We start from the raw sequence: 57,671 nt of genomic DNA, 5'->3' as shown, positions 1-57,671 counted from the left end.
TTAATTACCAAGATGGCACATTTTCATTTCCCCTCTACTGATAAGGCGGCTAAAATCATAAATCTATTGGGAGAATATAAGGAAAATATAGTAAATTCTGGCTGTCCTGTAGGCGATTATATCCTTTCTAATAATTCAAATTTAGATTCTCTACAAGAAATAATTGATGAAAATAATAAAAAAATAAGTCTAGATATTTTGAAAAAAGGTTATTTATTAATTTGCGTACATCCAATTACTACTGGAATTGAAGACTCAAAAATTTTAATTAAAAATCTTTTAAAAGTTTTAGAAAATTATCAAGGTACTATCTTATGGATAAGGCCCAATGCAGATCCTGGTTCAAATGAGATATTAGATTCAAATAGAGAAATAAAACATATTAGATTTATAACTAATATTATGCCAAGAGACTTTCAATCTTTACTAAAAAATTCGCAAGTCGCACTAGGGAATTCTTCTTCATTTGTAAGAGACTCAAGCTTTAGTGGAACACCAGTAGTATTAATTGGAGAAAGACAAAAAAATAGAGAAGTCTCTAAAAATGTAATCTTAGTTAATTCTTTTGATTATGAATCTATTAAAGATGCTTTTGATGTCCAATTGAAGAAAGGAAAATATCCATCATCAAGAATTTATGGGAATGGAAAAGCATCAAAAATTATATTAGATTCAATAGCAAATAAATTAACAAATAAAATTAATCTTCAAAAGCAGTTGTCTTACAAAATATGAGCAATCCAAATATATTTTTTCTAGAGAATGATTCTTATTCAAAATCTGTCCAAAAAAAAATAAAATTAAATTTTCTTATTCAAGAACAAATTGATGAAAAAACAGAAATTATTGTTTGTAGATTAGCTCATTACTTAGGCATCAATCTATTGAAAAAAGCAAAATCATTAAAATATATAGTTTCTCCTACAACTGGCCTAGGACATATAGATTTAGAATATTGTAAAACTAAAAAAATACAAGTTTTATCTTTGAGAGATACTTTAGATGAAATAGCAAATATAAGATCAACAAGTGAATTAACTTTATTTTTAATAATAGGATTGATACGTAATGTTTTTTTAGCTGAATCATCTTGGGAAAATATTGGACCAAAAGATAGAATGAAATTTAGAGGAAGAGAATTGAGTAAAATGAAAGTAGGTATAGTAGGTCTTGGAAGAATAGGAAATCATCTAAGGGAATATTTGGAAAGTTTTAAAGCAAAAGTTTTTTTTTATGATATTAAGAATAACTTTTTTGATAATAATTCCTTTTGTGAATCACTTGAAGAATTGATTATTAATTCAGACATTATTTCTATAAATGCTGATTTAAATCATACAAGTTCCAAACTTTTTTCAAAAAAAGAATTTGATTTGATGAAAAATAAATTTCTAATTAATACTGCTAGAGCAGAAATTATAGAAAAAAGATATTTAATAGAATCTCTTAAAAATAATTCTTTAAAAGGTTATGCTACTGATGTTTATTGGGAAGAACAAGAATTAAGTAATTATGATAAGACGCTGGCAGACTTAAAAAAACAAGGTAAAAATATTATACTTACGCCTCATATTGGAGGATGTACAATTGATGCGATGGAAGCTACAGAGAAAATAATTTTTACATTACTAGACAAAGTTTTGAAAAATTATTAGATTTTATTTTCAGAAATATAAAATTTTTTAATTTAAAAATTTTAATTTTGTTTAATATAATTTTTAATTATTTTTTTGCAATAAAATTCATCATCGAGTTTAGGAAAGTGATTATATAAATTTAAAATATTAATTTCCCATTCTTCTTCGTTAGAGTTAAAAAAAGAATATTCTATATCAGTTGAAATTTTTAATTCTTGCATCATCAAATTAATTATATTTTCTGCTTTTATTCCAAACTTAGGTCTAAAGTCTATTATTCTAGCTTTGTCACCAATTTCATTTAATATTTCAAATCCTTTAATTACATCTTCTGAGGATATTGGATACCTAATTTTTCCATAATGGATATTTATTTTTGATTTCAATAATATTTTATTTTTGAAGTAATTTAATAGAGCTGTCTCAGAATTTAGATTCCCAACAATTTGTGATATTCTAATTACTCTTGCGTAGGGGGTAGATAAAACAAGTGATTCACAATTCTTTTTATGCTTTAGATAATCTGTTTTATCATGTTTCTTATTTGAAAGATCTGAACTTGAAATATAGTAGAAGAGTTGATCTTGTTTTTTGATAAGCTCTTCCAATAATTTGATATCTCTTTTGTATTCCTTTTGAGAGGCATCAACTGAATTTGAAATTCCTTTTGCGTAAATATCAAATGAAAAATTGATACTACTATTTTTAAGTAAGTTTGCTACATATCCATTTCCAAATATCGTCATAAAATTTAATTGCCAATTCGCTCAAGCTGATATCCTGAATCTTTAATTTTTTTTTCACACCAATTTTGATTATTTATATACCAATCTATAGTTTTAAAAAGTGCTGTATCAAAATTGTGCTCAGGTATCCAACCAAGATTTTTTTTGATTAATGATGAATCAATAGAATATCTATAATCGTGACCTGGTCTATCAGCAACATAATCTATTTGTGTTAAATAAGAATTAGTTGGATTTAGTTTTAAATCTAAGTATTTACATATCTTTTTAACAATATCTATATTGGTTTTTTCTTCGCCTCCTCCAACACAATACGTTTCGCCAGCATTGCCAAATATGATTACTAAAAGTAATGCATCAATATGATCTTCAACAAATAACCAGTCTCTAATATTTAGTCCATCACCATATATGGGAATTTTTTCTTTCAAGATAGCTTTTCTTATTACTAAAGGAATAAGTTTTTCAGGAAATTGCCAAGGTCCAAAATTATTACTACAGTTTGTAATTATGATGGGAAGATTAAAGGTATGGTACCAAGATCTTACTAAATGATCACTTGACGCTTTAGTTGCCGAATATGGGCTCCTAGGATTATAGTTTGTTTCTTCATTAAATTTTCCTGAATCACCTAAAGTACCAAAAACTTCATCGGTGCTAATGTGATGAAAAATAAATTTATTTTTTTTTTCATTTTTCAAAGATGAATAATATTTTTTAACTGCCTCTAATAAATTATAAGTACCAATTACATTACTTTTAAGAAATAAATCAGCATTATCAATTGATCTATCTACATGGCTTTCTGCTGCTAAATGCATAATTATATCTGGCTTTATATTGCATATTATTTCTAATAATTCTTTTTGATTAAATAAATCTATCTTGTAAAAACTATACCTATTATTTTTATTTTTGCTATTTTTTAATAATTGATTGATTGATTGTAAGTCACTGCAATATGTTAATTTATCTAGATTGTAGATTTTAGCTTCACTTTTTTTTAATAATCTTCTAATTAAAGTCCCACCGATAAAACCTGCACCGCCAGTAATCAGTATTTTTTTATTCTCTAATAACTCAACTAGATTATTTTGGATTAATTTAAGATTCTTTTTCATACTATCTCTTTCAGATTTACATTTTAAATAATGGGTGTTTGATAATTTCCTTTAAAGCAACACGCCAATGCATTCCTTCTAAATTTAATATCTTCTTGGTGGTAGTACAATCTAACACCGAATAAGGAGGTCTTTTTGCCAGGCTATCATAGTTAGAGGAAGAGATAGGAATGACTTTTGCAGCTTTGGTAAATAAGCTATATTCTTCACCTAATTGTCCAAGTCTATATGCTATCTCATACCAACTGGTTACTCCTTCATCGCTCCAATGCATAATTTCTGGATAATTTTTTAAGTTTGGATCTAAAAAAGAATTTTGAATTAATGCCCAACAAACTTTTGCTAGATTAATAGTGCTAGTTGGCTTACCAAATTGATCTGAAACGACTGAAATCTCATCTTTGTTTTTATGAAGATTGAGGATCTTTAAAACAAAATTATTACCTATTGGTCCAGATAACCAACTTGTTCTAATAATAAAACACTTGTTTTTTATTCCTAAAATATTACTAATATATTTTTCACCAAGTGCTTTGGAATTCCCATAGATTCCTATAGGTGAGACTGGCTGATTAGTGGTATAGGGATGATTTTGTTCCCCATTAAAAACATAATCGGTACTTATATGTAAAAGACGTCCTTTTGTTTCTTCAAGCGCCTCAGCAATAGCCTTAGGACCTAATGCGTTTATTGAATAAGCAATTTCTTTTTCTTTTTCTGCCATGTCAACGTTTGTATAAGCAGCAGTATTAATAACCCAATCAGGTTTATATTTCTTTATAAATCGTTTACAATTTTCATGATTATTTAGGTTGAAATTTTGTCTATTATTGTAAATTAAATTTACATTTTCAGGCTTTGTTAATTTTATTATTTTTCCAAGCTGACCAGATTCTCCAGTAAGTAAAACTTTCATAAGAAATTAAATATCATTTTTAAATAATTTTTTAATGGAAATTTCATTTAGATTTTCAGCATTTTTGTCTTTATCAGACTGTATTGGCAAGTTCCCATTCAAGGGCCATTCAATATTAATAGAGTTGTCATCCCATTTTATAGTATGTTCATGATCTTTAGACCAATAATTTGTTGTCTTATAAAGTACTTCTGCGGTATCTGTGATAGTTAGAAAACCATGGGCAAATCCAGAGGGGATCCATAATTGACTTTTATTTTTGTCATTAAGATATTCCCCAGCCCATAATAAAAAGGTTTCTGAATTAATCCTTAAGTCAACGAAGACATCAAATATCTCGCCTTTGATGCACCTTACTAATTTACCTTGATCATATGGAGGCATTTGATAATGTAACCCTCTTAGTACATTTTTTTTGGATTTTGAATGGTTGTCTTGTACGAAAATAATATCTCTAATGATTTTTTGGTTAAATGCTCTCATATTCCAACTTTCCATGAAGTACCCTCTTTCATCCTCGTAAACATTTGGACTGATCAATAAGGGACCATTTATATTTACTCCTTTTTTAGTTTTACACTTTTGTACATCCATATAAAAATCAACTAAATTTTTTCATTGATTAAATCTAAAAAGTAATTACCGTATCCACTTTTCTCGAATTTAACTGCAGATTCTTTAAATTTTTCATCACTTATCCAATTATTTCTCCATGCGACTTCATATGGACAACCTATTTTAAGACCTTGTCTTTTTTCTAAAATTCTTATATAGTTTGACGCTTGATTTAGAGAATCAAAAGTACCAGTGTCTAGCCATGCCATACCCCTGTTCATAATTTCTACATTAAGATTATTTTCCGCTAAATAAAGCTTATTTAATGAGGTTATTTCCAATTCGCCCCTTGATGATGGAACTATTTTATGTGCTTTTTCAACAACGCTTTTATCATAGAAATATAGACCTGTAATTGCATATCTACTTTTTGCCTTTTTCGGTTTCTCTTCAATATTTATAACCTTTGAATTTTCATCAAATTCAACAACTCCATATCTTTCTGGATCATTTACTGGGAAGGCAAATATTGTATTTTTCGAATATTTTTTGTTAATTATCTTTAGTTTTTTAACTAAATCAGAACCATTAAAAAGATTATCTCCGAGTATTAAAGCTACAGGTGAATTATTAATAAAATTCTCTCCTATTATAAATGCCTGAGAAATTCCATCAGGATTTTCTTGAGTTTTATAATTTAATCTAATCCCTAAATCTTCACCATTTCCTAAAAGATTCATAAATGATTCTTTATGAAAAGGAGTTGTAATAACAAGAATTTCTCTTATGCCACAAAGCATTAAAGTTGAAAGAGGATAATAAATCATTGGTTTATTATAAATTGGCATTAACTGTTTACTTATTGCTTTTGTAATAGGAGCGAGTCTTGTGCCGCTGCCTCCCGCAAGAATTATTCCTTTCCTCTGCATTTATTTTTTTTATTTTTTTTTATTTTAGTAAATAAATGATATTAAAAATTATAAACTTTATAAAATAATTTTTTTAGAAGTCATTTTCTTGTTTTTTAGCATTTTTTAATTTCCAAAAATGAAATAATAATTTATGTAAATTAAAGTTAAAATGATTGAATGTTAATTATTATCCAATTTAAAATTTTTGTAAGCTTAATGATGTTTTTTCAGCATTTGGTAAAAATATAATATTAAAATTCGTCTATAGTAAGATCTTTAATGATTGGAACAAATATATTTAGTCGTTTGCCATTATTAATCAAACTTTATAATAGTTTTGATAATTATATAGCTATTAATAGTTTTAAAATTTACTTTAAAATTAATTTTAAAATAGCTAGTCTTGAGGCGTTAAATAAAGATAAAAAAAAAGTGAAGAAATATTTTTATTCAACTCAAAGAGGAGTATTTAATATTCGTAATTTTAGACTTACAAGATTCATGAATTTTGTAAAAATTTTTATTTATAAGATCAAAAACAAAGGAAGTAAAAATTTTAACAGTATTCAACTTTGTAATGCAATTATTGTTAGTGCCCCTTCTTCTAAATTAAAACAATGTTTCTATAATTGTTTATTAACTTCTACAAATAGGGGGGGTAATTTATTTGTGAAATCGTTAAAAAAATATTTTTAGATCTATGAAAACTATTCTTGTCACTGGAGGTGCTGGTTTTATAGGAAGTCATACTTGTCTTTGTTTAACTGAAAAAAATTATCAACTTATTGTGGTTGATTCAAATATTAATAGTACAAATAAATCTCTAGAGAAAATAAAATATATGAACCCTAATTCAAAAATAATTTTCGCAAAAGGAGATATTAGAGATCTTTCATTTATGAGAAAAGTATTTAATAATGCAAGGGAAAATAAAAGTCCTATTGAAGCTGTAATACATTTCGCTGGTTTAAAGTCAGTTGGTGAGTCAATTGCTAATCCTTTAATGTACTGGGATTCAAATGTATGTGGTTCAATTAATCTACTAAAAATTATGTGTGAATTTAAATGCCACACAATAATCTTTAGTAGTAGTGCAACAATCTATGGAAATACAAAAACCAATCCTATAACTGAGAACGAACCTATAAATCCAACAAATCCTTATGGTTTTACTAAAGCAGCTATCGAAACTATTTTAAAAGGGATTTTTGGAAGTTCAGAATCTAGTTGGCGCATTGCAAATTTAAGGTACTTTAATCCAATAGGTGCTCATAAAAGTGGCTTAATAGGAGAAGATCCATTGGGAGAACCAAATAATATTTTCCCCATTCTTTGCAAAGTTGTTCAAGGTAAACATAAAGAACTAAGAATTTTTGGAAATGACTGGCCGACTTTTGATGGTACAGGGGTGAGAGATTATATTCATGTTATGGATTTAGCTGAGGCACATATCTCTTCATTAGAGTTTTTAATAGAAAATAAACCTCAATATTTAGAATTAAATATTGGTACTGGAATCGGGACAAGCGTTTTAGAATTAGTTAAAACATTTGAGTCAGTAAATAAATGCAAAATCCCATATGTTTTTTGTAATAGACGTATTGGAGATGTTGCAAATGCGGTAGCAGATAATAAAAAAATAATCTCCTTATTAAACTGGGTACCAAAAAGAAATATCAAAGATATGTGCAAAGATGGATGGAAATGGCAATCTTTAAATCCAAAGGGATTTAATTAAATTTAGAAATTTTATCTATATCCTGCCGTAATCATCTGCAAATCTTTGTATATCGTCTTCCCCTACATAAGATCCGCTTTGTACTTCAATTATTTTTAGAGGCATCCTTCCAGGATTAGACAATCTATGCTTTGATCCAAGAGGAATATGAATACTTTCATTTTCACTTAAAAATTTTTCTTTTTCGTCAATTTTTACTTTCGCAGTCCCAGAAACAACCACCCAATGTTCTGAGCGGTGATGATGCATTTGTAAAGATAACTGTTGTCCAGGTTTTATTAAAATTAATTTTACTTGCCATCTTAAATCTTGAACCAATGATAGATATGATCCCCATGGTCTTTTGACTTCTTTGTGATACTGTCCTTCTATTATTTCTCTTTCTTTAAGCTTCTGAACAATATTTTTAACAATTTGAGATTGGTTTTTATCAGCTATTAATACTGCATCATTTGTTTCGACTACTATTAAATTATCTAGCCCAAGACCTACGATAAGTCTGTTTTCACTTCTTAAGTAAGAGTCTTTTGTCTTTTCTGCGATTACTTTCCCCTGAATATAATTTCCACAATTATCTTTTTTTGAGTTTTCCCAAATTGCTTTCCAACTACCAATATCATTCCAGCCGCAATTAAGAGGTATAACAATCCCTTTATCAGTTTTTTCCATTACGGCTATGTCAAATGATTTATTTGGACATTTTTCAAAATCAATTTTGTTTAATCTCTGGAAATCTAAGTCTTTGATACTGTTTTTTAAAGATCTTTTACAATATGTCAATATTTCAGGAGAAAATTTACTTATCTCATTTAATAAAGTTCTGGCTTTAAAAATAAATATTCCACTATTCCAAGAATAATGTTTGTTCTTAATAAGCTCTTGTGCTGTTTTAATATCAGGTTTTTCTAAAAACTGTTCTATCTTTTCTCCTTTAAGATTTTCCTCAGATAGAGGCTTCGATGCTTTTATATAGCCATAACCAGTCTCGGGAGAATTAGGAATTATACCGAAAGTAACTATTTGATCTTTTAAAGCATAATTAATCCCTTCATTTAATGCTTTAACAAAAATTTGATTATTTTTTATTTCATGGTCGGAAGCTAGAACTAGTAATATTGGATCGGGATCTTTTTCCAAAGCTTTTAGTGCTGCAACAGTTATTCCAGGTGCAGTATTCTTTCCAATAGGTTCTAATAAAATTGAAAATTCTTCTACTTCAATTTCTCTTATCTGTTCAGCCACTATAAATCTATGATCTTCATTGCAAATAAGAATAGGATCGCTAAGATTCTTTAAGTCTCTTATTCTTAATTGAGTTTTTTGGAGTAAAGACTTTTTTGTATCTGAATTTAGTGATATGAATTGTTTTGGAAAACTTGCTCTAGATAGTGGCCAAAGACGTGTTCCTGAACCACCACATAAAATAACAGGTATTATTTTTGAATCTTTAATTTTCAAATTATTTGCCATTAATACTGAATATTTTTTTCTAATTAAATCTTAGATTATCAGATATATTTGACTATAATCAAAATTTATTTTATTCAATAAAACTTTTTATCATTAACTCCTTTTAAAAGACTTTAAAAATCTTAAAATAAGAAATATATATTTATAAATACTGAGTTGAGTTAAATCTATTATTTGGAGTTGTTTCTAAAATGTTTTGCTGAAAGATTTTCTCATTCATATGATCTTTAGGGTGATATATAATTTAAATTGAATAATACATTTGGGTGTTAAATGGTTATATTAGTTACTGGCGCAGCTGGATTTATAGGATTTCATCTATGTATTAAATTAATAAAAAATGGATTTCAGGTTATAGGATTTGACAATATAAACAATTATTATGATCAAACTCTAAAAAAAGATCGAATCGAGAAAATTAAAAATATTTCTTTTAATGAAAAAGGAGAATTTAAATTCTTCAAAGGTGATCTTGCTAGCAAGAGTAATTTAAAAATGATATTTAACAATGTTTATAATGGATCAAAAATCAGAATTGTTATTAATTTAGCTGCACAGGCAGGTGTAAGATATTCAATAGAAAATCCCTCTGCATATGTGCAGTCAAATTTAGTTGGGTTTAGTAACATTCTAGAGGAATCGAGGATAAATAATGTTGATCATTTTATTTATGCAAGTAGTAGTTCAGTTTATGGAGGCAATAAAAAGTTACCTTTTAGCGAAACAGATTCAGTTGATCATCCGATAAGTCTTTATGCTGCAACTAAAAAATCTAACGAGCTAATAGCCCATACTTATAGCCATTTATTTAATCTTCCAACAACTGGGCTGAGATTTTTTACCGTTTACGGACCATGGGGTAGACCTGATATGGCTTTATTTAAATTTACAAAATTAATTTCAGAAAACAAACCTATCAGAGTTTTTAATCATGGCAAAATGATTAGAGACTTCACCTATATTGATGATGTAATAGAGTCTATTTTGCTTTTATTAGATAAACCTCCAAAAGCAGATGAATGCTTTAACTATGAAAATCCTTTACCTAATAAAAGTTGGTCACCATATAAAATTTTCAACATTGGGAATTCTAGTCCTACAAATTTAACTGACTACATAAATGCCATTGAGAAACATTTAGGCAAAAAACCAAAAATTATATTTGAAGACATACAACCTGGTGATGTAAAAGCAACTTATGCAGATACTTCATCTTTGGAAAATTGGATCAAATTTAAACCTAGTACCTCAATTGATGCAGGTATAAAGAAATTTATAGATTGGTATTTAGATTATTACGAAAAAAGTTAAATTAATTTTAAAATTTTTTATGATAATTAATAAATTGATTAGAAACTTTCTTTAGGGCATCTAATGTTCTAACAGGAGGTTCCCATCCAAGCAACTTTTTAGATTTATAATTGTTAATAACTAGTGATTCGTTAAGCTTTTTGTAAATTTGACCTTTACCAATCAAATAAGATAATAATAATAAAAATTTTGGAACATTGTAATTATAGTTTTTTTTATGCATTCCATAAGATAATTCTCTCAATAAATCTGCTGTAGAAATCTCAGTATCATCACTGCATACAAATATTTGATTTCCTGCTTTTGGATGTTGGATTAATATTTCTAAAAAATTGAGTAAATTGTCTAAATAAATTAAACTTCTTCTATTATCTACAAATGAACCAAATGGAAGAGGAATTCTTAGTTTGATAAGTTTTAAAATAGTTTTAAAATATCCTTTAACCCCATCACCGTATATTAATGGAGGCCGAACGATAACAACTTCCATTTTTGAATCTTTAACAATTTTTAGAAGTCCTAATTCCGCCTCATATTTTGATAAAGCATAATAGTCCTGAGGACTTGGAATATCTTCTTCATGAAAAGGGATTCGGTTTTTTGTTGATTCTCCATTTACTTTAATTGAACTCATAAATATAAATCTTTTAATAGATGCACTACTACATAATTCAGCGAATCTGAGGGTTTCTTCGACATTATCTTTAAAGTATTTAGAATAACAATTTTTCTTACTTCTATTTGTTTCATATGTTCTTCCTGCTAAATGAATTACACATTCAAATCCTTCTAGTAATTCAGGTTTAGAAAAAATATTTGATAGGCTTCCACCCCTGATTAATTTAATTTCTTGTGGGAAATTGCAATAAGTTCTGCTATGGGCGAAAACTTCATGCCCATTATCCTTTAGGTAAGTACAAGCTTTACTCCCAACAAATCCAGATGCACCAGTAATGAGAACACGCAAAGAATTAAGTAATCATATATTTATTGCCTAAATTATAAATCCAAATTTGAGATTGTTTGAAAATTAAATCATTTGTAATTCAAGAATATTTATATAAAAGATTTTATCAATATTATTTAATTTTAAAATTTGAAAGATGTCGATATAATTTAATATGACTTTCAACAACGCTTTTAATATCAAAAAATTTTTCAGCTCTTTTTCGTGCTTTTAAGCTCATACTATTTAAAAGTCCGGGATCACTTATAAGTTTTTCTATTGCGTTAGCGAGCTCTTTTGATTCTCTAGATTTTATAAGTAATCCCGTAACACCATTTTCAACTGAATCTTGGCAACCAGGCTCATATGTAGTAATTACTGGTCTTCCACAAGCTGCAGCTTCGCAAAGAATTTTTGGTAATCCCTCGGGATAATATGAGGGTAATACAACTATGTGACATTTTGGAATTATTTTATGAATGTCATCCCTATATCCAAGATATTCGATATAGCCTTTGGAAACCCAATTATCTATCTTAATTTTAGATATGGATAAAGGATTAGAAACGTCTGGTTTACCAGCAAGTTGGAATTTTATTTTTATACCTTTGCTTTTTAAGATTTTTGCAGCTTCAATAAATTCTTTTACTCCTTTAGAAACTAGAAGTCTAGACGCCATAAGAATTGTTGGCTCAGTGTCTGGGATTTTACTGAATAGATATTTATTTACATCAACACCCGATCCAGGTATAAGAACTACTTCAGAATCTGATAATGCGGATACTTTGCTAATTAAATTAAAATCTGATTTGTTTTGAAATACCACAACTCTTGGTTTATTAGAAAGCGCTAATCGATAAAGATTTATTACGATCCATCTACGGATTGAAGTAAAAAACGAATGCGATAAGAAAACATGTCCTAAGCCTGAAATTGAATAAACAACTTTTTTAGTTCGGCATAATTTAGCAGCAATTCCACCGAAAATTATAGGTTGCATTGTTATTAAGTGAAGAATATTTGGTTTTAGAAATATCAACAACTTGAGAATTGAAAGAGCTACTTTTATTAAGTTCGAAATATTCTTTCCAGTTCTATCGAAAGGTATTTCATGAATAACAAAACCATAATCTAGGAGTTCTTTCTTGATAGATAAATTCGTTATTTTAGTGCCAATATGTACATCATAACCCTGTCGTTTTGCCTCAATAATTATAGGTAATCTATGAGAATAAAGGAACCAATCAACATTTACAATAATAAGCAGTTTCAAAATTTAATTAAATATCCAATCTATCCCAATAATTATAAGTTAATCAATCAATTTCAAAATTTGATATTTTTGGTTTTTATATATAAGGTCATATTTATTAAAATTATTAAAAACTTAGAAATTAAAAATTTATAATCCTATTCATTATTTTTTAATCAATTTTGCCGTTTCATCAACCAAGATTGAAACATAAGAATAGTCCAAATTTGTTTTGACCAGTCCTTTCTTCCTGTTAAGTGTTCTTTCCATTTTTGTTGTATTGATTTTGAAGAAAAATATTGATGGGAATCTATTAATTTTTCATCAAGTAGTTCATTTGCCCAATTCTTTAGGGGACCTCTAAGCCATTCCCCAATTGGGACAGAAAACCCAGTTTTTGGCTTTTCGATTAAATTATTAGGTAAATATTTTTTAAGAACTTGCCTTAACAACCATTTGCTTTTTTTATCTTTTAGTTTCATTGAAAGAGGAATGCTCCAAGCGAATTCTATGATCCTGTGATCTAACAAGGGTAAACGAGTCTCAAGTGATGAAGACATCGCGGCCCTGTCAACTTTCACAAGAATATCATTTGGTAAATAAATTAAAGAGTCAAAATACATCATTTGATGATGTGGATCATTTAACTTGATATTAGAAACTTCATAATCATAAAATTCTTTAGAAGGATCATAATTTAAAATAATATCTTCAGGAGCTTTCCATGAAGATATTAGAGATATATAAACTTCGAAAAGGGAATCATTGTTTATTAAATCAGATATTTTATAAATCTTTAGCCCTGGGAAATTAATTCTGAGATGCTTAGGTAAAAAATATTCACAAAAAAAATAGAAACGATCCCAAGTGGTGGGAGGTAATGAATGGATAAAATTAACACAAATTTTTCTTATCGGTTTTGGAATCTTATTAAAGATACGCCAAATTTTTGGGCCTGCGATGTGTCTAGAATATCCGCAAAACAATTCATCACCACCATCACCAGATAAGCAAACTTTTACATTTTTAGAGGCAAATTTACTAATTAAAAAAGTTGGTATTTGTGAAACATCAGAGAAAGGCTCGTCATATATTTCTGGTAAATATGGAATTGTTTTCATCGCTTCAGCAGATGATAAAACTAAATCATTGTGGTTTGTTCCAATAAAAGATGAAATTGCTCTCGCTGATTTTGATTCATCATATCCAAATTCTTGAAAGCCTACTGTGAATGTATTTAAAGGATTTTTAGATTGACTTTGCATTATAGAAACAACTGTACTTGAATCAATACCTCCTGATAAAAAAGCACCTATGGGGACATCTCCTTGCATTTGTCCAGAGATTGTATCTTTTAAAAGACATTCAAGATAATCAATGGCATCGATATGTGTACCTAAAAAGGTATTAGATTGTTGTCTTTTAGTTATTGACTCCAAAGACCAATATTGCGTACTGCAAGGAATTAATCTTTCTTTTACATCTTCTATTGTGAATTCTACAAAACTTCCTGGAGGCAATTTATAAATCCCTTCATATATTGAATATGGAGAAGGTATATAGCCAAATCTCATATATAATCCAAGCGAATTTTTGTTGATTTTTAATGATTTTTCGGGAAATGTTTCAATTGCTTTAAGTTCAGAACTAAAAATCATTGTATTTCCTCTAAATCCATAATAAAGAGGCTTTTCGCCTAAACGGTCTCTCACAAGAGTTAATTTCTTTTTCTTTCTGTCCCAGATTGCAAAAGCAAACATTCCCACTAGTTCTCTTAAAGTATTTTTTAATCCCCAGCAAGAAATTCCATTTATTAATGTTTCTGTATCAGAATGCCCTTGCCAATTAATGGAATCAGGAAGTTTCTCTCTCAGTGATTTGTGATTATAAATTTCCCCATTGAAAACGATATAATATCTTTTACAGGAGGAGATCATAGGCTGATTGCCAGCTTCAGATAAATCAACTATTGAAAGCCTATTATGTCCGAGCGCAACTCCAGCATAGTAATCAAACCATATTCCCTTTCTGTCCGGCCCTCTATGGTCTATTTCATTAACCATGTTGTAAATAGTTTTTTTAAAACTATTTTGAGCAAAATCAGGAGAAATAAAGCCAGATATTCCGCACATTGGAAATAAAAATAATTATAAAATCAACATTTGTTTCTTATAACATTATACAAAAGACGTTCCCAAGAATTAGTTACCTCTTCATCAGAAAATTTTGCATCTATAAATGCTTTCCCCGCTTTACCTAGATTAGTTCTTAATTTATCATTCAAAATTAAACGAGTTAATCCTGAGGCTAAAGAGGATGACCTATCGCCTCCGCTATTAACTAGAAGTCCAGTTTTTTCATTAATAATTAGTTCATTTGTTCCTGGACAATCAGCAAAACCAACACAAGGTATACCAAAAGACATCGCTTCAGCTGTAACTAATCCAAAAGATTCATAAATTGAAGGAACTACAAACAAATCAGCTTTTATGTATTCTAATTCAATTTCCTTAGTAAAACTTTGTATAAAAACTCTATTAATTAGATTTAATGAAATAATCTTTTTTTCTATTTCCTTTTTTAGTGAGCCTTCTCCTACAATTCTAAGATCCCATTTTGGAAAAGAAACCGCAATTCTTGAAAAAGCTTTAATAAGGGTTAAATGATCTTTTTGATGTTCTAATCTTCCTATATTTAATAAAATTTTTCTTTTGGATTTTTGTTTTGCTAATTTATTAATTTTGATATCCCCAATAGGATTAGGGATTATTGTCATTTTCCTTTTTATCAAAAAAGGGTATCTTTTTTTAATAGAATCAGACAATACTGTGTATTCATTAATTAGGAATGAAGTAATAATTAAAAGTAAAAATTGCAAAGCCCTCTTTTGATAATGCTCAATAACAATATGTTCACTGGCTATTATAGGAATTGAAGTCCCTTGAAGTGCAAATGCAAGCAGAACATAAATTGAATTCATAAAACCAATAACTACTTTTGGCTTCTCTTCTTTGATTACTTTTCTAAGAGCGATTATTCTACAGAATGTTTCAAGAAAATTTGCTTTTGAAGAGCTATCTCCAATTTCAAGATTAAGCCTTCTAATTTTTGAGTCCAGATGATAGAAACTGGAAGATCCTATTGGATCAAAAGTTATTATTGTCACTTCATGACCTCGATTAGCCAAATTAGAAGCAATATTACATAGAACTTTTTCGGCACCCCCTACTGCTGTGGAAAGGTTTTTTATAGCAAAGACTATTTTCATTAGTAACTTAATTATTTGACAAATTCAAAAATAACTTTTCCCACTGATTAAAAATTAAATTAGGAGGGAATCTTTGAATTAAAAAACTTGCTTTTTTCCCTGCATTTTTTCTAAAATTTTTTTTCTTTATCATTTCTTCCATAGCAGATGCAAATGCGGTTTCGTTAGATTCCACTAATAAGCCATTTTGTTTGTTTTTTATTAATTGGTTAACTCCTGAAGTAGAGATTAAACCTATAGCTGGTAGACCCTCTCTGAGAGCCTCAACAAGGGCATTTGGGAATCCTTCCCATAAAGAGGGGAAAACAAAAAAAGAACTATTTTGATACCAATAATCTACTTTCTTAACTGCTCCAATTAATTCAATACGATTACTTAAACCTTTTTTGTTAATCAATATTTCTAATTTTTTACGATATTCTCCCTCCCCTACTAAAGTTAAATTCCAATTTGGATATTTAGAAGCAATTAAAGAAAAAGATTTAATTAAAAAAAGTTGATTTTTTTGAAATGAAAGACGCCCAACATTAAGTATTCTTTTTGAAGTTTTTTTAATTTCATTAGGAAAAGATGGATGAATGCAAGGGAAAACTGGATTTGAGATAGTAATTATTCGAGATCTTAAAAAAAAAGGATATTTCTTAATATAGCTATCAAATTGAACCGTGATAACATCGGAAAATAATAGTGCTAATGAAAATAAAAAACGTTTGTTTCTCCCATTTTTTGAGTATTTAAACAAATCTGGGGAATTACGTTCTGCAGCAATAGTAGGAATAAAAAGGCCTATTAAAGCAAGACGAATGGCAAGAAATGTACCTACTTGAAATCCAATTACTACCGAAGGATTTATTTCTTTTACAATTTGACGGATTTTTAATTGTCTTTTAAATCTTAATTTCCAACTTGCTTTTTCATTAGGTGATCCAAGATCAAGTTTGTGCCAACGAATTTTTGGATTGAGGTAGTAATGTGAGTTTGCATTTATTGGATCCCAAGTTAATAAAACTACTTTATGACCTCTTTTTATCATTTCGTTCATTATCAATGATGCCATGCGCTCTACACCTCCTGCCATGTTGTTGAAATTACGACAAGCGAAGAGAATCGTAATCATTTCTTCTCACAAGTATAAAAATAATAAAACATAAGAATTAATATTTGGTAACGTCAATTAGAAAACTTTCATTAGTCTTAGTACTGTGAGTATACTGCTTTCTTTTAGAAAAAATATTTAGAAGTTTCCAGAAAAAAGTGTTATTCCTTTTTTTGATTATTTTGGGAGATTGAAGATTTATTCCTTTTTCGCAAATTTTTTCTAATCTAGCAAGTCCTGTTGAACCTTTAAATATTTCAAGGTTAACAATATTTATGTTAGATAAAAAAATAGATTCTATTAGTTCAAGGATTTTTCTATTTGATATTTCAATTCCTACATTATCTTTTCTTTGACCTTTTAAATAAGGATTGGAATCTATGTCATCAAAAAAAATAACACCACCTTTTTTTAAAAAAGGGAACCATCCGTAAACTTCTTTATAAACATGTTTGGGTGTATGAAGAGAGTCTATATAAATAACATCTATACCATCATTGAGAACAGGAGCCTCTTTAATAATATCGTTGACTTTACTTGAATCCATCTTTACAAATGTCCAAAGATTTGAGTCTGCGACCTCAGAACAATCTCGAATATCGACCGAAATTAAATGTGATTCTTGTTTGTTATGAATAGCATTTAGAAAAACTTTCGTACTTTGACCCCTATCTACCCCTAATTCCAAAACAACTGGGGATTCCCTTTTGCAAATCTCACTATGCATCCGCAATAGCTGATTTGCAACTAAGCGAGTTTCATTAGGTTGCTTTGAGTAAATTTTAAGATCATTTATATAATTTTCATATAAAGATGAATTTTTATTCATGGTTGAAAATATTAATCAGATAATTTAAAAATTTAACACAATTCCTTTTTATCATAAGTCTTTTGGGAGTAGAATTTATAAATTGCTCATGTAAAAACCTGTTAAAACTTGATCTAGAAAAATGTTTAACAGTTCTAATAGGATATGAAAAAAAGATTGCTAAAAGAACAAAAAAAGCTACAAAATCATTTTTGCTTAAATGAAAAAATTTTATTTTAACCCATAATTTCATGTAATTATATAATCTTTTAGATACTAGATAATCCTTATTTTTTTCTATCACTAAAAGTGAACTCTTATACTCTATTAGAGCGCTTTTATCATTTGTAAAAGATACATATTGCTTAATCACTTGTTCTTTTATTCCAATAAAATGACATCCATTTTTTGCAAGCCTAATAGCAAAGTCAATATCTTCTTGACGTCTAATCTTTGAATCAAACCCTCCTGCATTTTTTAAAACGATAGTTCGTGCAAGTAGTGAGCAAGTCGGTACTCCTGCTCCATAATCAATACCTTTCATACGCTCATTAAATAAAAGATAATTAACCATTTGAAATCCAATTGGCGGCTGACCAAAAGCTCCTACTGCTAAGATATTTTTTTTATAACTATTTGGATAAATTCTAAAACCAGATGCAAAGCAAGCAACAAATTTCGTAGCTTGAACCTTTTCATAATTTATAAGATGTTCATATTGCAACCTTATCCGTTTAGAACTACTGAAATCATCGTCATCAAAGAAGGCAATAAAATCTCCATTAGCATTTGCAATAAGTTGGTTTCTTGAATAGGCACAACCTTTATTTTTAAATTGATAAATAACATTTATATTTATATATTTTGATTCATATTTTTTTAGTATTTCTTTTGAAGAGTCTGTAGATGCATCGTCAACAACAATGATTTCAAAATTCGTCCAATCTTGATTTATAGCACTTAAAAGAGCTCTCTCTATAGTTTTTTCTGCATTAAAACAGGTTATTGCAATAGTAATTAGGGGCTTTTTTTTCATAATAAAAAATTTTATTTTTCAATCATTTTCGCAATATGAAGTAGTATTATTTTTCTAGCAAAACATAAGATGTACGATTTATTAATTCTGAATCAGAAAATATATCAAATTCTCTGTGCATGCTTGATCTTTTGGTAGGAAGTCTTGGCCATTTGCCTAATGATTTGTGTTTTATTTTAAAACCGATTTTTTCGAAGATAGAGTGCATTTTTAAAGCAGGTATTCTATTCGTATAAAATCCAGCATTTGCAAAAAAACTTGACTCCCAAATTTCTTCGGAAAATCTTAGATTATTTAGACCATAATCAAGATGATCTTGGAAATCTATACTATGTGAAGCAAGACCAGATGGCTTTAATAATCGTTTCAATTCTTTTTGGACTTCAAAAAACTGATATTTGCGTATATGTTCTAATACTGAATGAGACCATACATAATCGATACTATTTTTTCTTAACGTTTTTAAGCTGGCTAAGCCATTTGTAAGATAAATACAATTACAAGTAGTTAGTATATCTTCTATTGAATTTGCTTCAGAAATATTAGGTGTTTTTAATCCTTTAGACTTTAAAGTAGAAATAAGTCGTTTATAAAAATTCAAATCCTTAGTCACATAATTATCAACATCAACTAAATAGATACATGAAGCACCATGACAAAACCCAATAATTGCAGAAGCTATACTATCGCCAGGTCCTAATTCTAGTATCTTTAAATTCATAGGAACTTTTTTCGGGAAAGCTCTATTAAAGTGCAAGTTGAATATTTTAATGGCATATTCACACGAATCCATTTTTCCATGTTTAAAAAATCCAATAGTTTTCCAAAATGAGTATGGAATTGGTAGCCGACTAATTAAAATTTTCAATACAATTTTTAGAAACCAATTCATTATTAATTTGGGATTTTAGTGATTGAAACAAATCTATTTGTGAAATAGTGAGTAATCAATGTTTAGTTGGATACTTCTTAATGATTGAAATAAACGCAGCAAAGTTTCTTTGGGATATCTCATTATCAAAACCAACAAAGAAGCAATAAACTTTTTTAGGTCTCTTTTGTAAAAACAATATTTAATTTTTTGCCAATCAAAACAGAACTCATATTTTCCGTATTTGGCAATAAAGTTTTTATGTTTTTTAAGAAGCATTTTCGCAAATTTAAACTCAATATCTATATTCTTTTCAGGAGTTTTAGTCATCTTTTGTAAGACAAGTGGTTGGTTTATTCCTACAAAATGAGCTCCTTTTATTGCAAGCCTAATGCATAAATCTGTATCTTCTGAGCGTCGAAATTTTTCGTCAAATCCATCTACTGCATGATAAGTTGAAATCCTCGCCATTTGACTACAAGTAGGACAAGCTCCATAACCGTTTTTTAGAGGTTTTCCTAAAAGAATTCTTTTGGCAACTGATTTTCCAAAAGGTATTAGATGAGTATTTTTTGACCCTAACGCTTTTTCTAATCTTATTTTCCCATTTGGATAAATTACATTGCGACTACTATGACAAATTACAAGAGATGAAGAGTTAAGATGTTTTTCATATTCTACTATTTTTTTATATTGTAATTTTAATCTATCTGGCATACTTTCATCATCATCATCAAAAAAAGCTAAGAATTTTCCACGCGATTTTTTTATGATTAAATTACGTACGAATCCTATTCCATAATTTTTATTATTTTTAAAAACTCTAATATCTTTATATTTTGATGACATTTTTAATAGCTTCTCATATGTTCCATCGTTAGAACAATCATCAACTATTATTATTTCTATTGGTCTCCATGATTGAGATAATGCTGAACAAACTGATCTCTCTATTGTTCTAGAAGCATTATAGGATGATATGCCAATTGTTATTAAAGGTAATTCCATAAATTATGTTTTTAAAGTTTTAAATTTTTAAATTTTCTCTTTAAAAAGTTTTTCAATAAATTTAGAGAACATATAAAGGCAAATAACCTATAAATAATTCCTATTATTCGGTTTTTTTTATTAAGGTAAAAGTTAGAATATGCTATCAGGATCGAAGCAAAATAAAAATTACGAGATTTGAGATAATCAATATATTTTTTGCGAAGTTTAAGAGAGTAAATAAGTGGTATATTTCCCGCTTTATCTGAACCTTTTGTTTTATGCATTCCAATTAATGGTTTGTTAACAGATATAAAATAAGTTCCTTTAAATGCAGCACGTATTGCAAAATCTAACTCTGCGGATCTTCGAAATGATTCGTCAAAGTTTCCTATTTCCTCAAAAACACTTTTACGGGCCATTAAAGTGCAGCTTCCAAACATGCCCCATGTTTTTTTATCGTCTACTGGAAATCCAAAAAGATAATCTGCAACTTCTTCTCCAAATGGTTCAGGTGGTTTTCTTCCAATAGCGTAAGCTACATGGTCGTAAACTGATTTGCCGGGTTTAAAAACATTTCTATTTGAATAACATAGTGTAAGAGGGTAAGAGTGATTATTTTCAAATTCTAAAATACGCTCTACTTGTAAAGAAATTCTATTTGATACATTATCATCATCATCATCAAAAATCGCTATATATTCTCCTTTAGCTTGCTTTATGGCTTTATTTAATGATGCTGGATATCCTAAATTTGAATTATTCCTTAATAAAGAAATGCGAGATTCTCGTGATGCTATTTCCCTTAAAATATTAAAAGATAAATCTTTGGAATAATCATCAATTACTATTATTTCTGTATTGGACCAGTCTTGTTCTAATGCACTATTAATAGCTCTTTTAATTGTGTCTTGAGAATTAAAGCAGGTAATAATGATAGATACTAATTTCATTTGAAAAGTAAAAAAATTATTTTGTGATAAGTTTTAAATCCTTTTAAGATCGGCCATTCTTTTAGCACGATAAAAATCGCCTTCATCTAATGCAGATCCCACAAGACGCAATTTCCAAGAAAGGTTGTAAAAATTTTTAATTGGATCTTCATATTTTGGTGAAAGAACCTTATCTCTAAAAAATGAATTGCGTTCGTCTAATAGCCAACCTTTGCCGGCTCCTATTAACTCATTATCAACAATATAAATATTTTCATTAGGACATAAGATAATATTAGATAGCGAAAGATCAGGATGAGAAATTCTTGTTTGAATGATTTTTTCTGTTTCCGAATCTGATTTAATCCATTCATTTATCAAATTTTCAACTGGAAACCATTTTTGCCAAGGTTTTAATCTCATCATTAAATAATCTGATAAATAACAGAAAGAGTCTCTATGGGCTTTTGCGATTTCATTAAAAGAGGAGTCATAATGGATTTCTTTTATAAAATTTATTAATCTTTCTGAATATTTATCCAAGATATTTGGCTTTATTTCCGATAATCTTTTACCTGAGATCCATTTTTCAACTATAAAATTTTCATCAGATGCCAAAATAGGAGGAAATAAAGTATCTTCTTTTTCTAGTTTATCTCCTAATATCTTCCTAAGATTAATTTGACTCGAACTAAATGATTCATATACTTTAACCTTAGTCCCATCATTTAGATTACCCGAGAGTGATATTCTTCCCGCTTTAGTTACTCCTTTCTTAAACATTCCACCTAAGGGATTTAAATTATTAATAACTACTTCCCCTACTCTAAAAGAGGAAGGGATCTCGTTCTTCCTATCTTTTGTAGATAGATTTAATGATTTGAAAAAATGCAAATTTTTATTGATTTATTTAGAGATTAAGTCTTTTCTTCTCTGACGTGAAGTTAATTATCCAAAGTGACAATAATTTTAACCATTCAAAACGACCAATTTTTTTTCTTCTCTCTTTTCGTCTTTGCTTGATTTTCTCTTTTATATTTAATTTATTAAGACTAGTAAGATCTGCTATCTTCAAAAGTTCTTTTTCTATAACAAAAGAAATTCTGTTTGTGTAATGAAAAATAATTGGTTTTCTTATTTTACCTCTAAAGAAATTTAGATCTGGGAAATAGTTCCATTCAGCAGTTAATGGAAGTATTCTTACTTTGGACTTAAATAATGATTCATTAAGACTTATTTGATCATAAGGTAAATCAAATTTCTTAAAACTTTCATTCCACATTCGAAAAAAATCAATAGTTACTTTTGACTTTTTAAAGAAGAATAAACCTCCATTAAAATGAGGTAATTGTTGGACTTTATATTTTTTATCAAGTATTAAAATGTCACCTTTCCCCTGTTTTTTTTGTCTTACAGGGTTAAATTTAAAACAAATATCAAAATAATCTAGAAAATTCCATGCCATAGAAAAGTCGGATAAAACAATCGTATCGCTGTCTATGTAAGCAACTTTCTCTGCATTTACATATTTGTCAATATTTGTTTTGTAATTTCTATTTTTGGTGAGAGATTCCGGAAATAAAAGTATTTCATCTTTGCTTTTATCCCAAAACTCAATCAAATCTAGATTGAATTTTATATTAGTTATCAAAACTATTTTTGTTTGATTATCTATTTTCTTTAAAGACTTTATTGATAATAAAGCTTGTGCTATATAAAGTTCACCAAAAGCTACATAGCAAATTGCATGATTACTTATAGTTCTATCCATAGATTTGCTATTTCCTTAATTTTAAAATATCACAATTAAATAAAATTTTTTACTTTATAAATAAACTAGACAGATAAAAAAAGATTTAAAGATTCATAATTAGAAAGTTAATTATTTATCTTAATTTTAAGATTTGAGTAGTTTCATTTTTTTGCGAAGAGAGGATATTTTTAATAAAAATTATAAAAATTATTTATTTCAAAATTTTTAATTTTAAAACTCTTAGTCTTTTCGGCGTCCCAAAAAAACTACTAAAATTTTAAAATAATTTCTAAGGATTTTAGGATTATTAATCTAAATTATTAAATTCAATTTTTATTAAATCTTTATTTGTCTCATGAATTGAGAAAAAAAGTTCTGGATAAATTAATTCTAAAAAATATTTGCACTCCAGTAGTTTAATTCCATCTTGCATTTTATTTTTTTTAGGCAATTTAGGAACATAGTCTTTTTTTCTAAAGATTTTATTCTTTAATTTATAAAAAAATATTTTTATTTTAGATTTAGTTGATTTTTTAATATTCAAATCGGAGGGGAAAACTTTTTCTCCCGATAATGAGGATAAGTCTTGAGCAATTTCTTCAGCAGCTTTTTTGTTTGAAAAATTTATATGATCTTTTAGCAAAGGATAAAAACTTGAATTTTCTATTTTTTCTTCATATCTTTGTTTCAGCCAGATTTTTAATGTATCCAGACTCTTTATTTCTGTTGAAATCACAGAAGCTATTGATCCACTATTTTTAATTGCAAAATTTGAAAGAATTGCAAATTTCTTTCTTGAAATTGCGGCTTCAATAGCTGAAGTACATCCTCGATGTAGAACTCCTTCACTACTTAATATCCAAGGGCTAATAGTGCCCTCATAAACAACATGTATTTTTGAAAGATGCCGAACATCTTCTTCCCAACATGAATGATCTTCTGATGGGTGAGGTCTAATAATGATTGTTGGAATATCTTCGTCAGCGTCTAGCAAGGGCAAAAAATTAATAAATTCAAGATATTTTTTGTGGTGATTCCTATACAAATTCTTGAACCAACTTATATCTTTTGCTGTCTTGCGGCGACCCCTTTTTTCTAGCGCTAGGCATCTTTCTGCAAGAAGTTTTTCTGAATTACAACCAAAATCAGATGTAAATAAGAGAAATGGTTGGGGAAATTTTTTCTTAATATCTCTTATTTGATCTTTCCAAATATGATGAAGTGATGGTTGCCATATATCAACTCTAGGCCATCCATAGGCTTTTATTAGGCTGGCGTCAATATCCTCTAAAACTTCAGATGCTTTCTTTTTTGTTTCTGGACCAACATAATACAACCTAGACACATATTTAAGACATCCTTTTACAAATCTATTTTTTATAGTAACCCCTGAGTCAATTAGGCAAGGACTTATCTCCTGATCAAGCACAGCTATAGAACTGACGAGTTTTGATAATTTTTTAAACTTGTTGATAGTTCCGCCTCCACCTTTATATAAATAGGTACCCTGTTTATTTTTCTTATTCTCTACTAAATCATCAATTGATTTTTTTGAACCAAGATAAACCCTCAAACCTATTTTTGCTAATTCAGCACTTAGTAATAACTGAGATATAAATTCTCGTGGCTTTATTTCTATTGGTATGTATACTTCTTTTCTTTGAGAGTTAATCATTTAAAAAAAATTAGAAGACATTTTTTTAAAAAGTGCATCAGACTTTTGTAACTCTACAAATGTCCCAAAACTTCTTAATTCTCCACTTTCCAGGTGAAAAATTTTATCGCAATTTTTTATAGTTGATAACCTATGAGCGATCATAATTAAGGTTATGGAATTTTTTAAATTATTAATACTATCAATAATAGCTTTTTCTGTAAGATTATCTAAAGCGCTAGTAGCTTCATCAAATATTAGAACTTTTGGGTTACTATAAAGTGCTCTGGCAATCCCAAGTCTTTGTCTTTGACCTCCCGATAATTTAACGCCTGCCTCTCCAACTTTAGTTTCGTAAGAGAATGGGAGATCATTTTCTATGAATTTATCAAGATTCGCAAGACTTGCAACTTTTCTTATTTGATCATAATCAAGTCTCTTTGAATTTGATCCTAAAGCAATATTTCTTGCGATTGTATCGTCCGCAATAAAGATACTCTGGGGAACGTAGCCGATCGACTTTTGCCAACTTTTTATATTTTTTCTAGTGAGTGGGATATTATCTACTTTGATACAACCATTATCTGGCTCTAATAAACCAAGAATTAGGTCAATTGTTGTAGATTTACCAGCCCCAGTTGAACCTACAAAGGCTACGCTAGTTTTCGCATCAATTGTTATCGATAAGTCTTTAATAACGTCTCTTCTTGAATCTGGATAAGCAAAGGAGATATTCTGAATTTCAATTTTATTTTTAATTGGAGATAATACTTCTAAAGGAAAACAATTTTTCTTCAACTTTGATCTAACTAACTCTTTATACAAAATCTCAAGGGCAGGTTTGCCTGATCTTATCGAAGTTAGATTTTTAAAAATACCTTGCGCAACAGGCAGTATTCTCATTCCTGCAAATGCGTAAAAGGCTACTAAAGGAATTATCTCAGTATAATTACCTCCGGTTTGCGTTAAAAGAACTAATATGACTACCAAAATACCTCCAGTAACAGAAATTTGTATAAATAAATTTGGAATAAGTTTTGCTAATGAAGTATTAACTCTTAATCTGTGGAAAATATCTGTTGCTTTTTTGAAATTTTTTAAATATGCATTTGTTGCATCCTTTACCTGAATTTCTTTTATTCCTTTAAGTGCTTCTTGAGAAATTAAAAAACGGTTTTTGTTTGCCTCTATTCTTTCAGAAGCTTTTTTTAAAAGATATTTTCTTATTAGAAAATAAATAAATCCATAACAAATTGAAAAAGTTAAAATTGCAATAAAAGCAACTACAGGCTTTGCAAATAGAACAGCCGATACAACAAATATTGCTATAATTGATCTCGAAATTAACTCTAAACTTGGGACGAGACTACCATAAATAACTGCTTCAACTTCAGAAAGGATTGTTTTTGCCATTTCTGCACTATGTTTTGTCAAAAAATAGACATAAGGTCTATTTAAATAAGAATTGAGTAATCTTATACTTAAGTCTTTGTTCCTCATCTGGGTATATCGAAGAATGGAATGATTTAAAAAACCATTAAATAATGTTCTTGTGATGGTTATAAAAAAAACTGCACTTGTTAAAAAGACAAGGAATTGATCATTAGATTGAAAGTCAAAGTATTTATAAATTGAATTTAAATAATTATTGGTTTGGATTAATCTAGGATCTGATAGAACCGAGACAAGAGGAAATATTGAAACTATGTTAAATGTCTCTACAACTCCAAAAATAACCATTAATAAAAGTAAAAAAAATGCCTGCTTTCTCTCTCTTACTAGGAGCAAACCCCAAATTTTTTTATATGTTTTTAGCATACGTTAATTAAGTGTTTGTTCATTCTAAAGTAATATTATCAATGAACAATCTTCAAATAATAACAGATTAACAAAGAACAATATCAGTTAGTAAATGAAATATTTTTTTCACAAAAACTTTCAGAAAATCTAAAAATATTTATTTATTTTTTGTTTATTGCATGCATTAATTCTGCTAATTTCCAGTCATCTAAAGTATCAATATCAATTGACTTACTTTGTGGGAGGATATATGGCAAGCCATTCTCGAAAATATTTTTATTATTTAACCATGTTTTTGCTGAAGCTATATAAAATTGACCTGCATCATGAAAAGCGGACTTTAAGTCTTGAGTTCTTTCGCAAAAACTTTCAGGGAAAAACATTTTTGACAATCCATTTTTTTCTATAAAAAATGATCTCTGAATAGGATGGGAGTATATTGAAGCAGAAAAAACATAGACATTTTTTTGTGATTTTTTTAGAATTTGAAAAGCGTTAGATATATCTTCGGCATCAAGTAATGGAGTCGTAGGATAAAGACAGCAAACTTTTTCAAATTCAACATTTTTTTCATTAAAGAAATTAATAGCATGAATAACTACATCCCTTGTTGAAGTGTAATCATCAGCTAAATTCTTTGGTCTCAAAAAAGGTATTTCAAATCCTGCTTTAGCTGAAATTTCTGCAATTTCTTCATCATCTGTGCTTACTATAAATTTGTCAAAAAGATTTAATTTCATTGATTCAGTAATAGCCCATTCTATAATTGGTTTTCCTTTGAAATTTTTTATATTTTTCCTTGGTATTCTTTTACTACCTCCTCTTGCAGGAATTATGAGCAAATTCATTTTTAAAACTTATTTATATTGAATTTAATTTACAGTAAAAGGAATAAAAATAAAAATTTATCATATGTCAATCTAATAAAATTATTAGAAGTTATTTATTAAAATTATCAATTATTTCAAATAATCTTTAAACAAAATATTTCCAGAAAGATATGTTTATTTGAGATAATAAAATTTATTTTATAAATTATTTAAAGTATTAAATTTTTTTATAGTAATTTTTGAAGTATTTCTTTAATTCTCATTTGTTGTTTAGGCTTTAAACCTGGAAATAGAGGAATACTTATAGCGGACGATTCATATATCTCAGCACCTTGAAATTCCTCTTTATTAAATTTGAATTTTTCGAAATATGGATTCTTATAAATAGGTTTATAATGAAGTTGAACTCCTATATTGTTATCTTTTAAACCTTCAAAGACATTATAATAATACTTTTTTGATATTTTCTTTAACCTTATTATCGCAAGATGTACTGAGGAGTAATTAAATTCAGGTATTTCTAAAAAACTGATAGGCAAATCTTTTAATATATCTCTATAAAAATTTAATAGGTAATTTCTTTCCTCTGTTATTTTTTTAAGCCTTTTTAGTTGACTTAAGCCTAGGGCAGCTTGAATATCAGTAATCCTATAGTTAAAACCAAGAGATTGCTGCTCATAATTCCAACTTCCTTCGGCAGAATTGATAAATTTATTATGATCTTTAACAATTCCATGAGATCTAAGTTTTTTTAAGCTATTTGCAATTTGGGTGTCGTTAGTTGTCGCTGCGCCTCCTTCTCCAGTGGTTATTATTTTTACAGGATGAAAACTAAAAACAGTTATAGAACTATATTTACAACTCCCTACTTTACTTTCTTTATATTCAGCTCCAATAGCATGACTAGCATCTTCAATAATGGAAAAATTATATATTTTGGATAAATTAAAGATTTCTTGCATATTACATGAACTGCCCGCGAGGTGTACTGGAATTATTACTTTTGGTAGGGAATTATTTGCTGCTGCCTTTTTAAGCTTTATTTTTAATTTAGAGACATCTAATAAACCTGTTGAAGGATTTATGTCAACAAAGTCAATTTTTGCTCCACAATATAAAGCACAATTGGCAGAAGCAACAAAAGATATTGGAGAGGTCCAGACTATATCATTATCTGATACTCCTAGAGCTAGGCAAGACAAATGGAGAGCACTTGTGGCACTATTAACTGCTACACAATAATCGGCGCAAACTTGCTTAGAAATTGCATTTTCAAACTCCTCAACTTTTAGCCCTTGAGTTAAAGGCTTATTCCTAAGAACATCAGTAACAGCTTCAATATCCTCTTCTGTGACTGAATGTAATCCATAAGGTATATAGTCGTTTTTTTTTAAACTACTCATTGCAAAAAAATTCTTCACCTCTTTATTCTAGAAAGTATTTATTGTTTTCATATTATTTCGGATCCAGTTTTGTAATTCTTTAATTTCCATCCAATCTGTATTCAAATTTGAAGAATACGTAAAATCTGAAGATACTAATTTGCCATTATTGATTCTTTTTTTGTCTAAACTCCAATTATTTATAGCAGGTAGTATTTTGTAATAAGTTTCGTATTCATATGTATGTGGGGCATCTTCTACTCCAATCATATTTTCATGAAGTTTTTCTCCTGGTCTTATGCCAATAAGATTAAATTTTGAGGATGGATTTATTGCTTTTGCAATATCAATAACTTTCATAGATTTGATTTTTTTAATGTAAATTTCACCACCATACATATCTAAAAAAGCATGCCAAACTAATTTAACTGCTTCATCCAGAGATATCATGAATCTTGTCATTCTTTTATCAGTTATTGGAAAAACATTTTCAGTGGCTTTATCTAAAAATAAAGGTATTACGGATCCTCTTGAACCCATTACGTTCCCATATCTAACAATGGAAAAAGAAGTATCAGAATTCGTGGGAGAATAAGAATTGCTAGAAATAAATACTTTATCTGAAATAAGTTTAGTAGCTCCATAAAGATTACTTGGACTACAAGCTTTATCTGTTGAAAGTGCGACAACTCTTTTAACACCCCTATCTATAGCTACATCAATTAAGTTCATAGCTCCATTTACATTGGTTCTTATACATTCAAAAGGGTCATATTCTGCTTTTGGTACAATTTTTAAAGCTGCTGCATGTACTACATAATCAATATCTTTTAAAGCCCTCCAAAGACGATCTTTATCTCTTACATCTCCTATAAAAAATCTTATTCTATTATCATTAGTATATTGCTTTGCCATCTCCCATTGTTTCATTTCATCTCTTGAAAATACTACAATTCTTTTTGGATTATATTTTTTTAAGGTCATAGGTATGAATGTTTTACCGAATGAACCAGTACCTCCAGTAATTAATATTGATGAATTTTCTAGCACTTTAAGAATAATCTCATTTAAAGATAAATAAATTCTAACAGCAAGGATTAATATTATTTAGGAAGCTTTTATATTTAACTAAAATTTTAATTTTATTATGATAGATTCTGCTCTTCAGAAAGGAATACTATTATTGTATTAACAACTAAATTTAATAAAAATCTATTTAAATTATGTTTTTAAGTACTATGTCTTTAGTGATTACTTTCCCTATAGTTATTTTAATAACTAAATTTAAGTAAAACTTAATCATTTTTCAAATGCAGAATAATGTTCTAATAGTTGCTCCTCATACTGATGATGAGTCTATTTCTATGGGAGGGACAATTAAGAAACATATTGATAAAGGAGATATAGTTAATGCAATCTCTATGACAGATGGAGTAGGTGCAAGAGAAAATTTAACTAATGAAATTAAAATTGGCAGAAAAAATTCTGCGATTTTGGCAAGTCAAATTTTAGGTTTTAATTGGATTGCTTCTTTTGAATTCGCAGACAATAAATTGGATACCTATCCACTAATTGAGATAGTTAAGTGTATTGAATCAGTTAAAAATAAAATAAAACCTAATATTGTTTATACTTCAAGTGCTTCTGATTTAAATATTGATCATAGAATATTAGCTAATGCTGTACTTACAGCTTTTCGTCCACAACCTAATGAATCATGTAAGGAGATTCGTCTTTTTGAAGTAGCTTCTGCAACAGATTATGGACACCATTCAGTCACTGGCAAATTCTTGCCAAATTTATTTGTTTCAATTGAGAAAGAATGGCCATATAAACTAAAAGCACTCGATGCCTATAAATCAGAAATAAGAAATTTCCCACATAGTAGATCAAAAGAAGGGATAAAGAATTTAGCAGAATACAGAGGAAAACAAATTGGCATTCCAATGGCAGAAGCATTTGAAGTTATCAGAAAATTGGAGGAATAAATATGAAATTAATAATTTGCAATTCAAAAAGGTGGTTTAAGTTAGATAAAAAAATTAGTGCTAACTTTGAAGTAATAACCATATCAGAAAAAGATGATTTGAATTTTGATTTTATTTCCTTTTATAAACCTGATTATATTTTTTTTGTTCATTGGAGTTGGAAAGTAAAAAAAGAAATATTTAAGAATTTTAAATGTATAGTTTTTCACACTGCACCACTTCCCTATGGTAGAGGAGGCAGTCCAATTCAAAATTTAATTTTAAGTGGATTTAAGGAATCCCCAGTTTGTGCAATAAAAATGGAAGAAGAATTAGACTCGGGAGCTGTTTATTCTTCTTTAAATATTTGTCTTGAGGGATCTTTAAAAGAAATATTTTCTAGATTAAACAAAGTTATAAATAAATTAATCATCAAAATTATAAAAAATAATATAATTCCTAAAGCTCAAGAGGGAAAAATTCATGAATTTAAACGATTATCTTATAAAGATAATGAAATACCTAATGATATTAATTTAGAGAAATTCTATGATTTCATTCGAATGGTAGATTTTGAGGACTATAAGAAATCTTATATCTTATACGGTGATATTAAAATAGAATTTTCAAAAGCTAAATATCGAAATAAATCTATCATCTGTAATTGTAAGATAACCAAATGTATATAAGAAAAGCTAGAAGAAATGATTGTGAGATGCTTTTCATTTGGCGCAATGATCCCCTTGCTAGGGAGATGTTTATTAATAATGAAAATATTAATTTTGAAGAGCATTTAAGTTGGTTTGAAAATTCTTTATTGAATCCTAATAGGCATATTTATATCGGAGAATTAGAAAATAAAATGTTTGGTGTTTGTAGATTTGATCTTGATCAAAAAACAAATGTTAGTGATATATCTATTAATATTAATCCAGTTTTTAGGGGAAAAGGTTTAAGCCAAAATTTTCTATTGGAAGCTATAGATTTATATGAATTAGAGATAGAAAGTACTCTAAATGCCAACATAAAAAGAGAAAATATTCCTAGTCAAATTATTTTTAAAAAAGCTGGTTTCTTAAATATTTATCAAGATGAAAAAATTATGAAATTTGAAAAATTATTTCATGAAATATCTTATAAAAAAGTAGATTCTGGTCTTTCAGAGGAACTTTATAAATTATTGCAAACTAGAAAATTTAGTATTAGTCATAAAAATTTGCCATCCTTTAACGAACATAAGAAGTTTGTTAAATCAATTCCATATAAAGATTGGTATTTGATTTATCAGAACTCAGTAGCAATTGGAACTTTTTATATCCAAAATGATAATTCTATTGGCTTGAACCTAAATAATCCTTCCTTGAGAATCGTGAAGAATATATCAAAATATATAAGAACAAACTTTGATCCAAATCCACCTGAACCTTCAAAAGTAGCACCTTATTTTTTTATAAATATTGCAGAATCTAATAAAAGGATGTTGAATATATTAAAAGTTATTGGATGTGAACCTTTGCAGGTATCATTTAGATTGAATGACAATTGAATAATAATGTTTGAAGTTAACAAAGTAAAAATAGGCCAGCAATTTAAACCTTACATAATTGCAGAACTATCAGCTAATCATGGTGGAGATATTCGAAGAGCAAAAGATTCAATTTTAGTAGCTAAGAAATCAGGAGTTGATGCTGTAAAAATCCAAACCTATACACCCGATACTATGACTATTGACTCTAATAAAGTTGATTTCATAATTAATGATGGATTATGGAAAGGTTATAATTTATATCAACTATATAAAGAAGCTTATACTCCATATGAATGGCATAAGGATCTTTTTGAATTTGCGAGGAAAATTAAGTTAACAATTTTCTCAACACCTTTTGATGAATCAGCAGTTGATTTGCTAGAGGAATTAAATACCCCAGCTTATAAGATTGCATCATTTGAGATTACGGATTTACCCTTAATAAAATATACAGCCCAAAAATTAAAACCAATGTTCATTTCAACTGGAATGTCTAATGCAGATGAAATTGCTGATGCAGTTGAGACCTGCCTGAAAGTAGGAAATAAAGATATTCTTTTATTTCATTGTATTAGTAATTATCCTGCTGAACTAACTGATTCAAACCTCGGAGATATTAAATACTTAGCTAATCATTTTGGTGTTGAGGTTGGATTATCTGATCATACAACTTCAAATATGGCCGCAATATTATCAGTTGCACTTGGTGCAAGAGCGATAGAAAAGCATTTTAAGCTTGATAACGACGATTGTGGTCCTGATTCAACTTTTTCAATACTGCCAAATCAATTAGAAGATTTATGCAAGGAATCTGAATTGGCATTTAAAGCGACAATCTCAAATAATCTCAAAAGACCTTTGTCCGAAAATATAAACAAAAAATTTAGAAGATCCATCTACTTTGTAAATGACTTAAAGAAAGGAGATATTTTAAGAAAAAACGATATAAGAAGGATTAGGCCTGGATTTGGTTTGGATCCAAAATTTTTTGATGAATTAATTGGTAAGACTCTTCGCTCTGACGTATTTAGAGGAGATCCAGTATCTTGGAATGTTTTAAATTAGTTTTTAAAGATAATTTTAATTAATAAACTTTTCATTAAATCCATCAAAACTAAAACTATTAATTTCGAAATTGACCCCTCCAGTCTGTTTATCTGTATTATAAAAAACTCCTATATTATAAGCTCTTCTATTCCAAGATAATTCATATTTATTATTTGAAAATTCATGAAATTTTGGAGAGTCTATATCTAAATTATATTCGGTTGAATATTTCATTACCAATGGTCCAATTAGTTGTTGCTCTATTCCTAATTCAATAGCATGATTATCAACAGATTGATCAAAATCAAATGGACTTTCACCATTAGCAATTGTAGTTTTCCCAAAGATGTTTATTCGTGTGTAATCAAAGAAATTATTTTTTAAGTTTCCTAAAGTTAAATTAGGACCAGCTTTAAAAGTTATTAAATTTTGAAAATTTCCATCATCATAACTATATAAATCGATCTTTGATGATACTAATAAATCAATACCTTTATTTATAGGTTCTGGCGTGAATTTAAATCCCTTGTTTAATTCAGAATCATCTTTCACCTTCCAAAGATGAAAATTATGTTCTCTATGCCAAAGGAGATTTAATCTTTTTCGGCTGATAATATTATTTTCAGTTGATTTTTTATTTGATTGATATTCTCCATATCCTGCTGCTATGTTTTCAAGATTTGAAACTTGATTAGTTTTCCACTTTTTACTGTCTTCTAATTTAAAACCATAAGCAGTGAGGATATCTTTTTCTCCAATTGAACCATTCCATACTTTATCTCGGTACGTACCAAAGATTGATATTGTAGTTTCCTTTTCTTTATCTTTATCTTGGTAAGAATACAGTTTTTTAGATAACTCTCCTTTAAAAGTGATAATTTTTTTGAATTTATCAAAATCCAATGAATTAAATTTGATCTCAGAATTAAAATCCAACCCAAAAAATTCAGAGTTTAATTCACTACTTAAACCAAAATAATCTGAAAATTTTGTACTTTGTTCAGATTTTTCTGCTAGAACAGATTCATTTTCTTTAGAAAAACTTTTAGAGTTCCCCTGTAAAAGTCTTTGAATATAAAATTCCTTATTAATATTAATGCTAGTTTTCCTACCTATAGTTAAAGGATCAGCATATCTTATAAGATGTATTCCATCTTTATTACCCTTATCATATCCGATACCCCACCTGAAGTTATTACCTTTGTTAAGATTATATTTTCTTGGGCCTATAGGAATATTCAATTTATCTTCCAAAATAATGGAGCTCCATTCAGATTCAATAAAGAATTTTCCATCTTTCTCAAAACTTTTAAAATTCTTGTTTTTTAATATTATTTGGGGTTTATTGAATGGATCATTTGTTAAATAAAGAATTTCTGCAGACCATATACCATCTTTTATTTTTATTTCTTCTGATTGCATCCGCCATTTCGTCATGTTATTTATTTCTACTTTCACGTTTTGCGGTGAAGTAATATCATTAAATTCAAATGTGCTTGATTTATTGAGCTTTACATTTGTAATAGAGCTTTCAATATCATTAAAAAGATTTTGATCTGATGAAGTATTTTTAAAATTTTTTAAGTCTAATTTTTCAAAATTAATAGTTCCATACAAATCTTTAATAACGCCTTCTTTTAACGTTAAATTGTATTCAATTTTGCTTGCATTAAAGAATTGTTCACCAGATATAAATTTAATTTTGCCAGATACTGTAATTATTCTTTTTTCTAAATCATAAATAAGTTTATCTGATTGCAAATGCATATTATTTTTTTTGATTTGAACATTACCTTGAGCTATAAATTTATTTTTTGTTTTTAATTGTGAGTTGGAAATAATATTTAAACCATCAAAGGTAGAGTTGTCATTAATATTTTGAGAATTAATTTTCTCTGCCAATAAATAGACAAAATTTTGCAAATTATATTGTATATCTATTTCATTATTTATTAACAGGTTCTTAGAAATTGAAGATTTTTCAGGAAAACTTATATTGGTTTTTTTTATATGGAGGGTCTCAGTATTTATTTTTTCACCTAAAAAATTTAGAACTAAAAAAGGAATAAAAGATAAATATTTTTTTTTCAAATTATTAACCTAGAACTTTAATATAATACATTATTTAAAATAATTTGACACAGATAAGTAAGTTATAGTTTTTTAAAAGTTAGGGTATTTTAATTATATTGAAATCAAATGTAATTCTAAATTTCTTGGTTAAAAATTATTTATTTTACAAATAACAAATTTTCATAGCTTATTTAAAATTTTTATTTTTATAATATTGATAAAAGAATATAGAACAAGCTATGTTAATAATGGATTAATTAAAAAAGAGTATTTTATATCCTTGTTTTATCATAAGTTATGGAATTGAAGATAGTTTATTTGAAATTTCTTAAATTAGGTTTTGTTATTGGAAATCATAATGTTAAATAAAATTCAAAAATCATTAAATAAAATTCTTAATATACCCAGATCTGCAAAAACATTTGTGGCTGTCTCTTTAGATTTTTCTGCATGTGTAATTTCTATTTGGGCTTCTTTTTATTTGAGACTTGGTGATTTAGTATATTTATCAGAAAAAGGTTTTGAAGCTTTAATATTTGCACTATCATTTTCTTTACCTATTTTTTATGTTTTTGGACTTTATAAAGCTATTTTTAGACATTCTGGAACATATGCTTTATTAGTAGTATCTAGAGCTATATTTGTTTACTCAATTTTTTATTTAACCTTTATTGGCTTTATTGGTATTCGTGGTATCCCAAGATCAATAGGTTTAATACAGCCATTAATTTTTTTAATAATAATGTGCTCTTGGAGAATATTTACAAGGTCTATCTTAAGAAAGATTCTAATCATGAATCATGATAATAAAAAGATGAATAATGCTTTGGTTTATGGTTCTGGTCAGTCAGGAAGACAATTAGTTCAAGCAATGCGGGATAGTAATGAAGTTCTTATTAAGGGATTTTTGGATGATAATAAAGATAAGCAAGGATTTTTTATAGATGGTAAACCCATATATTCTCCTGAAAAACTGCAAAAAATTATTAAAAGAAAAAAAATTAATCTTATTTTTCTTGCATTACCTTCAATTGAAAGAAAGGAAAGGAGCCAAATTATTCGAAATTTATCTAAATACAAAATTGCTATTAGATCAATACCAGGAATAGATGATCTTGCGAATGGGAAAAGTTATACAGATTTTGTGGATTTAGATATTGATGACTTGTTAGGAAGAATACAAGTGGAACCCTTCGAGGAATTAATGAAGAAAAATATAAATAAAAAAATTATTTTGGTCACTGGTGCAGGAGGATCTATTGGTAGTGAATTGTGTCGACAAATTATTAAATTAAAACCAGAGAAACTTTTGTTGGTAGAACTAAGTGAATTCGCACTTTATTCTATTCATTCAGAAATAGAACAATTAAAGCCATTAAATACAGAAATAATTCCGTTACTAGGTTCTGTACAAGACGTTAAAAGAATGAAAGAAATTGTTTCAATATGGAAACCTGAGACTATATACCATACTGCGGCCTATAAACATGTTCCTATTGTTGAATATAACTTAATAGAAGGATTAAAAAACAATGTAATTGGAACATTTGAGTTAGCTAATCTAGCAATTACTAATCAAGTCTCAAATTTTGTTTTTGTTTCTACAGATAAAGCAGTAAGACCAACAAATATAATGGGGGCTACAAAAAGATTGGCTGAGCTTTGTTTGCAGGCATTCAATAAAAGAATTTATAGTGATTCTGATAATTTGTTCAATACTAAATTTTCAATAGTACGCTTTGGTAATGTCCTTCAATCTTCTGGTTCAGTAATACCAAAATTTAGAGATCAAATAAAAAAAGGTGGGCCAGTAACTTTGACTCATAAAAAGATTACAAGATATTTTATGACAATTACAGAAGCCTCTCAATTAGTAATTCAAGCTGGAGCACTTGCAGAGGGAGGAGATGTGTTTGTTCTAGATATGGGAGCTCCAATTAAAATATATGACTTAGCAGTAAAAATGATTGAATTATCAGGCTTAACTTTGAAATCATCACCTAATTCACAAGGCGATATTGAAATAGTTATAACAGGCTTGAGGCCTGGAGAGAAACTTTATGAAGAATTGCTCTTATCAAATAATCCAGTAAGAACAAAACATCCAAAGATTTTTAGATCTAATGAACCTTTTATGGAATTTGATGAATTGGTGAAAGAGATCGAGTGTCTTAAAAGTCTTATGAAAAAAAATGATTTCGAAAATATTAGAGTTAAATTAAAAGAATTAGTTATTGATTTTTATCCTAACAGTGGCATTATCGACCATACTTTTACAAAAAAGTAAATCTACTCTAATTTCTTACTATATTTAGGCATAGAATGAAAAAAATTTTAAGAAAGAATAACATAATCAGATTTTATGATTTAACGATATCACTTTTACTTACTTTTACTTTTAGCCCTTTATTTTTGATATTGTATTTTATTTGTTTTTTTGATTCTGGGAAACCTCTATTCGTTCAAAAAAGGTTAGGTAAAAACAAAAAGCTTTTTAATTTAATTAAATTTAGAACTATGCATTTTAGAACTCCTTCAGTTGCTTCTCATTTAGTCGATAAGAAATTAGTTACAAAATGCGGGAGAATAATTAGATTGCTTAAGCTGGATGAACTCCCACAACTTTTTAATGTTATTAGGGGTGAAATGAGTTTAGTCGGTCCTAGACCTTGTCTACCTAATCAAACTCAATTAATTAAAGAGAGGCAGATTTATAGTATTTTTTCAGTAAAGCCAGGAGTGACTGGTTTAGCTCAGATAAAAGGAATTGACATGTCAAATCCAAAAAAGTTGGCCAAAATAGAGAATCATATGATTTCTAATTTTCATCAAATTAATTACTTTAAGTATTTGTTTTTAACTCTTTATGGAAAAGGTATTGGCGACGGTATAGATAATTAAAAAGATTAAAATTTTAAAATAATTCGCGAAAATTATTTATCTTCCCTTATCGGAATATTTCTTAAGCCTGCCAATAGTACCCATGTTAGTATACTAATTCTGACGTCAAAATATAAAATATCAATAAGATTGGAAAACAAAATTACAACACATGCTGCAAACCATCCTCTATCAAAATGAAATTCATCATCTGAATTTCTTAATTTGAAATTTAAGTCTAAGAAAATAACTCTAAAGCTTTTTAGTAAAATAAAAACTACTACACTAGAAAGTAATAATGAAGTTATAAGACCATATTGAATAGATATTTCTAAAGGTATGCTATGAGAGTGCCCCAGGTATAATGTGTTATCTTTATTCCAAAGATATGAAAAGCTATTACCTCCCCAACCTAAAAATGGCTTTTTAAAAATATAAAATATTGAGTTTTTCCAAATTAACAATCTAGGGTCTTCATAAAATTCTTGCAAACTAATTCTATTTGTAAGATTAAGCGGAATTAATGCAATACCGTATGCATACTTAAAAATTAAGTCAAATAAAAATATTGATGAAAATGATAATAAACTGAAAGTCAATAATTTTGACCTTAATGAAATAAAGAAGAAAAATGCTCCTAAGAATATGCCCAATAAACCATTCCTAGAAGAAGTAAATAATATTCCAATGATTATCAAAAAGATGATAATTAAGTTAATAATTTTTCTTAACTTATAAGTTTTATTTCTATAAAAAGTTGCGTAGAACAAAGGAAGAATACAAGCAAGCGAACAAGCTGCATAGTTGGGATTATTAAAAAAACTTGTCATTCCACTTGTATTGTCTCTTTGGTACCAAATTATTAATCCATTTAGAAATTCTAAGGGACCATACCAATTAAATAGATATTGACCAAATCCACTTATTAAAATAGGAATTGATCCAGACATTAGAGATAATCCACAAATAAGACGACTGTTTTTTGTTCTAAGGTAATGTTGAAATCCTATGTAAGAAAGAAAAAGTGGAATCCAATTTATTAAACCAATCAATGGATCAGTACTTAGGTTTGACTCATAGACAGGATATTTCCCATCAGAATTAAATTGATATAAAAACCAACTTAGTAACATAAGAAAGCTTATTAAGATCAAAAAGAGATTGATTTTGTCATGAAGAGGATTTTTTTTAATTAAAAAAATACTTATTAAAAGAGATATTATTAAGAAAAAAGATGCTATCGCAGGAGCAGAGAATAATAAGAAAATACCAATATTAAATCCAAAAAATCCGATCTTATTTAAGTTCACCTCTTTTTTAAACTCTAAAAAGGGCATTAAATTAATAAAATATTTTTGATGTTTTTAAATTCAAAAGAAACATTAATTAGATTAATTATATTCAGTAATGTAACTTTTGAAATATTTTTTATAATTTTAATTTTGCATCTTCTCACAAAAATTGCAATCTTTTTTCTTACATAAAAAGAGATTTAACACGTTACGAATATCAAGTACTCTTTCAAGTAAAATAAAAATAATTATTTCCCCAAAAAATCACTTCTCAAATAAAAAAAATTTGTTGTATCGGCGCAGGTTATGTGGGAGGTCCTACTATGGCAGTGTTAGCCGATAGATGCAAAGACATTAAGGTCACACTGGTTGACATTGATAAAAAGAGGATAAATGCCTGGAATGATAAAGATCTAAGTAAATTGCCAGTATTTGAGCCAGGTTTAAAAGAAATTATAAAAAGAAACCGTAATAAAAATCTTTTTTTCTCTACTGATATTGCAAATACCATTAAAGAAGCTGATATGATCTTTATTTCTGTAAATACTCCTACCAAAACGAGTGGATTTGGAGCTGGCTATGCAAGCGATCTGAAATGGGTAGAATCCAGTGCTAGGCAAGTGGCTGAATACTCCAGTGGTCATACAATTGTTGTTGAGAAAAGTACAGTTCCAGTTAGGACAGCTGAATTAATACAAAATATTTTGAGCGAATCTGAAGAAAATAGCTTTATTTCTAATATCAAAAAGTCTTTTTCTGTTCTTTCGAGTCCTGAATTTCTGGCCGAAGGGACTGCTATTAATGACTTAGAGAATCCCGATAGAGTTTTAATTGGAGGTGAAGATAATAATGCAATGAGAAGTTTAAGTGGTATCTATGAGAGATGGATACCAGCCAACAAGATTCTTTTCACTAATGTATGGAGCAGTGAATTATCAAAACTTACTGCTAATGCATTCTTAGCCCAAAGATTAAGTTCTATAAATGCTATTTCGGCTCTATGTGAGGCTACTGGTGCAGAAATCAAAGAAGTGTCTAATGCAATTGGTGCAGATAAAAGAATTGGGAAAAAATTCCTTGATGCTGGTCCAGGTTTTGGAGGTAGTTGTTTTCAGAAGGATATATTGAATCTTGTTTATTTATGTCAATATTACGGTCTAGAAAAGATTTCGCGATATTGGGAACATGTTTTGATAGTAAATAACTGGCAAAAAGAGAGAATAGCTTCTTTGGTTGTAGAAAAACTTTTTGGAACTGTTACAAATAAAAAAATAGCTATGTTTGGATTTGCTTTTAAGGCAAATACCAACGACACTAGAGAATCTCCTAGTATTTCTATTGCAAAAGATCTTTTGGAGAATGGTGCTAATTTGATGATTAATGATCCTCAAGTCTTGCCTTATCAAATTGAGAAAGAATTATGTAAAAAAGAATCTAAGATATTTTCTGAAAAAGAAGGTAGTTGGTCTTTTAATAGCAATTTAAATGAATGTGTAAAAGACGCCGATGCTCTTATAATTTTGACAGCTTGGGATGAATATAAAGAAATAAATTTTGAAAAATTTTCAAAGTTAATGAGAAAACCCTCATGGGTTTTCGATACTAGAAAGATAATTTCAAAAAATAGCTTAAAAGGTACGGGGATTAAATTTTGGCAAGTAGGAATGGGGGAATGTAGTTCTCTTTAGTTTTCCTCTTTATTGTATAAATATTTTCAAATTTTATTTGAAAACGCTTCCTGCAGGATTCGAACCTGCGGCCCACTGCTTAGAAGGCAGTTGCTCTATCCAGCTGAGCTAAGGAAGCACCATCTTATTATATCTGACAGGTAAGGCTCAATCAAAAATTACTATATTTTTATGATATTTATTTGCTTAAGAAAATTCATTAAAAATAGCAAAATAATTTCTTTTCTAGAAAAGTTTTAGTATATTTACAGTTGTATGTATATTTTATTTTGGCTAAAAGGCTTACTGAAAAAGAAAAACAAAATCTAGTCATATATTTTACTGAAGGTAAAACAATAGATTTTCTTTCAGGAAAATTTGGTTATTCAAAATTAACAATATCAAGAAATTTAAAAAAAAGTCTTGGCGAGGAGATTTACAAAGATCATCTTAGAAAAAATAAGAGTTTAAAAATTAATAGTTCTGATAAAGATATAACTTCATTAGAAGATCTTAAAAAGCTACCAAAAAAAAATACTAATAGGGAAATTATTATTGAGCAACAACTCGAAGAAAATAAAGTTGATTCGGAAGAAATACCTATTTCAACTTATACGGAAGTTATACCCTTAAATTATGATTTTGAAAACGCAAATCAAAAAGATTTATCATCGATTCCTTTAGATGAAGTTAATTTTCCAAAAACTGTATTTTTGATAATAGATAAAAATATTGAGTTGGAAACTAAATTATTAAGAGATTATCCAGAATGGCAATTTTTATCCCAAGATGAATTGGAAAGAAAGACAATACAAATTTTTTCAGATTTAAAAGTTGCCAAAAGGTTTTGTAATAAAGAGCAAAAAGTAATTAAAGTTCCTAATACTGAAGTTTTTAAAATTGTCTCTCCTTTGTTAATTTCACGAGGCATTACTCGGATAGTTAGTGATGAAATATTAATAGCACTCTAGAAAAGTTATTTATTTTTGTTCTTCAATTTAAGAGCAAGTACATTTCCTAAACAAGATCCTGTTATAAAACTTGTACCAACAATAAAACCTATAGGTAAATCAACGGTTTCATTCTTAAAAATATTAACTCTGCTTTTATTTGTACCGTTTTGTAAACCCACCATTAATACCAAAAAAAGTAGAAAGTTAGATGATAAACCCAAGATTATGTCTTTAATTAGAAAACTCATAAACCTTTTTTTTTATTCTAATACAATTTGTAAATCACGCTTTTCGTAGTATTTCTTTTTTTTGCTAAATATTTAGAAGCTGCGGATAATGTTAAACCAGCATTAACTAATTCATGTAGCTCTCTTTTTAAGAGTTCTAGATCATAATCAAAAATTTTTGTTTTTTGAATACCTTTTATAACAATTGTTATTTCGCCTAAAATTTCTTTGTCTTTTACAAAGTCAATTGCTTCTTTGATATTGCAACCAATGTGCTCCTCAAATTTTTTTGTGAGTTCTCTAAATATTTGAATTTCTCTTTGTCCTCCACAAAAATCGTTTAATTCCTGCAAAAGTTTTTTTATACGATGCGGAGATTCAAATAATACTGTAGTTTTTTCATTACTACTTATTTCGAAAAGAATTTTTTCTCTTTCGATTTTCTTTTTAGGGAGAAACCCTTCAAATATAAACTTTGAGGAGCACATGCCACTCGATGCTAGTGCGGTTGTAACGGCACTTGGCCCAGGGATGCAAATTACTCTAATACCTAGTGATTTTGCTTTTTTAACTAAATCTTCTCCTGGATCGCAAATACTTGGCATCCCTGCATCACTAACTATTGCAACAGACTTTCCTGAAAGAAGTGCGTTAATTATTTTAGGTATTTTTTTGAAAGAGTTATTCTTGTTAAAACTTATAAGATTGTTACTCATATCGTATCTATTCATTATTTTTTTTGTTTGCCTTGTGTCCTCGCAGGCAATAAAAGATACTTCTTTAAGAACTTTAAGTGCTCTAAAGGTAATATCATCTAAATTTCCTATTGGAGTTCCAACCATATAAAGCGCATTATTTTCAGTTTCAGGAATTTTATGAGAGAATGGTAAATTATTATTCATATTGTGATCGAATTACCGTTAGGTGTAGATATTAATAATCTTATCGATGATCTACGGATTTTCAGCTGGGAAGCGGCAGATATTATGCTTCATTATTCAAATTTAATAAAAAAAACTGATTTAAAAAAAAATATCATTAAAACTTCTAATTTTGATGATCCTGTTACTCTTGCTGATTTAAAAGTAAATGAATTGATGATTGAGAGAATAAATAATAAGTATAAACACATAAATTGGGAAATTCTAAGTGAAGAGAATGTGAAAATTAAATCAAAAAAATATGAAATCAATTCAGATTGGCTTTGGGTTCTGGATCCCTTGGATGGTACTAAGGATTTTATTCAAGGTTCCGAAAACTATGCAATGCATCTAGCACTTAACTACAAAAATAGGCCGCAATTAGGAATTGTTTTAATTCCTGAAAAAGATGAATTGTGGATTTCTAATGGCAGTGAAGTTTGGGGCGAAAGAAGAGATAGATCTAAATTGAATTTTGAAATATCTTCTTATAAGCCTCTTAGCGAAATGATTTTGGTTACTAGCAAAAATCATAGAAATCTGATTTTGCAAAATTTAATTGAAAAGATTTCTTTTAAAAAAGTAATTGTTATGGGTAGTATTGGATGTAAGATTGCCGCAGTAGTTAAAGGACAATGTGATATCTATATATGTTTAAGCGTTCAAGGTAAAAGCAGCCCTAAAGATTGGGATTTTGCCGCGCCAGAAGCTATTCTAAAAGGATCTGGAGGAGCAATAACTAATCTAGATAATGCAGAGCTTTCCTATAATCAAAACAATTTTCAACAAGGAGGTATAATTATTGCTACACGCAATAAAGATACTCATCAAGATATCTGTTCACAGATAAAAGAAATTATCAAAAAATATGATTTATATCCTCTAAAGTCTTAATTTAGAGGAGCTACGGGGGTTGGCGTTGGCTCTGGGTAAGACATCCCACCATTTTGACTAACTCCCCTCAAAGTAAGATTTATCCTACCCCTACTATCAATTTCTCTAACTCTTACTGTAACTTCATCTCCTTGTCTTACAACATCTTCAACTCGTTCTACTCTGGCTTCTGATAGTTGAGATATGTGAACCATTCCTTCTTTACCAGGCAGAATTTCTACGAAAGCACCTATTGGTATTATTCTTGTAACTACTCCAGGAAAAATTTCACCTTCATGAACCTTCCTTGTAAGACCCTCTATAATTTTTTGAGCCTCTTCTGCTGCGGCCCCGTCATGTGAGGCAATGGTTACTATACCTCCATCTTCGATATCTATCTTGGTATTTGTTCTTTCTGTGATTCCTTTAATAGTCCTACCTCCTGGACCAATTACAGTCCCAATAAGTTCAGGATCAATTCTAAAGCTTAAAAGTCTTGGAGCATGCGGAGAGAGGGATTCTTGAGGTTTATCTATTGCCGCTTGCATCTTTTCTAAGATATGTAATCTTGCAGGCCGAGCTTTTTTAATTGCATCAGAAATAATAGAGACTGGTAGACCTGTAATTTTCATATCCATTTGTAACGCAGTAATTCCTTTATCAGTACCAGCAACCTTAAAATCCATATCTCCAAGAAAGTCTTCAATCCCTTGAATATCTGTAAGAATTCGAACTTCTTTACCTTCTTTTATTAAGCCCATAGCAGTACCACTTACAGGTGCTTTTAGAGGAACTCCTGCATCTAATAATGAAAGCGTGCTTCCACATACTGAACCCATTGAAGTTGAACCGTTAGAACTTAAAACTTCACTTACTACCCTTAGAACATAAGGAAATGTTTCTTTCCCAGGCAGCACTGGTATTATTGCTCTTTCAGCTAATGCTCCATGGCCAATTTCTCTTCTGCCAGGAGTTCTCATAGGCCTAGTTTCACCAACTGAATAAGGAGGAAAGTTATAGTGATGCAAATACGTTTTTTCAGTACTAGGATTCAAATCATCCATCTCTTGAGCATCGCTTGGTGTGCCAAGAGTAGTAGTAGATAAGACTTGAGTTAGACCTCTTTGAAAAAGTGCAGAGCCATGAACTCTTTTTGGAAGAATTCCCGCAGAGGCTGATATTTTTCTAACTTCATCGAGCTCCCTTCCATCAACTCTTTTCCCATCATTTATGATTTGAGACCTCATTAATTTTTTTGTTAATTTTTTAAAGTCGGAATGAATTAATTTTTCATTTTCTGAAGTTAAAACTTTTACTTGATTTTCATCTTTAAGTGAATCAATTTTGCTTTGAGTTTCAGTTTTAATTTTTTCGAGTTCAAGATCTCTCTCTTCCTTTGTAAGGTCAAATTTCTTTAAAACCAACTCAATAGGTTTTGTACAATTTTTTTCTAAATAAATGGGCAATGTTTTATCTTCTTCAGGGTCAGATGGCTTAATCTGTTTTATTCCTAGTTCTTGTAGTAAATCTTCTTGCGATTTAATAAGTTCAGTAACAGCCTCATATCCGAAATCTATAGCTTCGATTGTATCTTGCTCTGATAATTGATTTGCACCTGCTTCAATCATGACGATACCGTCTGGTGATCCTGCAACAACAATGTCTAAATCACCTTTCTCAATCTCTCTATAGCTAGGATTTAAGATGAAATCGTCCCCTATAAGCCCAACTCTTACTGCAGCCATTGGCCCATAAAATGGAATCTCTCCAACTAAAGTTGCTATTGAAGCCCCCGTAACAGCTAAAACATCTGCTGGAACTCTTTCATCTAGAGAAAGGCATGATGCGACTATTTGAATCTCGTCCCTCATCCATGTGGGAAAAAGTGGCCTCATTGGCCTATCAATTAATCTTGCAATTAAAGTCGCTCTTTCTGGTGGGCGACCTTCTCTCCTCATAAAACCACCAGGAATTCTCCCTGCAGCATAAAGTTTTTCTTCATAGTCGCATATCAGAGGTAGAAAGTCTGATGATTCTTTTTTGGCAGTTTTTGTCGCTGTAACTAATAGTGAGGTATCACCACACTCAATCATTACTGATCCATTGGCTTGAGGAGCATATAGTCCTGTAGTTAGTCGTATCTCTCGTCCGTCAAACGTGATCGACTTATTTTGTCCTTCCACTGTTTAAATTATAAATCTATACATAATTTATTCTTACATTTTATAGGGACATATTGAGTAAATTATTTAGATAAGCTATAAAAATTTTTAAAATTGTCCTAAAAATGAGTTTAATTTCTAAAAGTATTTTTTTTTCTTGAGAAATATAGTACTTAAGTTAAAAACTTTGACTACCAACTTGATTTAACTACTCCAGGAAGTTCACCGTTATGAGCTCTTTGTCTTAACTGATTCCTGCAAAGACCAAAATCTCTATATACTCCTCTAGGTTTACCAGTTGCCCAACACCTATTTCTTACTCTATTTGGTGCAGAGTTCCTTGGTAGACCTTGAATCTTTCTATGAATTTCTAATCTTTCCATTGGATCTTTTGCGGCATTAAATTCATCTAATAATGCTTTCCTTTTTGCAGCATATTTCTTAACGAGTTTTTTGCGTTTAACTTCTCTCGCAATCATGGACTTTTTCGCCATTTAGTCAGAATTTTTAAAACTATCTTTTATATTAACAGCTTGGAGAACAGTTTTTAAAATTTATTTATTGGTTTAATAATCTTTGAACGATTAATAGTTGACTAGTATCTCTGATAATAAGCAGAACGCTAAGTCCCACTAAAAGAAAAAAACTGGACTGAGTAACAACCATTTGTACCTTGACTGGAACAGGTTTCCCCCTAAAACCTTCAATTATAGTAAAAACAAGTTGTCCTCCATCTAACAATGGTAAAGGTAATGAATTAAGTACTGCTAAATTAATAGAAATTAAAGCCGCAAATAATAATATGCCTGTCCCACCTTGTTGAGATAATTGTGCACCGATTTCAACGATTTTTACTGGCCCACTTAATTGTTGCGCGGTTGAGGAGAAATTTGTTATCAAACCTTTATAACCTTGAATTGTTTTTACCAAAAGTGATGAAAATTCATTATTAGTGTATTTAAAAAGTTCGAAAACGTTTTTTGTCTTTTTAGTTTCTTTCCTTATATTCGGTTGCAATTGAGCACCTATTGTTCCTTTTCCATCAATTTTTTTTGGTACTAAAGTTAAATCTTTGAAACTCCCATCCCTTTCAATTTTTATTGAAATTGGTTCGTCTGATGAATTTTGAATTTCTTTTACTAAAGTGGAAACGGCTTGATCCCCAACTCCTAAAGTACTAGTTTCGATTTCTAATATTTTATCCCCTGGTTCTAAACCAGCAAGAGAGGCAGCCTTATCAGGTTGAGTAGCCAAAACTAAAATGCCTGGTTCTGGATCAAATGGAATACCAACAGTAGTTACATTTATAATCAAGATTGAGTAAGCAAGTATCAAGTTGGCAAATACTCCAGCAGAAATTACAATAACTCTTTGAATTATTGGCCTATTTTTTAAAAGATTTGGATCTTTAGGGTCAATATTATTTAGTTCTTCATCAGGGAAGGATACAAAGCCTCCAAGAGGAAAGGCTCTGAATGAATAGGTAATATCTCTAAATTTTTTTTGAATAATTGAGGGCCCAAAGCCAATTGAAAATCCATCAACATAAATACCTTGTAAAATAGCCGCAAGAAAATGCCCCATCTCATGAAAAAATATGAGGAATCCAAGTACTGTTATTGAGGTTAAAACATTCATTTTTTTATATTAAGCAGTTTTTAAAAAATTTGATCCAAAATATGGAGCCAGAGCATCTGGAATCTTAACGCTACCATCTGTTTGTTGGCCATTCTCAAGAATCGCTGCCATTGTTCTTCCAATAGCAAGACCACTGCCATTTAAGGTATGTATATATGTATTTTTTTTATCAATTTTTGATCTTATTGATGATCTACGTGCTTGAAAGTCAAGGCAATTACTGCAACTTGAAATTTCTCTATAACATTTACTACTGGGAAGCCAAACTTCAAGATCAAAAGTTCTACTAGAAGAAAAGCCTAAATCTCCAGTACAAATATCTACTAATCGGTAGGGTAAGTTGAGCTTTTTTAAAATGCTTTCAGCATCAGAAGTAATCTTTTTATGAGCTTCTAAAGATTTACTTGGATCACAAAACCAATAGAGCTCAACCTTATTAAATTGATGAAGTCTTATTAAACCTTTAGTATCCCTTCCATAACTTCCAGCTTCTCTCCTAAAACATGGACTATATGCAACATACTTAATAGGTAACAGCTTGGGATCAATAAGCTCGTTTCTATGAAAAGCAGTTAGTGGAACTTCAGCTGTTGGAGAAAGCCATAAATCGTCGTTGGAACACTTAAAACTTTCATTTGAAAATTTAGGTAATTGACCTGATCCGGTAAGACTCTCTGAATTTACTAAAGCTGGCGGCATTAACTCCAAGTAACCATTTTCAGTATGCATATCGAGCATAAAATTAATTAATGCCCTCTCTAATCTGGCACCATTGCCTATAAGAGTGATAAAACGACTTTTTGATATTTTTGTTGATTTTACAGAGTCAAAAATATTAAGACTTTCTCCTATTTCCCAGTGTGATTTAATATTCTCTTTTATTAGAGGATCCCCCCAAGTTTTTATTTGTAAATTATCACTTTCATCTTTTCCAATAGGAGCGTCTTTGCTAGGAAAATTTGGCAAATTATATATCTCAACATCTATTTCTTTGTCTAATATTCTTTGTTTCTCTTCGAGTTCAGAAATTTTAATTCTGTATTCGTTTCCCTTTTTTTTTAAGTCATTTAATTCTTGTGAATGATTATTTTGGGATTTTCCAATAACTTGACCTATTGATTTGCTTAATTTTTTACTCTCAGATTGGAGACTGGATATTTCTATATCAATTTCTTTTTTCTTAATAGTTAATTCGTGTATATGAGATATCTTGTAAACTTTCCCTCTTAAGGATAAATTCTCTTCAACAAGTATTGGGTTTTCTCTTATTAATTTTTGATCTAACACTCTTTTTTTTTATTACATTAATTAAGATAGTTAATCTCGATTCATTATTTGGGTTTTTTGATTAAAAATTAACTAAATTAATGATTCCTGACTTATGGAATATTTTTAAAATTAAATTTTATTCACGATGCAGAGCGGGCCCGTCCTGTGGATGACCATTCTTTTAGTAAATCAATTTGCTCTTTTGCTGTTCTTGATAGGGGGACAAGTTCAGAAACTGCCTTTATCAAATCTTTCTCCATTAGTTCTCTATTTTCAGAAAATGAAATGTGCATTCCTTCTATTACTGCCTGTTCAAGTTCTGCTCCAGAAAATCCATCTGTCCTGTCAATAATTGTGGAGAGAGGGAAATTATAGTCAGGCCTTCTTTTTTTTAAATGTAAATCTAGAATATTTAATCTCTCTTCAGAATTTGGTAGATCAAGAAAAAATATCTCATCAAATCTGCCTTTTCTTAATAATTCTGCAGGAAGCTTATCTATGGCATTAGCAGTAGCGATAACAAATACAGCAGATTCTTTTTCAGCCATCCAAGTTAGTAAACTTGCCAAAACCCTCTGACTAGTTCCTCCATCGCTTCTAGCATCGCCACCAAAGCCCTTGTCAATTTCATCGATCCACAGGATACAAGGAGACATGGCCTCAGCTCTTGAAATTGTTTCTCTAGTTCTTGCTTCACTTGAACCAACGAGGCTAGAAAACAGTCTTCCAACATCTAACCTAAGTAGCGGCATCGACCAACTCTTTGAAATTGATTTTGCGGTGAGCGATTTCCCTGTTCCTTGTGCTCCGACGAGTAAGACGCCCTTGGGGATAGGTAATCCATAATCTCTAGCTTCTTTAGAAAAGGCCCTGTATCTTTGATTAAGCCAAACTTTTAAAACATTTAAACCTCCAATATCTTCTTGAGTTGATTTGGTTTCAAAAAATTCTAAAATTTCACTTCTTGCGATCACTTGTTTTTTCTCTTCAAGAATATCTTTAATATCTTCTTTACTTATTTTTCCTCTTTGAGCAAGTGCCTTTGCAGTGACTTGCTTTACTTTTATTTCGGTAAGTCCGCTTGAGGCAATAGAAAGTTCGATTAAGTCTTGTTCCTCAAGATTTGAATTGGTATTGATAGCAATTTTTTTTATTAGATTTTTCAATTCTTTTTGATCAGGTAAAGGTAAATCTACAATTGTCATTAATTCATCCAGCTCTTCTGATGATGGAAATAAATGAGAACTAATAATTAAATTATGACTAGTTTTCTTTAGTGTTGAAGATAGTTCTTTAATAGTTCTATTGATGGATGGATCGTCATAAAATTTATGAAAATCTTTTACTAACAAAATAGTTGAGACTTCAGAACTTTGTTCTTTAAGCCAATTAAGCACTCCTAAAGGATTATTAGTAAATTTACCTTCCTCATTTATTAATCCTTTTATGCCGCTAACACAATCCCAGCAAATGAATCTTTTTATGTTTAATCTTTCACAAGAGAAATTGATCAATTTTTCTAATCTTTCCTCTTCTTTAGTTCTGATCCAGATTAATGAGGTTCTTGATTTTATGAGTAATTCTAAATTTCTACACCAAGAATTCATTATTTAAGATTCAGATTATTTTTTACTGTTAGGTTCAAAAGGTAATCTTTTATCAGAGATAGTTGAAGCAGATGTTGTGATTACTTCATTTTTGGCCAATAATTGTTGATCCAAAATTTTCTGTAGATTCTCAGGAAGAGCTTCTTTATTAAGCAGAAAAGTTTGAAATGCCTGAAATATGTTAGCAACGACCATATAAAGTAAAACTCCTGCTGGTAGTGGGAAAAACAGGAACATCCCAGTAATCATGATTGGGGTAATTTTATTGGCTGTTGATTGCTGTGGATTTGCAGGCATCCCCTGACTAGATAAAACTTGAGAGAGAAGTAGGGTTAATCCAAAGGCACCTACAAGTGTCGCAATATCCCAGTTAATTGACCCATCTACATAAAAACCAACTTGACCAAGAGCTTTTATAAAAAGAAAACCACTTTTGGCAGCTAGACCAGGGATTTTTGCCTCGATTGTTGCATCACCCGGTTTAATTGCTGTTACTGTGCCGTCTTGGGAAACTTTAAGATATTCGGATCCTTTAGAAACCTTCCATGTTGGGAGAAATTTTGATCCATTGTCATATTTAGACAAAACTTCCGAATAGCTATTTCCGTTTGTTGTTTGTAAATTTATTTTTACAGATTCTTCCGTTCCTAATTTTGTACCATTAGGAATAGTAGCTATTACAGGAAAATGAGATTTTTCGGTTATGAATATTGAATGTCTTGGGGATTTGTAAGGTTTTGGATCAATTGCCGCAATTTGATCTTTGGGTACAACCTTAAGATTTATGTTGTAAGGAACATCAGCAAATGGTGAACCTCTTAAAGTTGCGAACAAAGCAAATAAAACAGGCATTTGAACAATCAAAGGAAGACACCCTGCAAGAGGACTGCCAAACTCATTCATTAATTTTCCTAATTCTTCTTGCTGTTTTTTGGGATCACCTGAAAACTTAGACTTTATTTCTGCTTGCCTTTTTTGCATTACTGGTTGAGCAATTTTCATTCTTCTTGCACTTCTAATTGACCCAGCACTCAAAGGAAAAAGTGCAATTCTTATAACTACTGTTAATGCAACAATTGCTAAACCATAACTAGGTACTAAACCATAGAAAAAATCCAGTATAGGGATAAGTAATTTTTCAGAAATGAACCCTATCACGATATTAAAGAAATTGTAAATTTAATAGACATTCTATCTTACAGGAGAAAAAGTTTTTTGTAATTAATTTGATTAGGGTTTAGTAGCAAATCCGCTTACCTCTTTAAGATTTGGGGTCAGGGGTTTTTTATTTATGTTTTCTTCCATAAATTTTTGCTTTTCTCTGAATAGAGGCAATGATTTCATTTCTACTTTTGATCCATCATTAAGAATAAGAACCATATCACCATATGATCCGAATCCTCTTGGAATAGACCTAATTTCTTCAATATTATTTAATGAAACTTGTGTTTTGTTTTTGCCAAACCATCCTCCATCTATAGTGATTCTCCTATTTGTAATTTTATATCTTAACCACAAGGCCCTGACTATTGCAGCAAAGGTAAATGGTAAACCAAGAATAGTGAATCCTGCTAAGAGATTTATTATTAAATCGCTTTTTGCTGGACCACCTTCGTAAAAGGTTTCTTCTTTCATGTTAATCATTTGATAAGACGCGATTTGAGCATTAGGTTTTGAAATTCCTCCAAAAGTTGATTCTTATCCCTGCAGAAATCCCCAATTTTAAGGTTAACAAGTAACCAATATGGTTTGTGGTTATTAATTTTTTGAATGTTTTTCAATAACCACTCTTGAAGAATTCTTCTTATTTTGTTTCTATCTACAGCTTTTTTGGAAACTTTTTTACTAATGGCAAATGCTATCCTGAAGTTGTTTGAGGTATTTCTAAATTTATGGGATAAGAGGATTTCAGGATTTGATCTCGCCACTTTAAAAGTCATCAATTGACCGTGATATTTCTTGGAATTCTTATGAATATATTCAAAAACCCTATGACCTTTTAAACGCATATCTTTTGGTAAGGCCATGTTAATAAACGGTTATACTGCTACTCTTTCTCTTCCTTTTTGTCTCCTACTTTTAATAACTCTTCTACCTGTATGAGAACGCATTCTTACCCTAAAACCAGATACACGTTTTCTTTTTCTTGAAGTTCCGCCAAAAGTTCTTTTAGTCATTTTTTTAATTATCCATAATTAATTTATCATTTAATCGATCACTATAGTCCAGCTTCCTAAATAAGTTGAAACTGATTGTCCTTTAGGCTGACCATATGAATGGAATTGGTATAGCCCTGATTTTTTTGGATTAAAGACTTTTAAGACAACTGCATAACTATCTTTATTAGTAGGGATTGGGCTGTATGGATATATGTTTAGTGAACGGACACCTGATTCTTTATTTTTAATTTCTATATCAGCTGGTATATCTTCTAAACATTTAGTTCGATTCTCAAAACCTCCTATTCTTACCTTGCATAAACTAATTTTTTCCTCATTTAAGGTCGATTTAAAGGTCTTAGGGATTTCCAGATTAATTTTTAGGAGATCAGTTTTTCTATCAGATGGCCTAAAGAAAAAATAAATCGTATTTCTGAATTTTCTCTCATTTTCTTTTTGAAACCACTTTAATCTTCTATATCCAGAGTCTTGATCCCACTGAAATTCTAAGCCTGCTTTAGCATCTTGGATGTTATTAAGGAATGGAGTTGAGACTAAAATTGTAGGAATAAGAAAAAATCTGAAAAAACTAAAGTTAAAGGCATGTTTTTTATTAGTTTTTATCATTGAGGAAATAAATTTTATAAAGTTATCCAAATTTTGACAGGAAAAATGTTTTTCTAAGATTAACATCTATCGGTCCTTAATTTTGCGGCACCTCTTAAATATGGATGTTTTATTGAATTATTTTGAGGCAATAAAACTTGAGCCATTATTCTTATACAAAAATCGATATCATTCAATACGTACATTTGTTGACAATCTAAAAATGCAACTGAATCAAGTCCATGGCATTTTCTTGCAATTGAAGCAGGGAAACATGCATCTAAATCTTTTGTTGCCGTGAATGTAATAGATAATAAATTTGACTTAATAAGATTATTACGTGCAATTAATTCATCTATTAATTCCACAACAGCATCTTCAATTTCATCAACAGAATTCCCAGATGCTGTTGTAGCTCCTCTAATTATTGCAATTTTATAATCATCCTTCATTTTTTTATACCTATTAATTTAAGGCTTATATAACCAAAGTATTTTATTAGATGATTCAATCTCAAAAAAGGCATTATTGATAATTTTTTCAATAATTTTACTTCCAGGAATTAGCCCAAGTATTTTCTTTTTTTTCTTCCCAAATGTTAATGGCTGAATTTTAGGATCAATATTAACCATTTTGGAGGCAAGTTCCCGAGCAACAAATTCATCTCCAACTTCATCAACGAGTCCTAATTCTTTTGCTTGGGTTCCAGTGAAAATTCTTCCATCAGCAAATTTTCTTACTTCTTCAACAGGTAAATTCCTTCCTTCAGCAACAGCTTCGGTAAATTGTTTATAACTTTCATCTATAAGACCTTGAAGCAGTTTTCTCCCTTCCTCACTTAAAGGTTTATCTGGGGAAAGTATATCTTTATATACACCGCTTTTAACAGTCTCGAATTTTATACCAACTTTATCAAACAATTCAGATAAATTATTTCCTCTTATAATTACACCAATAGAACCTGTAATTGTGCCTGGATTAGCAACTATTTTGTCAGATGCAACACCAATATAAACACCTCCAGATGCAGATATGTTCCCAAAACTAGCAATGACTTTACACCCTTTATCTTTTAGTCTTTTAATAGCAGAGTATATTTCTTGGCTATCACCAACAGTTCCTCCTGGCGAATCAATTCTCACAATTAAAGCAGGAAATTCTCTATCCTCAATTTGTTTAAGAGCTTTAAGGACAGAAACTCTTGTTGAACTTGTAATGGGCTCATCAATTACAATACGAGCCATTCTTTTTTTTGACTTTCGTCTAAAAGGCCAAATCATTCTTTTAAGGTAAATACATAAAACTACTTTAAAAAGATTATCAGCAGACCTAATGAATTCAATCCTAAATTGGTTTTTAATGATACTCCCTTTTGCACTTTGGGGAACTTCAATGGCAGCTATGACTCCATTAGTATCAAGTGCTGGTCCGGATTTTGTAGCTTCTTTAAGATTACTTCCTGCAGGAATTCTTGTTCTAATTACAACATATTTGTTTAAAAGAGATCTGAAAATATATAAGTGCGATTTGAAGTGGTTTATTGTTTTTACAATTGTGGACGCCACTTTTTTTCAGCTTTTTTTAACTTATGGTATAGAAAAAACTGGAGCAGGTCTTGGTTCTGTTTTGATTGATTCTCAGCCCCTCTTGGTAGCTATTTTAGCAAGGGCAATCTTTGGAAATTTAATAAATCCAATAGGGTGGTTAGGCTTACTTTTTGGCTTGGGAGGGATAATATTCTTAGGTGTTCCGCAAGAATTTTTAGGAAATTGGTGGTTAATGTCAGATAAGGCAATTACTGATGTGACTTTTAACTTTGGAGAGCTCTGGATGCTTGCGGCTTCGCTAGCTATGGCACTAGGAACAATTTTAATAAGATTCACATGTACTAAAAGTGATCCAGTTGCTGTTACAGGATGGCATATGGTATTGGGGAGTCTGCCTTTAATTATTAAGCATTGCTTACAATCAAGTTTTCAAATAATTCCAGATTGGTCAATTTTTGATTGGGGACTAATGTCATTTGCGAGTATTTTTGGAGGAGCGATAGCTTATGGTTTATTTTTCTACTTTGCCAATAATAAAGAAATAACTGGATTTAGTACACTTGCATTTTTAACTCCTGTATTTGCTCTTCTAAGTGGAGGTGTTTGGCTAGAAGAGAGACTTACTATTGTTCAATGGATAGGGGTAGTTTTTGTTCTTATTTCGGTATTTTTTGTTAGTCAGAGAAGGTATTTATGGGAAAATAAGTTAACTGATAATACTATTTAATTTATTTCTTGATGTAAAAATATAAATAATGCGCATTGTTTTGATTAGTACTCCAATAGGTTTCCTTGGAAGCGGTAAAGGTGGAGGAGTTGAATTAACTTTGAATTCCTTAGTTTCAGGGTTGCTTTCTTTAGGTCACTCAATAGATGTGATAGCTCCTGAGAATTCTAAATTACATAAAGGTAATGAAAAAGCAAAATTACATTTTGTAGAGGGTGAGGATCAAATTAGTTGGCAGCATCAAAATTACAATTCTCCTGTCACTATCCCAGACAATTCTCTTTTAGCAGGAATGCTTGAAAAGGGATTAGATATTGCTAAGCAAGCAGATATATTGTTGAATATGTCTTTTGATTGGTTGCCTATTTGGATGACTTTAAATTTAGAGATACCTATTGCACACATTATTAGTATGGGTTCTGAAAGTGCAGTAATAAAAAATTTAATTTCAAAGGTACATTCTAAACATCCATATAACTTTGCTTTTCATTCAAAAATACAAGCTAATGATTATCCATTTATAGAAAAACCAATAATTATTGGTAATGGTTTTAAATTAGATAATTATACTTTTCAAGATTCAGTGAAGGGATCTTTGGCGTGGGTTGGAAGAGTCGCCCCGGAAAAAGGTTTAGAGGATGCTGTTTATATTGCTAGTGAACTTGGCGAAAAACTAAAAGTTTGGGGAATTAAAGAAGATGAGACCTATGCCTCAAAGATAGAAAAATCTTTCCCTCAAGGAACTATAGATTGGATGGGTTTTTTATCAACTAATGAATTACAAAAAGAACTTGGTAAATGTAGGGTTTTGCTAAATACTCCAAAATGGAATGAGGCATATGGAAACGTAGTTGTTGAAGCCTTAGCTTGTGGGGTGCCAGTCATAGCTTATAAAAGAGGAGGCCCTAGTGAAATTATTCAGCATGGGCAAACAGGTTATCTCGCTGATCCTGATGATAAAAAAAATATGCTTTCTTATGTAGAGATTATTGAAAAAATAGAGCGTAAGAAATGTAGAGAATGGGTAGAAAAAAATGCGTCCACAGATATATTTGCTATTAAGGTTGTGAACTGGCTTAATAAGGTAATTCACGAATATTAAGACAATAAATATAATTAAATGATTCTTGTAAAATCAAAAAAAAGGCTCATAACCTTACTAATAGTTTTAGTTTGTGGGATCATAATATTTTTCTTAGGTTTAGGTAGTACAGGACTTGTGGATGAAACTCCCCCTTTATTTGCCGCCACTGGACGTGCAATGAGCGAATCTGGTGATTGGTTAACCCCAAAAGTTAATGGAATGTTTCGTTTTGACAAGCCCCCACTAATTTATTGGTTAATGGGTTTTTTTTACTCATTACCGAAAAACGAGATTTGGGACAGTTTTGGGACAATCTCAGCAAGACTCCCTTCAGCTTTGGCCTCAATATTTTTAATGTTGATGATTGGAGATACGTTGTTTTGTTGGCCACAGAAGGGTGACAGGCAATTCCTCACCCCAATTGT

The 57,671-nt window shown here is 29.5% G+C and carries 55 protein-coding genes and 1 tRNA gene (2 of these 56 running past the window's edge); 16 read left to right on the top strand and 40 right to left on the bottom strand.

Annotated features, from left to right (window positions below; all coding sequences use genetic code 11):
- A protein-coding gene (gene neuC, locus HA148_RS06900; RefSeq protein WP_209131383.1) for a UDP-N-acetylglucosamine 2-epimerase crosses the window boundary here: on the top strand, positions 1-735 show its 3' portion. 420 nt of this gene lie to the left of the window's left edge; the window shows 735 of its 1,155 coding nt (coding positions 421-1,155); its start codon lies off the left edge, out of view; its stop codon occupies positions 733-735.
- Positions 732-1,655, top strand: a complete 924-nt coding sequence (locus tag HA148_RS06895) for an NAD(P)-dependent oxidoreductase (protein WP_209131381.1) — start codon at positions 732-734, stop codon at positions 1,653-1,655. Before neuC ends, HA148_RS06895 begins: the two co-directional genes overlap by 4 nt.
- Positions 1,656-1,696: 41 nt before the next feature.
- Here the strand turns inward: HA148_RS06895 and HA148_RS06890 are convergent, their stop codons facing one another.
- From HA148_RS06890 to rfbA, 5 genes are read right to left on the bottom strand one after another with little or no spacing between them, the layout of a single operon-like run.
- The gene (locus tag HA148_RS06890) at positions 1,697-2,383 is read right to left on the bottom strand and encodes a hypothetical protein (RefSeq protein WP_209131379.1); all 687 of its coding nucleotides are present in this window, start codon (positions 2,381-2,383) and stop codon (positions 1,697-1,699) included.
- Between the two features lie 5 nt (positions 2,384-2,388).
- Positions 2,389-3,504: a dTDP-glucose 4,6-dehydratase gene (rfbB, locus tag HA148_RS06885; RefSeq protein WP_209131377.1), complete on the bottom strand. Its 1,116-nt coding sequence runs from the start codon at positions 3,502-3,504 to the stop codon at positions 2,389-2,391.
- 16 nt (positions 3,505-3,520) lie between these two features.
- Positions 3,521-4,420, bottom strand: a complete 900-nt coding sequence (gene rfbD, locus HA148_RS06880) for a dTDP-4-dehydrorhamnose reductase (RefSeq protein ID WP_209131375.1) — start codon at positions 4,418-4,420, stop codon at positions 3,521-3,523.
- Between the two features lie 6 nt (positions 4,421-4,426).
- On the bottom strand, positions 4,427-5,014 hold the full coding sequence (gene rfbC, locus HA148_RS06875) for a dTDP-4-dehydrorhamnose 3,5-epimerase (RefSeq protein WP_209131373.1): 588 nt from the start codon (positions 5,012-5,014) through the stop codon (positions 4,427-4,429).
- 11 nt (positions 5,015-5,025) lie between these two features.
- Positions 5,026-5,904 (bottom strand): glucose-1-phosphate thymidylyltransferase RfbA, encoded by an 879-nt coding sequence (gene rfbA / locus HA148_RS06870; RefSeq protein ID WP_209131371.1) that lies wholly within the window; start codon positions 5,902-5,904, stop codon positions 5,026-5,028.
- A 682-nt stretch (positions 5,905-6,586) separates the two neighbouring features.
- Here rfbA and galE point away from each other — a divergent pair.
- A complete protein-coding gene (gene galE / locus HA148_RS06865) occupies positions 6,587-7,624 on the top strand; it encodes a UDP-glucose 4-epimerase GalE (protein WP_209131368.1) in 1,038 nt (345 codons plus the stop codon).
- Positions 7,625-7,639: 15 nt separating this feature from the next.
- Here galE and HA148_RS06860 read toward each other — a convergent pair whose 3' ends face one another.
- Complete coding sequence (locus tag HA148_RS06860) at positions 7,640-9,094, bottom strand: mannose-1-phosphate guanylyltransferase/mannose-6-phosphate isomerase (protein ID WP_209131366.1); 1,455 nt, start codon at positions 9,092-9,094, stop codon at positions 7,640-7,642.
- Between the two features lie 273 nt (positions 9,095-9,367).
- Here HA148_RS06860 and HA148_RS06855 point away from each other — a divergent pair, with 273 nt between their 5' ends.
- The gene (locus tag HA148_RS06855; RefSeq protein ID WP_209131364.1) at positions 9,368-10,405 is read left to right on the top strand and encodes an SDR family NAD(P)-dependent oxidoreductase; all 1,038 of its coding nucleotides are present in this window, start codon (positions 9,368-9,370) and stop codon (positions 10,403-10,405) included.
- 7 nt (positions 10,406-10,412) lie between these two features.
- Here the strand turns inward: HA148_RS06855 and HA148_RS06850 are convergent, their stop codons facing one another.
- The 17 genes from HA148_RS06850 to pseB all read right to left on the bottom strand — a co-directional run bounded on the left by HA148_RS06850 (position 10,413) and on the right by pseB (position 30,070).
- On the bottom strand, positions 10,413-11,372 hold the full coding sequence (locus HA148_RS06850; protein ID WP_209131361.1) for an NAD-dependent epimerase/dehydratase family protein: 960 nt from the start codon (positions 11,370-11,372) through the stop codon (positions 10,413-10,415).
- Positions 11,373-11,484: 112 nt separating this feature from the next.
- Positions 11,485-12,624, bottom strand: a complete 1,140-nt coding sequence (locus tag HA148_RS06845; protein ID WP_209131359.1) for a glycosyltransferase family 4 protein — start codon at positions 12,622-12,624, stop codon at positions 11,485-11,487.
- Between the two features lie 155 nt (positions 12,625-12,779).
- Entirely contained in the window at positions 12,780-14,735 is a 1,956-nt protein-coding gene (gene asnB, locus HA148_RS06840; protein ID WP_209131357.1) for an asparagine synthase (glutamine-hydrolyzing), read from the bottom strand.
- Positions 14,736-14,758: 23 nt separating this feature from the next.
- On the bottom strand, positions 14,759-15,871 hold the full coding sequence (locus HA148_RS06835) for a glycosyltransferase family 4 protein (protein ID WP_209131355.1): 1,113 nt from the start codon (positions 15,869-15,871) through the stop codon (positions 14,759-14,761).
- A 7-nt stretch (positions 15,872-15,878) separates the two neighbouring features.
- Complete coding sequence (locus HA148_RS06830) at positions 15,879-16,988, bottom strand: glycosyltransferase family 4 protein (protein ID WP_209131353.1); 1,110 nt, start codon at positions 16,986-16,988, stop codon at positions 15,879-15,881.
- Positions 16,989-17,025: 37 nt separating this feature from the next.
- The gene (locus HA148_RS06825) at positions 17,026-17,796 is read right to left on the bottom strand and encodes a class I SAM-dependent methyltransferase (protein ID WP_209131351.1); all 771 of its coding nucleotides are present in this window, start codon (positions 17,794-17,796) and stop codon (positions 17,026-17,028) included.
- Positions 17,789-18,811 (bottom strand): glycosyltransferase, encoded by a 1,023-nt coding sequence (locus tag HA148_RS06820; RefSeq protein ID WP_209131349.1) that lies wholly within the window; start codon positions 18,809-18,811, stop codon positions 17,789-17,791. Before HA148_RS06820 ends, HA148_RS06825 begins: the two co-directional genes overlap by 8 nt.
- 46 nt (positions 18,812-18,857) lie before the next feature.
- On the bottom strand, positions 18,858-19,532 hold the full coding sequence (locus HA148_RS06815) for a methyltransferase domain-containing protein (RefSeq protein ID WP_209131346.1): 675 nt from the start codon (positions 19,530-19,532) through the stop codon (positions 18,858-18,860).
- Positions 19,533-19,736: 204 nt separating this feature from the next.
- The gene (locus HA148_RS06810) at positions 19,737-20,690 is read right to left on the bottom strand and encodes a glycosyltransferase family 2 protein (RefSeq protein WP_209131344.1); all 954 of its coding nucleotides are present in this window, start codon (positions 20,688-20,690) and stop codon (positions 19,737-19,739) included.
- 11 nt (positions 20,691-20,701) lie between these two features.
- Positions 20,702-21,622, bottom strand: a complete 921-nt coding sequence (locus tag HA148_RS06805; protein ID WP_209131342.1) for a glycosyltransferase family 2 protein — start codon at positions 21,620-21,622, stop codon at positions 20,702-20,704.
- A 33-nt stretch (positions 21,623-21,655) separates the two neighbouring features.
- The gene (locus tag HA148_RS06800) at positions 21,656-22,495 is read right to left on the bottom strand and encodes a hypothetical protein (RefSeq protein ID WP_209131340.1); all 840 of its coding nucleotides are present in this window, start codon (positions 22,493-22,495) and stop codon (positions 21,656-21,658) included.
- 16 nt (positions 22,496-22,511) lie between these two features.
- Complete coding sequence (locus tag HA148_RS06795; protein ID WP_209131338.1) at positions 22,512-23,372, bottom strand: putative nucleotide-diphospho-sugar transferase; 861 nt, start codon at positions 23,370-23,372, stop codon at positions 22,512-22,514.
- A gap of 289 nt (positions 23,373-23,661) precedes the next feature.
- Positions 23,662-25,029, bottom strand: coding sequence for a surface carbohydrate biosynthesis protein (locus HA148_RS06790; RefSeq protein WP_209131336.1), 1,368 nt, complete (start codon positions 25,027-25,029; stop codon positions 23,662-23,664).
- Positions 25,030-26,826, bottom strand: a complete 1,797-nt coding sequence (locus HA148_RS06785) for an ABC transporter ATP-binding protein (RefSeq protein ID WP_209131334.1) — start codon at positions 26,824-26,826, stop codon at positions 25,030-25,032.
- A gap of 143 nt (positions 26,827-26,969) precedes the next feature.
- Positions 26,970-27,656 (bottom strand): pseudaminic acid cytidylyltransferase, encoded by a 687-nt coding sequence (gene pseF / locus HA148_RS06780; RefSeq protein WP_209131332.1) that lies wholly within the window; start codon positions 27,654-27,656, stop codon positions 26,970-26,972.
- Positions 27,657-27,865: 209 nt separating this feature from the next.
- Positions 27,866-29,041, bottom strand: coding sequence for a UDP-4-amino-4,6-dideoxy-N-acetyl-beta-L-altrosamine transaminase (pseC, locus tag HA148_RS06775; protein ID WP_209131330.1), 1,176 nt, complete (start codon positions 29,039-29,041; stop codon positions 27,866-27,868).
- A 27-nt stretch (positions 29,042-29,068) separates the two neighbouring features.
- A complete protein-coding gene (pseB, locus tag HA148_RS06770; protein ID WP_209131328.1) occupies positions 29,069-30,070 on the bottom strand; it encodes a UDP-N-acetylglucosamine 4,6-dehydratase (inverting) in 1,002 nt (333 codons plus the stop codon).
- 260 nt (positions 30,071-30,330) lie between these two features.
- On the opposite strand from pseB, the gene HA148_RS06765 reads away from it, so the two are divergent.
- The 4 genes from HA148_RS06765 to pseI are packed head-to-tail and all read left to right on the top strand — an operon-like array spanning position 30,331 to position 33,580.
- Positions 30,331-31,008 (top strand): PIG-L deacetylase family protein, encoded by a 678-nt coding sequence (locus HA148_RS06765; RefSeq protein WP_209131326.1) that lies wholly within the window; start codon positions 30,331-30,333, stop codon positions 31,006-31,008.
- A 2-nt stretch (positions 31,009-31,010) separates the two neighbouring features.
- Complete coding sequence (locus tag HA148_RS06760; protein ID WP_209131323.1) at positions 31,011-31,676, top strand: formyltransferase family protein; 666 nt, start codon at positions 31,011-31,013, stop codon at positions 31,674-31,676.
- Entirely contained in the window at positions 31,667-32,533 is an 867-nt protein-coding gene (locus HA148_RS06755) for a GNAT family N-acetyltransferase (protein WP_209131321.1), read from the top strand. Before HA148_RS06760 ends, HA148_RS06755 begins: the two co-directional genes overlap by 10 nt.
- Positions 32,534-32,539: 6 nt before the next feature.
- Complete coding sequence (pseI, locus tag HA148_RS06750) at positions 32,540-33,580, top strand: pseudaminic acid synthase (protein WP_209131319.1); 1,041 nt, start codon at positions 32,540-32,542, stop codon at positions 33,578-33,580.
- Between the two features lie 15 nt (positions 33,581-33,595).
- Here pseI and HA148_RS06745 read toward each other — a convergent pair whose 3' ends face one another.
- A complete protein-coding gene (locus tag HA148_RS06745) occupies positions 33,596-35,653 on the bottom strand; it encodes a DUF3769 domain-containing protein (protein ID WP_209131317.1) in 2,058 nt (685 codons plus the stop codon).
- Between the two features lie 340 nt (positions 35,654-35,993).
- Here HA148_RS06745 and HA148_RS06740 point away from each other — a divergent pair, with 340 nt between their 5' ends.
- Complete coding sequence (locus HA148_RS06740; RefSeq protein WP_209131315.1) at positions 35,994-37,922, top strand: polysaccharide biosynthesis protein; 1,929 nt, start codon at positions 35,994-35,996, stop codon at positions 37,920-37,922.
- Between the two features lie 35 nt (positions 37,923-37,957).
- The gene (locus tag HA148_RS06735; RefSeq protein WP_209131313.1) at positions 37,958-38,536 is read left to right on the top strand and encodes a sugar transferase; all 579 of its coding nucleotides are present in this window, start codon (positions 37,958-37,960) and stop codon (positions 38,534-38,536) included.
- Positions 38,537-38,568: 32 nt separating this feature from the next.
- Here HA148_RS06735 and HA148_RS06730 read toward each other — a convergent pair whose 3' ends face one another.
- Positions 38,569-39,852 (bottom strand): O-antigen ligase family protein, encoded by a 1,284-nt coding sequence (locus tag HA148_RS06730; RefSeq protein ID WP_209131311.1) that lies wholly within the window; start codon positions 39,850-39,852, stop codon positions 38,569-38,571.
- Positions 39,853-40,070: 218 nt separating this feature from the next.
- Between HA148_RS06730 and HA148_RS06725 the strand changes: the two genes are divergently transcribed.
- On the top strand, positions 40,071-41,495 hold the full coding sequence (locus HA148_RS06725) for a nucleotide sugar dehydrogenase (RefSeq protein ID WP_308789044.1): 1,425 nt from the start codon (positions 40,071-40,073) through the stop codon (positions 41,493-41,495).
- A 44-nt stretch (positions 41,496-41,539) separates the two neighbouring features.
- On the opposite strand, the gene HA148_RS06720 is transcribed toward HA148_RS06725, so the two are convergent.
- A tRNA-Arg gene (locus HA148_RS06720) sits at positions 41,540-41,613 on the bottom strand.
- A gap of 151 nt (positions 41,614-41,764) precedes the next feature.
- Between HA148_RS06720 and HA148_RS06715 the strand changes: the two genes are divergently transcribed.
- Positions 41,765-42,445 carry a hypothetical protein gene (locus tag HA148_RS06715; protein WP_209131307.1) on the top strand — a complete coding sequence of 227 codons (681 nt, stop codon included), beginning with the start codon at positions 41,765-41,767 and terminating at the stop codon, positions 42,443-42,445.
- A gap of 5 nt (positions 42,446-42,450) precedes the next feature.
- On the opposite strand, the gene HA148_RS06710 is transcribed toward HA148_RS06715, so the two are convergent.
- The gene (locus HA148_RS06710) at positions 42,451-42,609 is read right to left on the bottom strand and encodes a hypothetical protein (protein WP_245152037.1); all 159 of its coding nucleotides are present in this window, start codon (positions 42,607-42,609) and stop codon (positions 42,451-42,453) included.
- Positions 42,610-42,692: 83 nt separating this feature from the next.
- On the bottom strand, positions 42,693-43,556 hold the full coding sequence (gene rsmI / locus HA148_RS06705) for a 16S rRNA (cytidine(1402)-2'-O)-methyltransferase (protein WP_209131301.1): 864 nt from the start codon (positions 43,554-43,556) through the stop codon (positions 42,693-42,695).
- Between the two features lie 3 nt (positions 43,557-43,559).
- Here rsmI and HA148_RS06700 point away from each other — a divergent pair, with 3 nt between their 5' ends.
- The gene (locus tag HA148_RS06700) at positions 43,560-44,468 is read left to right on the top strand and encodes a 3'(2'),5'-bisphosphate nucleotidase CysQ (RefSeq protein ID WP_209131299.1); all 909 of its coding nucleotides are present in this window, start codon (positions 43,560-43,562) and stop codon (positions 44,466-44,468) included.
- On the opposite strand, the gene HA148_RS06695 is transcribed toward HA148_RS06700, so the two are convergent.
- The 12 genes from HA148_RS06695 to sppA all read right to left on the bottom strand — a co-directional run bounded on the left by HA148_RS06695 (position 44,465) and on the right by sppA (position 55,168).
- Complete coding sequence (locus HA148_RS06695; protein WP_209131296.1) at positions 44,465-46,630, bottom strand: polyribonucleotide nucleotidyltransferase; 2,166 nt, start codon at positions 46,628-46,630, stop codon at positions 44,465-44,467. The genes HA148_RS06700 and HA148_RS06695 overlap by 4 nt on opposite strands.
- 170 nt (positions 46,631-46,800) lie before the next feature.
- On the bottom strand, positions 46,801-47,103 hold the full coding sequence (rpsN, locus tag HA148_RS06690; protein WP_025894796.1) for a 30S ribosomal protein S14: 303 nt from the start codon (positions 47,101-47,103) through the stop codon (positions 46,801-46,803).
- A 64-nt stretch (positions 47,104-47,167) separates the two neighbouring features.
- Complete coding sequence (rseP, locus tag HA148_RS06685) at positions 47,168-48,247, bottom strand: RIP metalloprotease RseP (RefSeq protein WP_209131294.1); 1,080 nt, start codon at positions 48,245-48,247, stop codon at positions 47,168-47,170.
- 9 nt (positions 48,248-48,256) lie between these two features.
- Positions 48,257-49,534 (bottom strand): serine--tRNA ligase, encoded by a 1,278-nt coding sequence (gene serS / locus HA148_RS06680; RefSeq protein ID WP_209131292.1) that lies wholly within the window; start codon positions 49,532-49,534, stop codon positions 48,257-48,259.
- A 122-nt stretch (positions 49,535-49,656) separates the two neighbouring features.
- Positions 49,657-51,123 carry an AAA family ATPase gene (locus HA148_RS06675; RefSeq protein ID WP_209131290.1) on the bottom strand — a complete coding sequence of 489 codons (1,467 nt, stop codon included), beginning with the start codon at positions 51,121-51,123 and terminating at the stop codon, positions 49,657-49,659.
- A gap of 15 nt (positions 51,124-51,138) precedes the next feature.
- Positions 51,139-52,281 carry a membrane protein insertase YidC gene (gene yidC / locus HA148_RS06670; RefSeq protein WP_209131288.1) on the bottom strand — a complete coding sequence of 381 codons (1,143 nt, stop codon included), beginning with the start codon at positions 52,279-52,281 and terminating at the stop codon, positions 51,139-51,141.
- Positions 52,282-52,353: 72 nt separating this feature from the next.
- Complete coding sequence (locus tag HA148_RS06665) at positions 52,354-52,767, bottom strand: PH domain-containing protein (RefSeq protein WP_209131287.1); 414 nt, start codon at positions 52,765-52,767, stop codon at positions 52,354-52,356.
- Positions 52,764-53,150, bottom strand: a complete 387-nt coding sequence (locus HA148_RS06660) for a ribonuclease P protein component (RefSeq protein WP_209131285.1) — start codon at positions 53,148-53,150, stop codon at positions 52,764-52,766. The genes HA148_RS06665 and HA148_RS06660 overlap by 4 nt, the downstream gene beginning before the upstream one ends.
- A gap of 12 nt (positions 53,151-53,162) precedes the next feature.
- Positions 53,163-53,300, bottom strand: a complete 138-nt coding sequence (rpmH, locus tag HA148_RS06655) for a 50S ribosomal protein L34 (RefSeq protein ID WP_209131282.1) — start codon at positions 53,298-53,300, stop codon at positions 53,163-53,165.
- 30 nt (positions 53,301-53,330) lie between these two features.
- Positions 53,331-53,909: a DUF2808 domain-containing protein gene (locus HA148_RS06650; RefSeq protein WP_209131279.1), complete on the bottom strand. Its 579-nt coding sequence runs from the start codon at positions 53,907-53,909 to the stop codon at positions 53,331-53,333.
- Positions 53,910-53,968: 59 nt separating this feature from the next.
- On the bottom strand, positions 53,969-54,340 hold the full coding sequence (gene aroH / locus HA148_RS06645) for a chorismate mutase (protein ID WP_209131277.1): 372 nt from the start codon (positions 54,338-54,340) through the stop codon (positions 53,969-53,971).
- 18 nt (positions 54,341-54,358) lie between these two features.
- On the bottom strand, positions 54,359-55,168 hold the full coding sequence (gene sppA / locus HA148_RS06640) for a signal peptide peptidase SppA (protein WP_209131275.1): 810 nt from the start codon (positions 55,166-55,168) through the stop codon (positions 54,359-54,361).
- 52 nt (positions 55,169-55,220) lie between these two features.
- Here sppA and HA148_RS06635 point away from each other — a divergent pair, with 52 nt between their 5' ends.
- The 3 genes in view from HA148_RS06635 to HA148_RS06625 are tightly spaced (at most 28 nt apart) and all read left to right on the top strand, a layout consistent with a single transcriptional unit that may run on beyond the window.
- Positions 55,221-56,162, top strand: coding sequence for a DMT family transporter (locus HA148_RS06635; RefSeq protein ID WP_209131273.1), 942 nt, complete (start codon positions 55,221-55,223; stop codon positions 56,160-56,162).
- 28 nt (positions 56,163-56,190) lie between these two features.
- Positions 56,191-57,264 carry a glycosyltransferase family 4 protein gene (locus HA148_RS06630; protein WP_209131271.1) on the top strand — a complete coding sequence of 358 codons (1,074 nt, stop codon included), beginning with the start codon at positions 56,191-56,193 and terminating at the stop codon, positions 57,262-57,264.
- A gap of 18 nt (positions 57,265-57,282) precedes the next feature.
- Positions 57,283-57,671, top strand: partial view of an ArnT family glycosyltransferase gene (locus tag HA148_RS06625; protein WP_209131269.1) — the 5' end (the start) only. The gene runs 1,417 nt beyond the window's last position; 389 of the gene's 1,806 nt are visible here — the first part of the coding sequence; its start codon is at positions 57,283-57,285; its stop codon lies beyond the right edge, outside the window.

Source organism: Prochlorococcus marinus XMU1405 (assembly GCF_017696275.1).
GTDB classification, from domain to species: Bacteria; Cyanobacteriota; Cyanobacteriia; order PCC-6307; family Cyanobiaceae; genus Prochlorococcus_A; species Prochlorococcus_A marinus_AB.
The sequence above is the reverse complement of the archived record's forward strand: the minus strand, read 5'-3'. Positions and strand labels throughout refer to the sequence as shown.

Bases quoted from the DNA above. Each gene is read 5' to 3' on its own strand.
- HA148_RS06895 (WP_209131381.1), top strand. From the start codon at position 732: ATGAGCAATCCAAATATATTTTTTCTAGAGAATGATTCTTATTCAAAA.
- HA148_RS06890 (WP_209131379.1), bottom strand. From the start codon at position 2,383: ATGACGATATTTGGAAATGGATATGTAGCAAACTTACTTAAAAATAGT.
- rfbB (WP_209131377.1), bottom strand. From the start codon at position 3,504: ATGAAAAAGAATCTTAAATTAATCCAAAATAATCTAGTTGAGTTATTA.
- rfbD (WP_209131375.1), bottom strand. From the start codon at position 4,420: ATGAAAGTTTTACTTACTGGAGAATCTGGTCAGCTTGGAAAAATAATA.
- rfbC (WP_209131373.1), bottom strand. From the start codon at position 5,014: ATGGATGTACAAAAGTGTAAAACTAAAAAAGGAGTAAATATAAATGGT.
- rfbA (WP_209131371.1), bottom strand. From the start codon at position 5,904: ATGCAGAGGAAAGGAATAATTCTTGCGGGAGGCAGCGGCACAAGACTC.
- galE (WP_209131368.1), top strand. From the start codon at position 6,587: ATGAAAACTATTCTTGTCACTGGAGGTGCTGGTTTTATAGGAAGTCAT.
- HA148_RS06860 (WP_209131366.1), bottom strand. From the start codon at position 9,094: ATGGCAAATAATTTGAAAATTAAAGATTCAAAAATAATACCTGTTATT.
- HA148_RS06855 (WP_209131364.1), top strand. From the start codon at position 9,368: ATGGTTATATTAGTTACTGGCGCAGCTGGATTTATAGGATTTCATCTA.
- asnB (WP_209131357.1), bottom strand. From the start codon at position 14,735: ATGTGCGGAATATCTGGCTTTATTTCTCCTGATTTTGCTCAAAATAGT.
- HA148_RS06835 (WP_209131355.1), bottom strand. From the start codon at position 15,871: ATGAAAATAGTCTTTGCTATAAAAAACCTTTCCACAGCAGTAGGGGGT.
- HA148_RS06830 (WP_209131353.1), bottom strand. From the start codon at position 16,988: ATGATTACGATTCTCTTCGCTTGTCGTAATTTCAACAACATGGCAGGA.
- HA148_RS06825 (WP_209131351.1), bottom strand. From the start codon at position 17,796: ATGAATAAAAATTCATCTTTATATGAAAATTATATAAATGATCTTAAA.
- HA148_RS06820 (WP_209131349.1), bottom strand. From the start codon at position 18,811: ATGAAAAAAAAGCCCCTAATTACTATTGCAATAACCTGTTTTAATGCA.
- HA148_RS06815 (WP_209131346.1), bottom strand. From the start codon at position 19,532: ATGAATTTAAAGATACTAGAATTAGGACCTGGCGATAGTATAGCTTCT.
- HA148_RS06810 (WP_209131344.1), bottom strand. From the start codon at position 20,690: ATGGAATTACCTTTAATAACAATTGGCATATCATCCTATAATGCTTCT.
- HA148_RS06805 (WP_209131342.1), bottom strand. From the start codon at position 21,622: ATGAAATTAGTATCTATCATTATTACCTGCTTTAATTCTCAAGACACA.
- HA148_RS06795 (WP_209131338.1), bottom strand. From the start codon at position 23,372: ATGGATAGAACTATAAGTAATCATGCAATTTGCTATGTAGCTTTTGGT.
- HA148_RS06790 (WP_209131336.1), bottom strand. From the start codon at position 25,029: ATGATTAACTCTCAAAGAAAAGAAGTATACATACCAATAGAAATAAAG.
- HA148_RS06785 (WP_209131334.1), bottom strand. From the start codon at position 26,826: ATGCTAAAAACATATAAAAAAATTTGGGGTTTGCTCCTAGTAAGAGAG.
- pseF (WP_209131332.1), bottom strand. From the start codon at position 27,656: ATGAATTTGCTCATAATTCCTGCAAGAGGAGGTAGTAAAAGAATACCA.
- pseC (WP_209131330.1), bottom strand. From the start codon at position 29,041: ATGAGTAGTTTAAAAAAAAACGACTATATACCTTATGGATTACATTCA.
- HA148_RS06765 (WP_209131326.1), top strand. From the start codon at position 30,331: ATGCAGAATAATGTTCTAATAGTTGCTCCTCATACTGATGATGAGTCT.
- HA148_RS06760 (WP_209131323.1), top strand. From the start codon at position 31,011: ATGAAATTAATAATTTGCAATTCAAAAAGGTGGTTTAAGTTAGATAAA.
- HA148_RS06755 (WP_209131321.1), top strand. From the start codon at position 31,667: ATGTATATAAGAAAAGCTAGAAGAAATGATTGTGAGATGCTTTTCATT.
- pseI (WP_209131319.1), top strand. From the start codon at position 32,540: ATGTTTGAAGTTAACAAAGTAAAAATAGGCCAGCAATTTAAACCTTAC.
- HA148_RS06740 (WP_209131315.1), top strand. From the start codon at position 35,994: ATGTTAAATAAAATTCAAAAATCATTAAATAAAATTCTTAATATACCC.
- HA148_RS06735 (WP_209131313.1), top strand. From the start codon at position 37,958: ATGAAAAAAATTTTAAGAAAGAATAACATAATCAGATTTTATGATTTA.
- HA148_RS06730 (WP_209131311.1), bottom strand. From the start codon at position 39,852: ATGCCCTTTTTAGAGTTTAAAAAAGAGGTGAACTTAAATAAGATCGGA.
- HA148_RS06710 (WP_245152037.1), bottom strand. From the start codon at position 42,609: ATGGTGGGTTTACAAAACGGTACAAATAAAAGCAGAGTTAATATTTTT.
- rsmI (WP_209131301.1), bottom strand. From the start codon at position 43,556: ATGAATAATAATTTACCATTCTCTCATAAAATTCCTGAAACTGAAAAT.
- rpsN (WP_025894796.1), bottom strand. From the start codon at position 47,103: ATGGCGAAAAAGTCCATGATTGCGAGAGAAGTTAAACGCAAAAAACTC.
- rseP (WP_209131294.1), bottom strand. From the start codon at position 48,247: ATGAATGTTTTAACCTCAATAACAGTACTTGGATTCCTCATATTTTTT.
- HA148_RS06675 (WP_209131290.1), bottom strand. From the start codon at position 51,123: ATGAATTCTTGGTGTAGAAATTTAGAATTACTCATAAAATCAAGAACC.
- HA148_RS06665 (WP_209131287.1), bottom strand. From the start codon at position 52,767: ATGATTAACATGAAAGAAGAAACCTTTTACGAAGGTGGTCCAGCAAAA.
- HA148_RS06660 (WP_209131285.1), bottom strand. From the start codon at position 53,150: ATGGCCTTACCAAAAGATATGCGTTTAAAAGGTCATAGGGTTTTTGAA.
- rpmH (WP_209131282.1), bottom strand. From the start codon at position 53,300: ATGACTAAAAGAACTTTTGGCGGAACTTCAAGAAAAAGAAAACGTGTA.
- HA148_RS06650 (WP_209131279.1), bottom strand. From the start codon at position 53,909: ATGATAAAAACTAATAAAAAACATGCCTTTAACTTTAGTTTTTTCAGA.
- aroH (WP_209131277.1), bottom strand. From the start codon at position 54,340: ATGAAGGATGATTATAAAATTGCAATAATTAGAGGAGCTACAACAGCA.
- sppA (WP_209131275.1), bottom strand. From the start codon at position 55,168: ATGATTTGGCCTTTTAGACGAAAGTCAAAAAAAAGAATGGCTCGTATT.
- HA148_RS06635 (WP_209131273.1), top strand. From the start codon at position 55,221: ATGAATTCAATCCTAAATTGGTTTTTAATGATACTCCCTTTTGCACTT.
- HA148_RS06630 (WP_209131271.1), top strand. From the start codon at position 56,191: ATGCGCATTGTTTTGATTAGTACTCCAATAGGTTTCCTTGGAAGCGGT.